The 55263-nt window shown below is 67.5% G+C and carries 58 protein-coding genes and 2 pseudogenes (2 of these 60 running past the window's edge); 44 read left to right on the top strand and 16 right to left on the bottom strand.

From position 1 onward, the window contains the following. Positions 1 to 339, top strand: the end of a protein-coding gene (locus ACJH71_RS07425; RefSeq protein WP_406757382.1) for an HNH endonuclease family protein. Its footprint begins 375 nt before the window's first position; the window shows 339 of its 714 coding nt (coding positions 376-714); its start codon lies beyond the left edge, outside the window; its stop codon occupies positions 337 to 339. 8 nt (positions 340 to 347) lie between these two features. Then, a complete protein-coding gene (locus tag ACJH71_RS07420) occupies positions 348 to 941 on the top strand; it encodes a GNAT family N-acetyltransferase (RefSeq protein ID WP_406757381.1) in 594 nt (197 codons plus the stop codon). 24 nt (positions 942 to 965) lie between these two features. Here the strand turns inward: ACJH71_RS07420 and ACJH71_RS07415 are convergent, their stop codons facing one another. Together ACJH71_RS07415 and ACJH71_RS07410 are read right to left on the bottom strand one after the other, a co-directional pair. Beyond that, positions 966 to 1805 (bottom strand): aldo/keto reductase, encoded by an 840-nt coding sequence (locus ACJH71_RS07415; RefSeq protein WP_406757380.1) that lies wholly within the window; start codon positions 1803 to 1805, stop codon positions 966 to 968. Between the two features lies 1 nt (position 1806). Then, the gene (locus tag ACJH71_RS07410) at positions 1807 to 2652 is read right to left on the bottom strand and encodes an aldo/keto reductase (RefSeq protein ID WP_406757379.1); all 846 of its coding nucleotides are present in this window, start codon (positions 2650 to 2652) and stop codon (positions 1807 to 1809) included. Here ACJH71_RS07410 and ACJH71_RS07405 point away from each other — a divergent pair. The 6 genes from ACJH71_RS07405 to coaD all read left to right on the top strand — a co-directional run bounded on the left by ACJH71_RS07405 (position 2651) and on the right by coaD (position 9635). Then, positions 2651 to 3754 carry an alpha/beta hydrolase gene (locus ACJH71_RS07405; RefSeq protein WP_406757378.1) on the top strand — a complete coding sequence of 368 codons (1104 nt, stop codon included), beginning with the start codon at positions 2651 to 2653 and terminating at the stop codon, positions 3752 to 3754. The genes ACJH71_RS07410 and ACJH71_RS07405 overlap by 2 nt on opposite strands. 65 nt (positions 3755 to 3819) lie before the next feature. Then, positions 3820 to 4575 carry a DsbA family protein gene (locus ACJH71_RS07400; RefSeq protein WP_406757377.1) on the top strand — a complete coding sequence of 252 codons (756 nt, stop codon included), beginning with the start codon at positions 3820 to 3822 and terminating at the stop codon, positions 4573 to 4575. Between the two features lie 2 nt (positions 4576 to 4577). Beyond that, entirely contained in the window at positions 4578 to 5189 is a 612-nt protein-coding gene (locus ACJH71_RS07395) for a vitamin K epoxide reductase family protein (protein ID WP_406757617.1), read from the top strand. Positions 5190 to 5197: 8 nt separating this feature from the next. Then, positions 5198 to 8581, top strand: coding sequence for a pyruvate carboxylase (locus tag ACJH71_RS07390; RefSeq protein WP_406757376.1), 3384 nt, complete (start codon positions 5198 to 5200; stop codon positions 8579 to 8581). After that, positions 8578 to 9144, top strand: coding sequence for a 16S rRNA (guanine(966)-N(2))-methyltransferase RsmD (gene rsmD, locus ACJH71_RS07385; RefSeq protein WP_406757616.1), 567 nt, complete (start codon positions 8578 to 8580; stop codon positions 9142 to 9144). The genes ACJH71_RS07390 and rsmD overlap by 4 nt, the downstream gene beginning before the upstream one ends. 11 nt (positions 9145 to 9155) lie before the next feature. After that, complete coding sequence (coaD, locus tag ACJH71_RS07380; RefSeq protein WP_406757375.1) at positions 9156 to 9635, top strand: pantetheine-phosphate adenylyltransferase; 480 nt, start codon at positions 9156 to 9158, stop codon at positions 9633 to 9635. A 12-nt stretch (positions 9636 to 9647) separates the two neighbouring features. On the opposite strand, the gene ACJH71_RS07375 is transcribed toward coaD, so the two are convergent. Beyond that, entirely contained in the window at positions 9648 to 10274 is a 627-nt protein-coding gene (locus ACJH71_RS07375) for a TetR/AcrR family transcriptional regulator (RefSeq protein WP_406757374.1), read from the bottom strand. A gap of 111 nt (positions 10275 to 10385) precedes the next feature. Here ACJH71_RS07375 and ACJH71_RS07370 point away from each other — a divergent pair, with 111 nt between their 5' ends. Genes ACJH71_RS07370 through ACJH71_RS07360 form a run of 3 tightly spaced genes read left to right on the top strand, consistent with a single transcriptional unit; the run spans position 10386 to position 13749 of the window. Continuing rightward, a complete protein-coding gene (locus tag ACJH71_RS07370; RefSeq protein WP_406757373.1) occupies positions 10386 to 11144 on the top strand; it encodes a DUF1989 domain-containing protein in 759 nt (252 codons plus the stop codon). Then, positions 11141 to 11767 (top strand): urea amidolyase associated protein UAAP2, encoded by a 627-nt coding sequence (locus ACJH71_RS07365; protein WP_406757372.1) that lies wholly within the window; start codon positions 11141 to 11143, stop codon positions 11765 to 11767. Before ACJH71_RS07370 ends, ACJH71_RS07365 begins: the two co-directional genes overlap by 4 nt. Further along, positions 11764 to 13749, top strand: coding sequence for a 5-oxoprolinase/urea amidolyase family protein (locus ACJH71_RS07360; protein ID WP_406757371.1), 1986 nt, complete (start codon positions 11764 to 11766; stop codon positions 13747 to 13749). Before ACJH71_RS07365 ends, ACJH71_RS07360 begins: the two co-directional genes overlap by 4 nt. Here ACJH71_RS07360 and ACJH71_RS07355 read toward each other — a convergent pair. Both ACJH71_RS07355 and purU read right to left on the bottom strand, forming a co-directional pair. Continuing rightward, positions 13746 to 14300 (bottom strand): DUF4334 domain-containing protein, encoded by a 555-nt coding sequence (locus ACJH71_RS07355; RefSeq protein ID WP_406757370.1) that lies wholly within the window; start codon positions 14298 to 14300, stop codon positions 13746 to 13748. The two genes, ACJH71_RS07360 and ACJH71_RS07355, sit on opposite strands and share 4 nt — an antisense overlap. A gap of 40 nt (positions 14301 to 14340) precedes the next feature. Beyond that, positions 14341 to 15282 (bottom strand): formyltetrahydrofolate deformylase, encoded by a 942-nt coding sequence (gene purU / locus ACJH71_RS07350; protein ID WP_406757369.1) that lies wholly within the window; start codon positions 15280 to 15282, stop codon positions 14341 to 14343. A 143-nt stretch (positions 15283 to 15425) separates the two neighbouring features. On the opposite strand from purU, the gene sepIVA reads away from it, so the two are divergent. The 4 genes from sepIVA to mutM are packed head-to-tail and all read left to right on the top strand — an operon-like array spanning position 15426 to position 18366. Next, the gene (gene sepIVA, locus ACJH71_RS07345) at positions 15426 to 16163 is read left to right on the top strand and encodes a cell division protein SepIVA (RefSeq protein ID WP_406757368.1); all 738 of its coding nucleotides are present in this window, start codon (positions 15426 to 15428) and stop codon (positions 16161 to 16163) included. Positions 16164 to 16202: 39 nt separating this feature from the next. After that, positions 16203 to 16811 (top strand): YceD family protein, encoded by a 609-nt coding sequence (locus tag ACJH71_RS07340; RefSeq protein WP_406757367.1) that lies wholly within the window; start codon positions 16203 to 16205, stop codon positions 16809 to 16811. Further along, positions 16808 to 17518 (top strand): ribonuclease III, encoded by a 711-nt coding sequence (gene rnc, locus ACJH71_RS07335; protein ID WP_406757366.1) that lies wholly within the window; start codon positions 16808 to 16810, stop codon positions 17516 to 17518. Before ACJH71_RS07340 ends, rnc begins: the two co-directional genes overlap by 4 nt. A gap of 2 nt (positions 17519 to 17520) precedes the next feature. Beyond that, positions 17521 to 18366, top strand: a complete 846-nt coding sequence (mutM, locus tag ACJH71_RS07330; protein WP_406757365.1) for a DNA-formamidopyrimidine glycosylase — start codon at positions 17521 to 17523, stop codon at positions 18364 to 18366. A 114-nt stretch (positions 18367 to 18480) separates the two neighbouring features. On the opposite strand, the gene ACJH71_RS07325 is transcribed toward mutM, so the two are convergent. From ACJH71_RS07325 to ACJH71_RS07315, 3 genes are all read right to left on the bottom strand, one after another. Further along, positions 18481 to 19254: a PIG-L deacetylase family protein gene (locus ACJH71_RS07325; protein ID WP_406757364.1), complete on the bottom strand. Its 774-nt coding sequence runs from the start codon at positions 19252 to 19254 to the stop codon at positions 18481 to 18483. Positions 19255 to 19287: 33 nt separating this feature from the next. Next, positions 19288 to 19917, bottom strand: a complete 630-nt coding sequence (locus tag ACJH71_RS07320; RefSeq protein ID WP_406757363.1) for a DJ-1/PfpI family protein — start codon at positions 19915 to 19917, stop codon at positions 19288 to 19290. Between the two features lie 82 nt (positions 19918 to 19999). After that, entirely contained in the window at positions 20000 to 21103 is a 1104-nt protein-coding gene (locus ACJH71_RS07315; protein ID WP_406757362.1) for a helix-turn-helix transcriptional regulator, read from the bottom strand. A gap of 271 nt (positions 21104 to 21374) precedes the next feature. On the opposite strand from ACJH71_RS07315, the gene ACJH71_RS07310 reads away from it, so the two are divergent. From ACJH71_RS07310 to ACJH71_RS07285, 6 genes are all read left to right on the top strand, one after another. After that, entirely contained in the window at positions 21375 to 21767 is a 393-nt protein-coding gene (locus ACJH71_RS07310) for a nuclear transport factor 2 family protein (protein WP_406757361.1), read from the top strand. A gap of 128 nt (positions 21768 to 21895) precedes the next feature. Continuing rightward, positions 21896 to 22312 carry an OsmC family protein gene (locus ACJH71_RS07305; RefSeq protein ID WP_406757360.1) on the top strand — a complete coding sequence of 139 codons (417 nt, stop codon included), beginning with the start codon at positions 21896 to 21898 and terminating at the stop codon, positions 22310 to 22312. Further along, positions 22299 to 22580 carry an acylphosphatase gene (locus tag ACJH71_RS07300; RefSeq protein ID WP_406757359.1) on the top strand — a complete coding sequence of 94 codons (282 nt, stop codon included), beginning with the start codon at positions 22299 to 22301 and terminating at the stop codon, positions 22578 to 22580. The genes ACJH71_RS07305 and ACJH71_RS07300 overlap by 14 nt, the downstream gene beginning before the upstream one ends. 19 nt (positions 22581 to 22599) lie before the next feature. Further along, on the top strand, positions 22600 to 26190 hold the full coding sequence (gene smc, locus ACJH71_RS07295) for a chromosome segregation protein SMC (RefSeq protein ID WP_406757358.1): 3591 nt from the start codon (positions 22600 to 22602) through the stop codon (positions 26188 to 26190). Positions 26191 to 26282: 92 nt separating this feature from the next. Next, on the top strand, positions 26283 to 27548 hold the full coding sequence (gene ftsY / locus ACJH71_RS07290) for a signal recognition particle-docking protein FtsY (protein WP_406757357.1): 1266 nt from the start codon (positions 26283 to 26285) through the stop codon (positions 27546 to 27548). A 63-nt stretch (positions 27549 to 27611) separates the two neighbouring features. Further along, complete coding sequence (locus ACJH71_RS07285; RefSeq protein WP_406757356.1) at positions 27612 to 28583, top strand: glycoside hydrolase family 6 protein; 972 nt, start codon at positions 27612 to 27614, stop codon at positions 28581 to 28583. A 10-nt stretch (positions 28584 to 28593) separates the two neighbouring features. Here ACJH71_RS07285 and ACJH71_RS07280 read toward each other — a convergent pair whose 3' ends face one another. Both ACJH71_RS07280 and ACJH71_RS07275 read right to left on the bottom strand, forming a co-directional pair. Further along, entirely contained in the window at positions 28594 to 29577 is a 984-nt protein-coding gene (locus ACJH71_RS07280) for an isopenicillin N synthase family dioxygenase (protein ID WP_406757355.1), read from the bottom strand. Between the two features lie 18 nt (positions 29578 to 29595). Further along, positions 29596 to 30690: a class I SAM-dependent methyltransferase gene (locus ACJH71_RS07275; protein ID WP_406757354.1), complete on the bottom strand. Its 1095-nt coding sequence runs from the start codon at positions 30688 to 30690 to the stop codon at positions 29596 to 29598. Between the two features lie 77 nt (positions 30691 to 30767). Between ACJH71_RS07275 and ACJH71_RS07270 the strand changes: the two genes are divergently transcribed. The 4 genes and pseudogenes from ACJH71_RS07270 to ACJH71_RS07255 all read left to right on the top strand — a co-directional run bounded on the left by ACJH71_RS07270 (position 30768) and on the right by ACJH71_RS07255 (position 33024). Further along, entirely contained in the window at positions 30768 to 31397 is a 630-nt protein-coding gene (locus tag ACJH71_RS07270) for a GntR family transcriptional regulator (RefSeq protein WP_406757353.1), read from the top strand. Between the two features lie 52 nt (positions 31398 to 31449). Then, positions 31450 to 31818 carry an STAS/SEC14 domain-containing protein gene (locus ACJH71_RS07265; RefSeq protein ID WP_406757352.1) on the top strand — a complete coding sequence of 123 codons (369 nt, stop codon included), beginning with the start codon at positions 31450 to 31452 and terminating at the stop codon, positions 31816 to 31818. A 56-nt stretch (positions 31819 to 31874) separates the two neighbouring features. Then, positions 31875 to 32604 (top strand): annotated as a pseudogene (locus tag ACJH71_RS07260) (NUDIX hydrolase). A gap of 36 nt (positions 32605 to 32640) precedes the next feature. Next, the gene (locus ACJH71_RS07255) at positions 32641 to 33024 is read left to right on the top strand and encodes a DUF4267 domain-containing protein (protein ID WP_406757351.1); all 384 of its coding nucleotides are present in this window, start codon (positions 32641 to 32643) and stop codon (positions 33022 to 33024) included. An 86-nt stretch (positions 33025 to 33110) separates the two neighbouring features. Here ACJH71_RS07255 and ACJH71_RS07250 read toward each other — a convergent pair whose 3' ends face one another. After that, on the bottom strand, positions 33111 to 33887 hold the full coding sequence (locus ACJH71_RS07250) for an SDR family NAD(P)-dependent oxidoreductase (RefSeq protein ID WP_406757350.1): 777 nt from the start codon (positions 33885 to 33887) through the stop codon (positions 33111 to 33113). A 203-nt stretch (positions 33888 to 34090) separates the two neighbouring features. Between ACJH71_RS07250 and ACJH71_RS07245 the strand changes: the two genes are divergently transcribed. The 5 genes from ACJH71_RS07245 (at position 34091) to ACJH71_RS07225 (ending at position 39962) form a co-directional block, all read left to right on the top strand. Then, on the top strand, positions 34091 to 35443 hold the full coding sequence (locus ACJH71_RS07245; protein ID WP_406757349.1) for a PE-PPE domain-containing protein: 1353 nt from the start codon (positions 34091 to 34093) through the stop codon (positions 35441 to 35443). Between the two features lie 107 nt (positions 35444 to 35550). After that, positions 35551 to 37029 (top strand): hypothetical protein, encoded by a 1479-nt coding sequence (locus ACJH71_RS07240; protein WP_406757348.1) that lies wholly within the window; start codon positions 35551 to 35553, stop codon positions 37027 to 37029. A gap of 219 nt (positions 37030 to 37248) precedes the next feature. Next, positions 37249 to 38724: an ammonium transporter gene (locus ACJH71_RS07235; protein WP_406757347.1), complete on the top strand. Its 1476-nt coding sequence runs from the start codon at positions 37249 to 37251 to the stop codon at positions 38722 to 38724. Continuing rightward, a complete protein-coding gene (locus ACJH71_RS07230; RefSeq protein WP_406757346.1) occupies positions 38630 to 38968 on the top strand; it encodes a P-II family nitrogen regulator in 339 nt (112 codons plus the stop codon). The genes ACJH71_RS07235 and ACJH71_RS07230 overlap by 95 nt, the downstream gene beginning before the upstream one ends. A 178-nt stretch (positions 38969 to 39146) precedes the next feature. Continuing rightward, on the top strand, positions 39147 to 39962 hold the full coding sequence (locus ACJH71_RS07225) for a nucleotidyltransferase domain-containing protein (protein ID WP_406757345.1): 816 nt from the start codon (positions 39147 to 39149) through the stop codon (positions 39960 to 39962). A gap of 775 nt (positions 39963 to 40737) precedes the next feature. Here the strand turns inward: ACJH71_RS07225 and ACJH71_RS07220 are convergent. Next, positions 40738 to 41919: a PPE family protein gene (locus tag ACJH71_RS07220; protein WP_406757344.1), complete on the bottom strand. Its 1182-nt coding sequence runs from the start codon at positions 41917 to 41919 to the stop codon at positions 40738 to 40740. 35 nt (positions 41920 to 41954) lie between these two features. Further along, the gene (locus ACJH71_RS07215) at positions 41955 to 42782 is read right to left on the bottom strand and encodes a PE family protein (protein WP_406757343.1); all 828 of its coding nucleotides are present in this window, start codon (positions 42780 to 42782) and stop codon (positions 41955 to 41957) included. Between the two features lie 339 nt (positions 42783 to 43121). Here ACJH71_RS07215 and ffh point away from each other — a divergent pair, with 339 nt between their 5' ends. Both ffh and ACJH71_RS07205 read left to right on the top strand, forming a co-directional pair. Then, entirely contained in the window at positions 43122 to 44681 is a 1560-nt protein-coding gene (gene ffh, locus ACJH71_RS07210) for a signal recognition particle protein (RefSeq protein WP_406757342.1), read from the top strand. 1 nt (position 44682) lies between these two features. After that, complete coding sequence (locus ACJH71_RS07205; protein WP_406757341.1) at positions 44683 to 45750, top strand: amidohydrolase family protein; 1068 nt, start codon at positions 44683 to 44685, stop codon at positions 45748 to 45750. A gap of 79 nt (positions 45751 to 45829) precedes the next feature. Here ACJH71_RS07205 and ACJH71_RS07200 read toward each other — a convergent pair whose 3' ends face one another. After that, positions 45830 to 46699 carry a D-alanyl-D-alanine carboxypeptidase family protein gene (locus ACJH71_RS07200; protein ID WP_406757340.1) on the bottom strand — a complete coding sequence of 290 codons (870 nt, stop codon included), beginning with the start codon at positions 46697 to 46699 and terminating at the stop codon, positions 45830 to 45832. Positions 46700 to 46736: 37 nt separating this feature from the next. On the opposite strand from ACJH71_RS07200, the gene ACJH71_RS07195 reads away from it, so the two are divergent. The 5 genes from ACJH71_RS07195 to trmD all read left to right on the top strand — a co-directional run bounded on the left by ACJH71_RS07195 (position 46737) and on the right by trmD (position 49290). After that, a complete protein-coding gene (locus tag ACJH71_RS07195; RefSeq protein ID WP_406757615.1) occupies positions 46737 to 47156 on the top strand; it encodes a nuclear transport factor 2 family protein in 420 nt (139 codons plus the stop codon). A gap of 157 nt (positions 47157 to 47313) precedes the next feature. Further along, complete coding sequence (gene rpsP / locus ACJH71_RS07190) at positions 47314 to 47799, top strand: 30S ribosomal protein S16 (protein WP_406757339.1); 486 nt, start codon at positions 47314 to 47316, stop codon at positions 47797 to 47799. An 8-nt stretch (positions 47800 to 47807) separates the two neighbouring features. Then, positions 47808 to 48050: an RNA-binding protein gene (locus ACJH71_RS07185; RefSeq protein WP_019736217.1), complete on the top strand. Its 243-nt coding sequence runs from the start codon at positions 47808 to 47810 to the stop codon at positions 48048 to 48050. 11 nt (positions 48051 to 48061) lie between these two features. Next, a complete protein-coding gene (gene rimM, locus ACJH71_RS07180) occupies positions 48062 to 48583 on the top strand; it encodes a ribosome maturation factor RimM (protein WP_406757338.1) in 522 nt (173 codons plus the stop codon). 8 nt (positions 48584 to 48591) lie between these two features. After that, a complete protein-coding gene (gene trmD, locus ACJH71_RS07175; RefSeq protein ID WP_406757337.1) occupies positions 48592 to 49290 on the top strand; it encodes a tRNA (guanosine(37)-N1)-methyltransferase TrmD in 699 nt (232 codons plus the stop codon). A gap of 47 nt (positions 49291 to 49337) precedes the next feature. Here the strand turns inward: trmD and ACJH71_RS07170 are convergent, their stop codons facing one another. Then, the gene (locus tag ACJH71_RS07170) at positions 49338 to 50234 is read right to left on the bottom strand and encodes a hypothetical protein (RefSeq protein WP_406757336.1); all 897 of its coding nucleotides are present in this window, start codon (positions 50232 to 50234) and stop codon (positions 49338 to 49340) included. Positions 50235 to 50630: 396 nt separating this feature from the next. On the opposite strand from ACJH71_RS07170, the gene rplS reads away from it, so the two are divergent. The 4 genes from rplS (at position 50631) to ACJH71_RS07150 (ending at position 52883) form a co-directional block, all read left to right on the top strand. Continuing rightward, entirely contained in the window at positions 50631 to 50972 is a 342-nt protein-coding gene (rplS, locus tag ACJH71_RS07165) for a 50S ribosomal protein L19 (RefSeq protein ID WP_024443224.1), read from the top strand. Positions 50973 to 51039: 67 nt separating this feature from the next. Next, on the top strand, positions 51040 to 51855 hold the full coding sequence (gene lepB, locus ACJH71_RS07160) for a signal peptidase I (RefSeq protein ID WP_406757335.1): 816 nt from the start codon (positions 51040 to 51042) through the stop codon (positions 51853 to 51855). Between the two features lie 3 nt (positions 51856 to 51858). After that, positions 51859 to 52581: a ribonuclease HII gene (locus ACJH71_RS07155; protein WP_406757334.1), complete on the top strand. Its 723-nt coding sequence runs from the start codon at positions 51859 to 51861 to the stop codon at positions 52579 to 52581. Further along, positions 52578 to 52883 carry a DUF2469 domain-containing protein gene (locus ACJH71_RS07150; protein ID WP_012393608.1) on the top strand — a complete coding sequence of 102 codons (306 nt, stop codon included), beginning with the start codon at positions 52578 to 52580 and terminating at the stop codon, positions 52881 to 52883. The genes ACJH71_RS07155 and ACJH71_RS07150 overlap by 4 nt, the downstream gene beginning before the upstream one ends. 18 nt (positions 52884 to 52901) lie before the next feature. Here the strand turns inward: ACJH71_RS07150 and ACJH71_RS07145 are convergent, their stop codons facing one another. Then, on the bottom strand, positions 52902 to 53909 hold the full coding sequence (locus ACJH71_RS07145) for an AraC family transcriptional regulator ligand-binding domain-containing protein (RefSeq protein ID WP_406757333.1): 1008 nt from the start codon (positions 53907 to 53909) through the stop codon (positions 52902 to 52904). A gap of 98 nt (positions 53910 to 54007) precedes the next feature. Here ACJH71_RS07145 and ACJH71_RS07140 point away from each other — a divergent pair, with 98 nt between their 5' ends. The 3 genes and pseudogenes from ACJH71_RS07140 to ACJH71_RS07130 all read left to right on the top strand — a co-directional run. Beyond that, positions 54008 to 54952: an SDR family NAD(P)-dependent oxidoreductase gene (locus ACJH71_RS07140; protein ID WP_406757332.1), complete on the top strand. Its 945-nt coding sequence runs from the start codon at positions 54008 to 54010 to the stop codon at positions 54950 to 54952. Further along, positions 54949 to 55068 (top strand): annotated as a pseudogene (locus ACJH71_RS07135) (acyl-CoA dehydrogenase); the annotation flags it as partial. The gene ACJH71_RS07140 and the pseudogene ACJH71_RS07135, both read left to right, overlap by 4 nt. A gap of 11 nt (positions 55069 to 55079) precedes the next feature. Next, positions 55080 to 55263, top strand: the 5' portion of a protein-coding gene (locus ACJH71_RS07130) for a wax ester/triacylglycerol synthase family O-acyltransferase (RefSeq protein WP_406757331.1). The gene runs 1070 nt beyond the window's last position; 184 of the gene's 1254 nt are visible here — the first part of the coding sequence; its start codon is at positions 55080 to 55082; its stop codon lies beyond the right edge, outside the window.

Below are 55263 nucleotides of genomic sequence, written 5' to 3'. Positions count from 1 at the left end.
GCCGTCGTCGCCTTCACCCGCGGCGCGAAGATCGGTGAGGCGGTGCAGATAGACCACATCGTGCCGCTGGCCTACGCCTGGGACATGGGGGCCTCCGCCTGGCCCTATCGCCAGCGGTTGCGCTTCGCCAACGACCCCGCCAACCTGCTGGCGGTCGCCGGGCAGGGCAACCAGGACAAGGGCGACGCGGGGCCCGGGCAGTGGATGCCGCCCAATAAATCGTTCGCGTGCCAGTACGCCGTCGCCTACATTTCGGTCCTGCGGGGCTACGCGTTGCGTCTCGATCAGCCGTCAGCCGACGTGCTGCGTGCGGCAGCGGCCACCTGCCCGACCGGATAGGGGAGCCGATGATGATCGACCACTGGCGAACCACGCCCACGCTGCCCGGCGAGCATGTGCTGCTGCGGCCGACCGTGCTCGCCGATGTCGGCGGCCTGGCCCGCGCGTTCGACACCGAGTGCACCCGGTACTTCCTCTACGGCCAGCACTCCGAGCCGCCCACCGAAGCCTCGGTGTCCGCGGCACTGGCTTCCGACCACCAGGTGCTGACTCAGGTCGAGGCCGGCACCGGCGAGATCATCGGGACGACATCGCTGTACGACATGAGCGAGGTGGACCGCCGGCTGACGGTGGGCAGCACCTGGTTGGCTCAGCGGGTCCGCGGGTCGGCGGTCAACTCCGAATCGAAACTGCTGCTGCTCGACCACTGCTTCGGCGCCCTGGGCGCGGGGCGGGTGCAGTTCAACGTCGACAACCTCAATGAGCGCTCGCAGCGCGCGGTGCAGGCCATCGGCGCCACCCGGGAGGGTGAGCTGCGCAACCACGCCCGGCGCCGCGACGGATCCTGGCGCACCACGATCATCTACTCGGTGATCGGGCAGGAGTGGCCGCAAGCGCGGGCCCGGTTGGTAGAGCGCATCAACCGGGTGTCGGCGCGCTGACCCGCGTGTGCGGATCGGCTCGGATCAGATACCGGTGTAGGTCAGCGGGTCTTCCCGCACCCGGGTGCCGTCATTGAGGCCGCCCAGGCGCTCCATGTGCTGGTCGGCCAGCTCGAAGCCGAACACGTCCAGGTTGGCCGCGATGCGCTCCGGCTGGGCCGACCGGGGGATCACCACGTTGCCCAGTTGCAGGCTCCACCGGATCAGCACCTGGGCCGGGGTCTTGCCGTACTCGCCGGCGATCGCCGTCACGGTCGGGTGCTCGAGCAACCGACCGACCGCCAGCGGGCTGTAGGCCTGCGTGATGATGCCGCGTTCGGCGTTGGCGGCACGCAGCTCGGCCTGGTTGAGCAGCGGGTGCAGCTCGATCTGGTTCACCGACGGCGTCTCGAACGCCAGGTCGATCACATCGTCGAGGTGTTCGGCGGTGAAGTTGCACACCCCGATGGACCGGGCCAGTCCCAGCTCCCTGGCCTGGATGAGTCCGCCGTAGCTGTCGACGTACATGCCCAGCGATGGAGCCGGCCAGTGGACCAGGTACAGGTCCACATAGTCCATCCCGAGCCGCTCCAGGCTGGCCTTGCAGGCTTCGATGGCGGCGGTCAGTCCCTGATCGGCGTTGGCCAGCTTGGTGGTGACGAACACCTCCTCGCGCGGGATCCCCGACGCGGCGATCGCCCGGCCCACCGCGGCCTCGTTGCCGTACACCTTGGCGGTGTCGATCAACCGGCAGCCCAGCTCAAGAGCGGTCGAGACCGCACGCTCGGTTTCGGCCTCGGTCAACTCGGCCACCCCGATGCCCAGAGTCGGCATCGCGCGGTCGTCGTTGAGGGTGACGGAGGGGATCGAAGTGCCCGACGTCATTTCACCTACCTGTGTAATCGAATGTTCGCGGATCGGGTCCCAATCGGGCGCCGTCGTCGAGCGAGGATATCTCGGCCATCTCTGCTGCGCCGAGTTCGAAGTCGAAGACGTCGAAGTTGCCGACGATGCGCTCCGGGTGCACCGATTTCGGAATCACGATATTACCCAGTTGGATATGCCACCGAATCAGCACCTGTGCCGGTGTCTTATCGCAACGCCGCGCCACCCCGGTAACCGTCGGATGGGCCAACAGCGAACCCCGGCCCAGCGGTGCCCAGGCTTCGGTGGCGATCCCGAGGCGGGCGTGCACCTCACGCAGTTCGGGCTGGCTGAAGCGCGGGTGCAGCTCGACCTGGTTGACGACTGGAACGATCCCGGTTCCGTCGATGAGCATCTCGAGGTGCTCGGGTGCGAAATTGCTCACCCCTATCGAGCGGATCCGGCGCTGATCTCGCAGGTGAGCCAACGCCCGGAAGGTCTCGACGAACTTTCCGCGTGCCGGCAGCGGCCAATGGATCAGGTACAGGTCCAGAAATTCGAGGCCGAGGCGGTCCATGCTCGCCTCGAATGCCCTCAGCGTCGAGTCATAGCCCTGGTCGGAGTTCCACACTTTGGTGACCACGTACACCTCGTCGCGCGGCAGCCCGGATGCCGCGACGGCCCGGCCGACCTCACGCTCGTTGTCATACAGGGCCGCGGTGTCGATATGGCGGTATCCGGCAGCCAGTGCGGTGCGCACCGCCTGCTCGGTCTCGGCAGGTGAAATCTTGTAAACCCCGAAACCGACGCTGGGGATGGAATTACCGTCGTTGAGCGTGACCGAACGCAAGCTACCTTCAACAGCCATGACACGAAGTCTGCCAGGCGGCTCCGGTTCCGGCCGGGGAGCGCGATGGACCGACCAGCTGCAGAGCACCGCCATGAGAGTCGGCATGAAGGTGACGCCGCTGCTACCGATCGGGGTCCAGCGGATGCTGACCGGCGGGCGGTCGGTAGCCATCGATGGAAAGACCTTGGACCCCACCTTGCGGTTGACGCTGGCCGCGCAGCGCGCGATGGGCATCAACGGCTTCGTCATCGGCGACGACGCGGTTGCCTCCCGTGCCCAACTGCGCGAGACGACCGCCGGGCTCGGCGGCGGTGATATCCACGTCGATGTTCGCGACATCGTGGTGCCCGGCCCGGCCGGCGACATCGCCGCTCGGCACTACCGGCCGGTCGGCGGTGGCGCCAAGCCGCTGCTGGTCTTCTACCACGGTGGCGGATTCGTGATCGGCAACCTGGACAGCCACGACGCGATCTGCCGGCTGACCTGCCGAGACGGTGACATCGCGGTGCTGTCGGTCGACTACCGGCTGGCGCCCGAGCACCCCGCACCGGCAGCGCTCGACGATGCCTTTGCAGCATTTCGATGGGCCCACGACCACGCCGCTGAGCTGGGCGGGATACCCGGAAGGATCGCGGTCGGTGGGGACAGCGCCGGCGGCAACCTGGCCGCCGCAGTGGCGCTGCTGGCCCGTGACGGCGGGGGACCGGCACCCATCCTGCAGTGGCTGATCTACCCGGTCACCGACTGCACCGCCCAGACCCGCTCGCGCACCCTCTACGGCGACGGATTTCTGCTGACCAAGCACGACATCGCCTGGTTCACCGACCAATACGTGGGCCGCTCACAGCTTGACCCGACCGACCCTCGGGTATCGCCCTTGCTGGCCGGCGACCTGTCGGGGTTGCCGCCCGCACTGGTGGCCGTAGCCGGTTTCGACCCGCTGCACGACGAAGGCGAGGCGTTTGCGAAAGCCCTGCGCGAGGCCGGGGTCGTGGTCGACCTGCGGCAGATGCCGTCCTTGACGCATGCCTTCATCAACCTGTTCGGCCTGGGCGGTGGCAGCGCGACCGCCACCGGTGAGTTGATCTCCGCGCTGCGCGCGCACCTCAGCCGCGGCTGAGGTCCAGGACGCACGCCGGTACGCTGAACCGCAAACCGACCACCGAAGACGAGGACCAACCGACTGTGGCCAGCAAACCCAAACGCCCCGGCGTCTCCGGCTTGAGGGCCGGCGACCAGAAACGCAACCTCGCCATGCAGATCGGGCTTGTCGCGATCGTGGTGGTCTTCGCGGTGGGGCTCATCGGCTACATCGTGGTGTCCAACGGCCACAAGAAGGGCGCTGGCGCCGGTGAGGCGATCCGGGTGACCTCGAGCAAGCTGGTCACCAAGGACGGGACCGATGAGCCTAAGGCCGTGCTGGCGTTCTACGAGGACTTCCTCTGCCCGGCCTGCGGCAACCTCGAGCGGGCATTCGGCCCGACGGTGTCCCGGCTGATCGACAGCGGGGCGATCGCCGCCGACTACCACATGGTCGCGATCCTCGACCGGCCCCAGAACGACGACTACTCCTCGCGCGCCGGTGCCGCCGCCTACTGTGTCGCCGACGAGAACAACGACGCCTTCCGCCGGTTCCACACCGCGCTCTACACCGAGCAGCTGCAGCCGTCGGAGATCGGTACGGAGTTCCCCGACAACAAGCGCCTGATCGAGCTGGCCCGCCAGGCCGGCGCCGCCGGCGGCGTTCCGGCGTGTATCAACAGCGGGAAGTACCTCAAGATGGTCGGCGGTATGGCCGCGGCCGCTGGCATACACGCCACCCCCACCCTGCGTATCAACGGCGAGGACTACCGCCCCTCGACTCCGGAGGCCCTGGTCTCCAAGATCCGCGAGATCGTCGGTGACGTCCCCGGCATGGCCGCACCGGCCCAGGAGTCGTGACCATCGCGGCTTCGGCCGTCGAACCCGAACCGCCCGAGCAGGCGGTACCGGTGGCGACGCCCCGGGCCTGGGCGGTGCTGATCGGCGGAGTCATTGGCCTGGCCGCCTCGATCACGCTGACCGTCGAGAAGATCGAGCTGCTGATCGACTCGGGCTACGTGCCGTCGTGCAACCTCAACCCGGTGCTGTCCTGCGGATCGGTCATGGTCACCCCGCAGGCGTCGGTGCTGGGTTTCCCCAATCCGTTGATGGGGATCGTGGCATTCACTGTGGTGGTGGTGACCGGTGTGCTGGCGGTGGCGAAAGTGCCTCTGCCGCGGTGGTATTGGACCGGGATGACGCTCGGCACGCTGGTCGGTGCGGGGTTCGTGCATTGGCTGATCTTCCAGAGCCTGTACCGCATCGGCGCGCTGTGCCCGTACTGCATGGTGGTCTGGGCGGTCACGCTGTGCCTGCTGGTGATATTCGCAGCCCTAGCATCTGAGCAGGGTGGTATACGCAAAAATTTGCAGCATTTGCACCGATGGCGTTGGACCATCGCTGCGTTATGGTTTATCGCGTTATTTCTGTTGATATTTATTCGGTTTCAGGATTACTGGATAACGCTGCTGTAGGGGTGGAAGTGATCTCCAAAGTGCTGGTTGCGAACCGTGGGGAGATCGCTGTCCGCGCGTTCCGGGCCGCCTGCGAACTGGGGGTCGGCACCGTGGCCGTCTACCCCTACGAGGACCGCAACTCGCTGCACCGGCTCAAGGCCGACGAGTCCTACCAGATCGGCGAAGAGGGCCATCCGGTACGCGCGTACCTGTCAGTCGATGAGATCGTCGGCACCGCGGTGCGGTGCGGGGCCGACGCCGTCTACCCCGGATACGGATTCCTTTCGGAGAATCCGCAACTGGCGCAGGCCTGTGAGGACGCGGGCATCACCTTCGTCGGTCCCAGCGCGGCAGTGCTGGCGCTGGCCGGCAACAAGTCCCGCGCGGTGGCCGCCGCGCGGGAGGCGGGACTGCCTGTGCTGGCGTCGTCGGCGCCGTCGTCCTCGGTCGAGGAACTGCTCGCCGCCGCCCAAGACATGACGTTCCCGTTGTTCGTCAAGGCGGTCGCCGGTGGCGGTGGGCGTGGGATGCGCCGGGTCGCCGACATCGATGCGCTGGCCGACGCGGTGGAAGCGGCCAGTCGGGAAGCGGATTCGGCGTTCGGCGACCCGCACGTCTACCTCGAGCAGGCGGTACTCAACCCGCGCCACATCGAGGTGCAGATCCTGGCCGACAACCACGGCAACGTGATCCACCTCTACGAGCGCGACTGCAGCGTGCAGCGCCGGCATCAGAAGGTCGTCGAATTGGCGCCGGCGCCGAACCTGGATCCGGCCCTGCGGGCGAAGATCTGCGCGGATGCCGTCGCGTTCGCGCGTCATATCGGCTACACCTGCGCGGGCACCGTGGAGTTCTTGGTCGACGAACGCGGCCACCACGTGTTCATCGAGATGAATCCGCGCATCCAGGTGGAGCACACCGTCACCGAGGAGATCACCGACGTCGACCTGGTGTCGTCACAGCTGCGGATCGCGGCCGGTGAATCGCTGGCGGACCTGGGCCTCTCCCAGGATGCGATCACGCTGCACGGTGCGGCGCTGCAATGCCGGATCACCACCGAGGACCCGGCCAACGGATTCCGGCCCGACACCGGCCGGATCAGCGCGTACCGCAGCCCGGGCGGGGCCGGGATCCGGCTGGACGGCGGCACCAACCTGGGTGCGGAGATCAGCGCACACTTCGACTCGATGCTGGTCAAGCTGACCTGTCGCGGTAAGGATTTCCCCACCGCGGTGAAGCGGGCGCGCCGGGCGATCGCGGAATTCCGTATCCGCGGGGTAGCCACCAACATCCCGTTCCTGCAGGCCGTGCTCGATGATCCCGATTTCTCCGCCGGGCGTATCACGACCTCGTTCATCGACGAGCGCCCGCAGCTGCTGACCGCGCGGTCCTCGGCCGACCGCGGCACCAAGATCTTGAACTACCTGGCGGACGTCACCGTCAACAGTCCGCACGGTACCCGGCCGTCGGCGGTGTACCCGCGCGACAAGCTGCCCGAGCTGGATCTGTCGGTGCCGCCGCCGTCGGGCTCCAAGCAGCGGCTGGTCGAGCTGGGCCCGGAGGGTTTCGCCCGCTGGCTGCGGGATTCGCCGGCCTTGGGTGTCACCGACACCACGTTCCGGGACGCCCACCAATCGCTGTTGGCCACGCGGGTGCGCACCAGCGGATTGGTCAAGGTGGCGCCGTATGTGGCCCACACCATGCCGCGACTGCTGTCGGTCGAGTGCTGGGGTGGCGCGACTTACGATGTGGCGCTGCGGTTTTTGAAGGAGGACCCCTGGGAGCGGCTGGCCGCGCTGCGTGAGGCGCTGCCCAACATCTGCCTGCAGATGCTGCTGCGCGGGCGCAACACCGTCGGCTACACCCCCTATCCGGAGCTGGTGACCTCGGCGTTCGTCCAGGAGGCGACGGAGACCGGTATTGACATCTTCCGGATCTTCGATGCGCTCAACAACGTCGACTCGATGATTCCGGCCATCGATGCGGTGCGCGAAACCGGCAGTGCGGTAGCCGAAGTCGCCATGTGTTACACCGGGGATCTGAGCAGCCCGGGCGAGACCCTCTACACGCTGGACTACTACCTGCGGCTCGCCGAGCAGATCGTGAACGCCGGCGCCCATGTGCTGGCCATCAAGGACATGGCGGGGCTCCTGCGCCCCGCTGCGGCAACCACATTGGTGAGCGCGCTGCGCAGTCGCTTCGACCTGCCGATCCACGTACACACCCACGACACCGCGGGTGGTCAGCTGGCCAGCTACGTCGCGGCCTGGCAGGCCGGGGCGGACGCCGTCGATGGCGCGGCCGCCCCGCTGGCGGGCACCACCAGCCAGCCGGCGTTGAGTTCGATCATCGCAGCGGCGGCGCACACCGACTACGACACCGGGATCTCGCTGGATGCGGTGGGCGACTTGGAGCCGTACTGGGAAGCGCTGCGAAAGGTGTACGCGCCGTTCGAGTCCGGACTGCCGGCGCCGACCGGGCGCGTGTACCACCATGAGATTCCCGGTGGCCAGCTGTCCAACCTGCATCAGCAGGCCAAGGCGCTGGGGTTGGCGGACCGGTTCGAAGACGTCGAGACCAACTATGCCGCCGCGGACGCCGTACTCGGCCGGTTGATCAAGGTGACCCCGAGCTCGAAGGTGGTCGGCGATCTGGCACTGGCCCTGGTCGGAGCGGGCGTGAGTGCCGACGAGTTCGCCGCCGACCCGTCCCGAGTCGACATCCCGGACTCGGTGATCGGGTTCCTGCGCGGCGAGCTGGGCGACCCGGCCGGTGGCTGGCCGGAGCCGTTGCGGACCAAGGCGCTGGAGGGTCGCGGCCCGGCACGGGAGATGCAGCAGCTCTCGGCCGACGACGAGGCGGTGCTGGCCCGCTCCGGACCGGAACGCCAGGCCCGGCTGAATCGCCTGCTGTTCCCCGGCCCCACAAAGGAATTCGAGTCGCATCGGGAGCTCTACGGCGACATCTCGCGTTTGTCGGCCAACCAGTTTTTCTACGGCCTGCGTCAAGGCGAGGAACACCGGGTCAAGCTGGAGCGCGGGGTGGAGCTGCTGATCGGGCTCGAGGCCATCTCCGAGCCGGATGAGCGCGGCATGCGGACCGTGATGTGCATCATCAACGGTCAACTGCGGCCGGTCGAGGTGCGTGACCGCGGTATCGCCAGCGAAGTGCCGGTTGCCGAAAAGGCCGACCGCAGCAAGCCGGGCCATGTCGCGGCACCGTTTGCCGGTGTGGTCACCATCGGGGTTGCCGAGGGGGAGAAGGTCACCGCCGGACAGACCGTGGCCACCATCGAGGCGATGAAGATGGAGGCGGCCATCACCGCGCCGGCCGACGGCACCGTCACGCGGGTGGCCGTTGCCGAGACCGCGCAGGTCGAGGGCGGTGACCTGCTGGTGGTGCTGAGCTGACCCGCATCGTCGGCGGTGCAGCCGGTGGACGACGCCTCGCCGTGCCACCGCGTGGCACCCGGCCAACTACCGATCGGGTGCGCGAGGCGCTGTTCAATGTGCTCGATTCCCGGATGGATCTGACCGGGATGACGGTGTTGGACCTGTACGCGGGTTCGGGGGCGCTCGGCTTGGAGGCGTTGTCTCGCGGCGCTGCATCGGCGCTGTTCGTCGAATCGGTCCGCCGCGCTGCCGATGTGCTGGCCGCCAATATTGCCGCACTGGGGCTGGCCGGCGCCGTGCTGCGCCGCGGCACGGTGGCCGCGGTGCTGGCCGGGGGCACCGAGACGCCGGTGGATCTGGTGCTGGCCGATCCGCCCTACGACGTCGATGCCGCCACGATCGACGCGCTGCCGGGATTGCTGACCGCCGGGGGCTGGGCGGGACCGGGCACCGTCGTGATGATCGAACGGGCCGCCTCCAGCCCGGCGGTGGCCTGGCCGCAGGGCTGGGAAGCCTGGCCCTCGCGCCGTTACGGCGACACCCGGCTGGAGCTGGCCGAGCTGACCGCACCTGACGTGTAGCGTCAGCGCACATGAGTGGCGCGGTATGCCCCGGTTCCTTTGACCCGGTGACGTTGGGACACGTCGACATCCTGGAGCGCGCGGCCGCCCAGTTCGACGAGGTGGTGGCCGCCGTGCTGGTCAATCCCGCCAAGAAGGGCATGTTCACCCTGGACGAGCGTCTCGAGATGATCGCCGAAGCCACCGCGCACCTTCCCAACGTGCGTGCGGAGTCGGGCCAGGGCTTGGTGGTCGACTTCGTCCGCGAGCGTGAGCTGACCGCGATCGTCAAGGGCCTGCGCACCGGTACCGACTTCGAGTACGAGCTGCAGATGGCCCAGATGAACAAGCACATCGCCGGCGTCGACACGTTTTTCGTGGCGACCACGCCGCGGTATTCGTTTGTGTCGTCCTCGTTGGCAAAGGAAGTGGCGTCGATGGGCGGCGATGTCTCAGACCTGTTGCCCGAGCCGGTGAACCGCAGACTGGCTGCCAAGCTGGCCGGCCGCTGAGCAGGCTGCTGCCTACTGCGGCTGCCACCCCAACCGGTGCTCGGTCGAGGTGCGCATCGCAGGGAAACCACCGGTGCATCCCAATACCCGCAGCGCCGCTTCGGCAATCGTCCACGGATGATCCGGCGGGCAGGAGCCGTCGTCGGAACGGCGGTTGATCACCGCCTCCACCAACCGGAACGGCAGGTCGTCGGCAGCGGCGGGACCGGCATGGTCGGCGATCACCGCACGCGATAACTCGTGATAGTGGTCGCGGAGCTCTCCCCGGCGTGCGCGGAAGGCGGCGAAGCGCTCGAGGCGAAGCTCCGGGAGCAGATACAGGGTGCCCAGATTCCAGGCACCGCCGCACAATTGCGCGGTATCGGCGACCACAAGCGTGTGCAGCCGGGGCGCGCTCGGTCCGCCCTCGGCCAGCAGATCGGCGGCCAGCTGCACGGAGTTCTCGACGGTGTCGGCCAGCAGCGCGTCGAGGATGTCGTCTTTGGCGGCGAAGTGGTGATACAGCGAGGCCTGCCGCATCCCGACGCTGTCGGCGATGCGCCGGGTCGAGGTCGCGGCGTAGCCGACGGTGGTGAACAACTCCGCCGCGGCATCGAGGATCTCGTCGCGGGCGCTGCGGCCCGGCCTGCTGGAAGCCACCAGCCGGGGACGTCCTCGTCGATCGCTCTGCACGCCTTACTGCCTATCACGCGCCGAGGCCTGGCGCGCTAAAAACTATCAGTTGATAGAAAATGTGCTAGCTTCCTGGTCATGGACAATCCACGCACCGATTCCACCGACGGGGCGCGTTCCCATGCCCGCGCGCAGGCGCAGCACGCGTCGATGCGCATCCCGGCGGCTCCGGACGACGTCGACCCGTCGACACTGACCTGGGCCGAGTCGATTCCGCCGAACGGCTACGCCACCAAAGTGCTCTCCCGCGGCAGCCGGATCCGGCTGATCGACGTCGACGGCGGGGCGTGCGCGCACCTGCTGCTGTACCGGGCCGAGGCGCCCTGGGAACGGCTCAATGTCGCCGACACCATGAAGGTGCCGTGGCAGGCCTACCTCGGTGTCGGTCACCCGCTGTTGTCCGATCAGGGTCGGGTACTGGCCACCGTCGTCGCCGACTCCTCGGGGCAGCACGACCTGCTCTGCGGCCCGGACGCCACCGGCCGTCAACTGCTCCTGCTGGGCGCGATCAAGCAGGGCATGGACATTCGGGACGTGGCGCCGTCGGTGTCGCTGTTCCGCGGAGTGCGTGTCGATCCCGTCAGCGGCGCACTGGAATTCACCGGGTCGGTGGGCGCGGGTGCGGCTGTTGACCTGCTGGTCCACCTGCCGGTGGTAATGGTGCTGGCCAACGCCGCGCACCCGCTGGATCCCAAGCCTCCCGCCACCGCACTGGACGTGCTCGGTTGGCAGGCCGGCGAGCAGTTGGCAAACCTGACCAACCAGGACCCGGAATACCTACGTGCGGTGCAGAACACGGAGGCGGCTTGGGTCGCCGGATCGGGGAAGCGCTCATGACCAACCCCTCGCACCCATCGCAGATCATCTCCGACGAACTGGTGGCGGCCCGGGCGCCCTGGTCGGCAGTGGTGCGCGCCGGCGACCTGCTGCAGATCATCGATCTGCACGGGAACCAGGCGGTGGACTGCCTGCTCTACGACGCCGCCGACCACACCCGCCGGTACAGCGCCCAGGCCACCGTCGCCGCCGCGCGCAACATCTTCTTGAGCACCGGATCGGTGCTGCGCACCGCCGACGGCGCCGCCCTGATGACCGTGGTTGCCGACGACGTCGGCAACCACGACACCATCGCCGGAGCCTGCTCGCAGGAATCCAACACCCTGCGCTACGGGCACCACACCGCCCACCAGCACGCCTGCGTGGAGAACTTCCTCGCCGAGGGGGCCCGGTGGGGCCTGGGTAAACGCGACATCGTCTCCAACATCAACTGGTTCATGAACGTCCCCGTCGAAGCGGACGGCACGCTGGGCATCGTCGACGGCCTCTCGGCACCGGGTAAGAGCCTGACCCTGCGCGCCGAGATCGACACCCTGGTCCTGGTGTCGAACTGCCCGCAGATCAACAACCCGTGCAACGGCTTCGACCCGACACCGGTGCGGATGGTGATCACCCGAACATGATCGGCATCGAGGTGGTCTCGCCGGGCATGTTCACCACGGTCCAGGACTGGCCCGGGCGCGTCGGCTACTGGCATGTCGGGGTGCCGCCGTCCGGGCCGATGGACGACCTGTCGTTTCGGATCGGCAACCAGGTACTGGGCAATCCCGAAGGTGCGGCCGGTTTGGAATGCACCAAAGCCGGACCGGCCCTGCGCTTTTCAGATCCCGCTTGGGTCTGCGTCACCGGTGCCGCGGTGCCGGTCAGCCTGGATGGTGTCCCGGTTGGGCAATGGCAGTCGGTCCGGGTACCCGCCGGTGGCCTCCTGGAGGTCGGCATCATCCCCGGGCCGGGGATGCGCTGCTACCTCCTGGTCGAGGGTGGCGTATCCACGCCGGAATTCCTGGGCAGCGCGGCTACTTTCACCCAAGGGGTGTTCGGCGGACACCATGGCAGGGCATTGCGGGAATCGGATCGACTCAGCGCCGTCGGCCTGGGCGGCGCACCGCCGAGGCTCACCCGTGCGCCCAGCCAGAGTCAGCCCAGCATCGGCCGGCGCTGGGAGCTGGCGGTGACCGAAGGTCCGCACGCGGCACCGGAATTCATGACCCGCGCCGACATGATCACCCTGACGACCACCGACTACACCGTGCACTTCAATTCCGATCGCACCGGCGTGCGGCTGGTGGGGCCGAAACCACGATGGGCCAGACCTGACGGTGGGGACGCCGGCCTGCACCCGTCCAACATTCACGACACGGCGTACAGCATCGGGGCGCTGGACTTCACCGGTGACACCCCGATCCTGCTCGGCCCGGACGGGCCCAGTCTGGGCGGCTTCGTCTGCCCGGTGACGGTGGTGCGCGGCGACCGATGGAAACTCGGCCAGCTCTCGCCCGGCGACACGGTGCGCCTGGTGCCGATCCGTGCCGACCACGCTCCACCGACGGCAGCACTGGGTGTGCAGCGGCGCGCGGCATTGCCCGTCGTGGTCTCCCGCTCCGGCGACGGCGACGACGGAGTGCTGCAGCGTTACACCGGCCGCGACGGGACGGCCGTCACATTGCGGCGCGCCGGAGACAACGGCGTGCTGCTCGAATACGGACCGATGACCCTGGATTTGGCGCTACGGGCGCGGGTGCAGGTGCTCTATGACCAACTCCGTCAGCGGGGATTGCCCGGGCTGGCCGAACTGACCCCGGGTGTGCGGTCACTGCAGATCCAATTCGACACCGAGCAGTCTTCCTGCGCCGAGGTGATCGAGGAGGTGGCCGCCATCGACGACGCGCTGCCGCCCTGCGATGAACTCGTGGTGCCGAGCCGCGCGGTGCGCCTCCCGCTGAGCTGGGACGACCCCGGCACCCATGAGGCCATTCGCCGCTACATGTACGGCGTGCGCCCCGACGCTCCGTGGTGCCCGTCGAACATCGAGTTCATCAGGCGCATCAACGGCCTCGACGACATCGCGCAGGTGTACGACATCGTGTTCGACGCGCAGTACCTGGTGCTGGGGCTGGGCGACATCTACCTCGGCGCGCCGGTGGCCACCCCGCTGGATCCCCGGCATCGGCTGGTGACCACCAAATACAACCCCGCCCGCACCTGGACCCCGGAGAACGCCGTGGGGATCGGCGGCGCCTACCTGTGTATCTACGGCATCGAGGGGCCCGGCGGCTACCAGTTCGTCGGGCGCACCACCCAGGTGTGGAACCACCGGCATGCCACCGCCGGGCTGTTCGATGCCGAAACCCCTTGGCTGCTGCGCTACTTCGACCGCATCAGCTTCTATCCGGTTGGGGCCGAGGAGCTCCTGGAGTTGCGTGCCGACATGGCGGCCGGGCGTGGTCGGGTGGAGATCGCCGACGGCGAGTTCTCACTGCCGGCCTACCGCCGATTCCTGGCCGACAACACCGAGAGCATTGCTGGATTCCGCCACCAACAGGTCGCCGCGTTCACCGCGGAGCGCAATGCGTGGCACGACGCCGGCGAAATCGCCAGCGGTTAGGCCAATTTCAGCGAATCGTCGCGGCGCAGCACGAAGAAGTATGGTCGCGACGAGCCCCGCAGGTCCATCGCGCCGATCACCGCGTCATCGGAGAGCCGGCGGAAGACGTCGTTGACCGGTGCCTGGTCGTAGACCATCGTGGCGCTGTCGACTCCGCGGAACCGGGTGGTGCGCAGCCGAGCCCGGGGCGACCGGGTCCGCACCAGTGGCGCCACCGCGTTGATCTGCCCGAGGAACGAGCGTTTCTTCAGCGCCGGCAACTTCGCGGCGAGTCCGAGGACACTGAACGCCAGCACCGGGTTGAACGCCCACAGCGCAGATCCGTCGCGGGTGGGGAACAGCAGCGGATGGACGGTTTCGGCATCCACGAACTGCTTGCCCCACCAGCCGGTGGCGGCCAACAGCCCGTCCAGGGGGTGGCCGGTCGGCAGCTCGGAGCCATGCCAGGTGCCGACCATGAAATCGGGGTCGACGGCCTCGGCGGCATCGAAGATCTCACAGGCCTCGGCAGTGGTCGTCGGCACGCTGGAGAACAAGTCCTGGACAGCCATGCGCAACACCGTACTTGACAGATGTCAACTCCGGAGCGACTTAGAGCACCACCGTCTCGTTGCCCACCCGGATCACCCGGTCCTGGCAGTGCCACTGCACTGCCCGCGACAACACCGCTCGCTCCACGTCGGCGCCCAGTCGCACCAGATCGGTGACGCTGTGGGTGTGGTCCACCCGCACCACGTCCTGTTCGATGATCGGACCCTCGTCGAGCACCTCGGTGACGTAGTGCGCGGTGGCGCCGATCAGTTTCACGCCGCGTTCCCGTGCTCGCTGATAGGGCGCCGCACCGATGAACGCCGGCAAGAAGGAGTGATGGATGTTGATCAGCGGACAGCCCACCGCCTCGATGAAGTCACCGGTGATGATCTGCATGTAGCGGGCCAGCACGACCAGATCCACGTTGCCGCAGAGCAACTGCAGCTGCCGCTGTTCGGCATCGGCGCGGATGTCGCGGGTTGCGGGGATGTGGAAGAACGGCACCCCGAACGGGCGTACCTGCTCGGCGAGTTCCGGGTGATTGGAGATCACCATCGCCACGTTCATCTCCAACTCGCCGCGGCGGTTGCGCCACAACAGGTCCAGCAGGCAATGGTCGGTCTTGGACGCCATGATCGCCACCCGCTTGGGCTTGGCGGCCTCGGTGAACCGGTAATCCATGGCGAACCGCCGGGCCACGGTGGCGCCGAAGCGCTCCTGGAGTCCGTCGAGGGCTGCCGGCAGGCCGGGCAGGTGAAAGATCGCCCGCTGCACGAAGGTCCCGTCTTCGGGTGCGGTCGAGTGCTGATCCAGCGAGATGATGTTGGCGCCGGCCTCGGCCAGAAAGGCGCTGACCGCGGCGATGATGCCGTGGCTGTCCCGACAGCTCAGCAGCAGTCGGCCGATATCGGTGGTGGCCTGGGCGCCGGACTGTTGCGGATAGCCCTGTGGGGCCTGCCCTGGTGTCGCGGTGCCCCCGTGGCCCCCGGAACCGTTCGTCATGGCCGCCCTTCGCTCATCGCCGACTTCAACGGGTCAGGCTACCGGTGAAGTGCACGAGAATCCGACACACCGGGCGGCTAACACTGTCACACGCGTAACACAGGGCACACTAGTAACAACAACTATGCCTGGAGGGTGCTGCCGTGTACCGAGTGTTCGAAGCCCTTGACGAACTGGGCTCCATTGTCGAAGAGGCCCGTGGCGTGCCCATGACGGCCGGTTGTGTGGTACCTCGCGGTGACGTCCTGGAGTTGATCGACGACATCCGCGACGCCATCCCCGGAGAGTTGGACGACGCCCAAGACGTTCTTGACGCCCGCGACTCGGTCCTCAATGAGGCCAAGGAGCACGCGGAGTCGATGGTCGGCGCGGCTACCACCGAAGCCGACTCGCTGGTCAGCCATGCTCGCGCGGAGGCCGACCGGTTGCTGGCTGATGCCAAGGGGCAGGCTGACCGGATGGTGGCCGAGGCCCGCGGACACAGCGAGCGGATGGTCGGCGAGGCCCGTGAAGAGGCGGCCCGGCTGAGCGCCACCGCCAAGCGTGAGTTCGAGACCGCCACCAGCCGCGCTCAGGCGGAATGCGACCGACTGGTCGAGAACGGCAACGCCGCTTACGAGAAGGCCGTACAGGAGGGCATCAAGGAACAGCAGCGGCTGGTGTCGCAGAACGAGGTGGTGACCTCGGCACGCGCCGAATCCACCCGGCTGATCGATTCGGCACACGCCGAGGCCGACCGGATGCGCGGCGAATGCGACATCTACGTCGACGCCAAGCTGGCCGAATTCGAGGACTTCCTCAACGGCACGCTGCGTTCGATCAACCGTGGTCGTCACCAACTGCGTACCGCTGCGGGCACTCACGACTACGCGACTCGCTGACCCGAGAACGTCGAGGAACGCGCTGCGTAGAATCGCGGCATGGCGAGGCACCCCGGCGCAGGTATGAAGGCAGCACACCGACGGCTGCCTGCGCCGTTCGTGGTCAATGTCTCCCGGTTGGGACGACGCCCCGGTGCGCTGCTGCCGCTGCACGAGCAGCGGATCAGCCCCAACCGCATCGGGCTGGACTTGGTGGCGATTCCTGCGGACGCCGCAGTCGATCTGGATCTGCGGGTGGAGTCGGTATCTGAGGGCGTTCTGGTCAGCGGCGTGGTGTCGGCGCGCACCGCGGGCGAATGCGCGCGTTGCCTGCAACCACTGACCGGCGAGGTCGAAGTCGAGCTGACGGAACTGTTCGCCTACCCCGACAGCACCACCGACGCCACCACCGACGACGACGAGATGGGCCGTGTCGTCGACGACGCGGTGGACCTCGAACAGGCCATCGTCGACGCGGTCGGTCTGGCATTGCCACTGTCCCCGCTGTGCGACCCCGACTGTCCCGGACTGTGCCCGGACTGCGGGGCGGTACTGGCCACCGCGGAGCCCGGGCATCGCCACGACAAGATCGATCCGCGCTGGGCGAAATTGGCGGGAATGCTTGAACCGCAGGACGATGGCCGGCCGAGCGACGACGGTGAGCGGTGAGCCGTCCCCGGCAAGCTGTGCTGGATGCACTCGGCGTGGATCTCGCCGACGACTTGCTCACGCTGGCCGTCACGCATCGCAGTTACGCCTATGAGCACGGCGGTCTGCCCACCAACGAGCGCCTGGAGTTCCTGGGCGATGCCGTGCTCGGACTGACCATTACCGACGAGCTGTTCCATCGCCACCCGGACAGGCCCGAGGGTGACCTCGCCAAACTGCGCTCCAGCGTGGTCAACACCACCGCCTTGGCCGATGTGGCGCGAGGACTGACCGAGGACGGCCTGGGAGCCCACCTGCTGCTCGGTCGGGGCGAGGAAAACACCGGCGGCGCCGACAAATCCAGCATCCTGGCCGACGGAATGGAGTCCCTGCTGGGAGCGGTGTACCTCCAGCACGGAATCGACACCGCCCGCGAGGTGATCCTGCGCTTGTTCGGTCCGCTGCTCGACATCGCGGCCACGCTGGGTGCCGGCCTGGACTGGAAGACCAGCCTGCAGGAGCTGACGGCCGCGCGCGGTCTCGGCGTGCCGTCCTACCAGGTCAGCTCCACCGGACCCGACCATGACCGTGAGTTCACCGCGACTGCCGTCGTATCGGAGACCGCATACGGAACCGGAGTCGGCCGGACCAAGAAGGAAGCCGAACAGAAGGCCGCGGCGGCGGCCTGGCAGGCGCTGGACGCGCTGGACAACACGCCGCAGGCCTGAGCATGCCCGAACTCCCCGAGGTCGAGGTGGTTCGGCGCGGCCTGAACGAGCACCTGGTCGGGCGCACGATCACCGGGGTGCGGGTGCACCATCCGCGGGCGGTGCGCCGGCACGACGCCGGCCCCGCCGATCTGACCGGTCGCTTGCTGGGCGCGAAGATCACCGGCACCGACCGGCGGGGCAAGTACCTGTGGCTGCTGCTGAGCGGGGCAGCGGCCGACGAGGCGCTGGTGGTGCACCTGGGGATGAGCGGTCAGATGTTGCTGGGGGAGCTTCCCGACGCCAGGCACCTGCGGATCGCCGCCGTGCTCGACGACGGTACGAAGGTCAGCTTCGTCGACCAGCGCACGTTCGGCGGGTGGCAGCTCACCGACCTGGTCGCCGTGGACGGCAGCGTGCTGCCGGTCCCGGTCGCCCACATCGCCCGCGACCCGCTGGACCCGCGCTTCGACGCCGAGTCGGTGGTGGAGGTGCTGCGGCGCAAACACTCCGAGATCAAACGCCAACTACTCGACCAGACGGTGGTGGCCGGAATCGGCAACATCTACGCCGACGAAGCGCTGTGGCGGGCGGGGATTCGCGGCACCCGAATGGCCGACCGACTGTCCCGGCCGCGGCTGCGGGCACTGCTGGGTGCGGCAGCAGCGGTGATGAACGACGCACTGGCCGCCGGGGGCACCTCGTTCGATTCGCTGTACGTCAACGTCAACGGTGAATCCGGTTACTTCAGCAGGTCACTGGACGCCTATGGCCGTGAAGACGAGCCGTGCCGCCGCTGCGGGACGCCGATCCGCCGGGAAAAGTTCATGAACCGCTCGTCGTATTTTTGCCCGAAATGCCAACGCTGACTGCCGTTCCCTTTCGGCGAGCGTGCGTGTTTGCACGCCAACACGCCGAGAATCGTGGCATTCTGCGCACGCTCGCGCCGTAGCGGCCCCCGCGCCGCGGCGACCAGCCTTCGATCACTCGAAGATGTTGCGGTGCACCCTGCCCGGCGGCAGATTCGGATCGATGAACCACTCCCGGCCGAAAATCAGGCCGGCCGCCTGTGGGGGAAGCCGCATCAGCACCGCGAACAGCCGCGCGGCGGCGGCGCTGGCGCCGATCTGGGAGCGGTGCGCGGCGAAGGCATCGCGCTTCTGCCGGGCAAACCGAAACACGTTGATCCGGTGCGTGATGCTTGATGCCGGTGCGTATGCCGTGCGTACCACCTCGCGCCCGTAAGGCGCCGGCAGGTGCAGTAAACGTGCGCCGTCGGCGACCCGGGTCAGCATCTCCCGGGGCATCGTCGCCTCGAGCACGCGCGGCGTCGCCGCGATCTGCGCGGCCCGCTTGCCGACATGATGAACCCGCACGTGATCGCGGTGGCCATAGCCGCCGTTGGACTGGTAGCTCAGGAGCAGATCGGCGTCTTCGTCACGCAGGATGGCTGCCAGTCGCTGTGCTGCCTCTTCGAGGTCGGCGCGGGCGAACCTGATCCGCCCCGGCGGGTCAGGATAGAACTCCGCCCCGAAGCCGCTGTCGGCGTAGCCCAGGCATTCGACCCGGTGGGCCCCGAGGGCCGTTGCGCTCGCGTGCAATTCGACGAGCCGATCGCCATCGTCGTCATTGACGCGTCCATCGGTCGCCACCACCACGACTACGCGATGTCCCTCGGCGGCCGCCCGCGCCAGAGTTCCCCCGGTCAGAATCGCTTCGTCGTCGGGATGGGCGTGGAACGCGACCACCGTCGCCATAAAAGCCCAGTATGCCCGCGGCGGTCGGCTGTGTCAGCGCCTCAGCTGCGCGACGCGCCGTCGAACGTCCTCGCCGGCCTTGGCCAGCGATCCGCAGTCAAACGGCGGTTGCGGGTCGTATTCGATCAGTAGCTGGACAGCGCGGGCCGCCTCGGCGTCGGCTAACAGTTCGACGAGCCGCAGCGCCATGTCGATGCCGCTGGAGACCCCCGCGGAGGTCACTATCCGCTCCGGCAGATGCTCGACCACACGTTGCTCCACGTAGCTGGCGCCCAGGTGTTCCAGCAATCCGACGGCGCTCCAATGAGTGGTCGCGGTCAACCCATCCAAGAGCCCCGCGGCGGCCAGCAGCAGTGAGCCGGTACATACCGAGGTGGTGAACCTGGTGTGGGTGTGGGCGCTGCGTATCCAGTCGAGCAATTCCGCGTCGTCGAGTAGTGTTCGCGTCCCGACACCGCCGGGGACGACCAAGACCTCCGGCGCAGTCAGTTCGTCGAATCGGGCGTCACAGAGGACTCCGAGCATCCCGTTGTCGCTGCGGACCTCGCCTCGGCGGTGCCCGACGAAAACCACCTCGGCATCTGGGATCCGTTGCAGCACCTCGTACGGCCCGATCGCGTCCAGCGCGGTGAATCGTGGGAAGAGCGGGATCGCTACCTGCACGGATGGCCTCCCGGCCCTTCGGCGAATGGTGTTGCGGGACAACTCTGACGATAGTCCTGCGGCGCCGGATCCGCAGATCTCGCTATCCGCGCATGGGGCCGAGCAGGATCAGCAGCCGAACGAGTTCGGCCTGGCGATGAATGCCGGTCTTGTCGAAGATGTGCCTCAGGTGGGTCTTCACGGTGGTCAGCGACACCGACAGCTCTTCGGCGATCGGGGTCAGCCCCTCGCCTCGCATCACCAAGAGGGCCACCTCTGCTTCGGCTTTCGTCAGTCCGTACAGGCGTCGCAGCAGTATCGCGGGTGGTTCCGGCTGTCGTTCGGGGTCGACGATGATCACCATGGCCCGTCCGGAGCGCAGTGTCGCAAAGGAATTCGCTTCGACCGGTAGGACATGAACGATGTACGGGCGTCGCCCGGAGGGGCGTGCGCACAGGAATGAACCGCCCCAGATCTCCTGGCTTTCGGCCTTGGACAGTCGGGCGATGCCGTGCTCCAACTCCGCGTCGGCGTGCGAGGACTCGGCTGTGATGCAGCCTCGTTCGATCCGCAAGCCGTCGTCGGAACCCAGAATGCGCTCCGCGGCACCATTGGCGTACACGCATCGCCGTCCTTCGACGATGACGACCCCGTGACGGACGGCCTCACTGGCCTCCGTGAGATCAGCATTGCGGCGATCCAGATCTTCAAGACGGTCCTGCAATCGGAGCGCTTGTTGCAGATGCGGAATCAGACGGTTCATCAACGCAAGATTCTCGGGATTGTCGAACCGCTCCGATTGCTTTGTGTTGGCGATGGCCAGACTGGTCATCGTCGTTCCGGAAGTGAGCCGAACGAATAGTCCGTCGTGTAGTCCATTCGGGCGAGCCCAGTCGATCTGAAACTCGCAATTTTGGTAGGGCCACATGAGTTCAGCGCCGGTCCGTACCACGCCCACCGGCCCGGTCTCCACCGCATAAAGGACGTGATCCAGCCGTTCGTAGTGCGCCGCGTAGGCCGCAGCCGCTGACGGCGGCATCTGCGCGTGCTTCAGCGTGCGCGAGACGTTGTCGGAGAGCACCAGCGACGCCGTATGCGCCGTGAAGGCGCCGGCGATGGCGGCCATGGCGAGATCCCATTCGTCGGGAGCCAGTACCGCGGAGTAAATACGAGAGATCAGTTGTGAGAATTCATCGATCGCGCTCATCGCGGGCCCTGAATCCATTGATAGGCCTGGACATTCCGCATGCTCCCGGTTGTGAAGGGATCGGAAGACGCTTGTCTTCTCGTCGCAAAAGTTTACGCGGATCTCGTCCATTGGGATGAGGCAATTTTGCGGCGATGGTGCTTGCCTTATGGATGCCGCCAATCAGCAAGCGTCGGCCGTGCAAGCCGCGCACTTGGCGCGTGAGATGTTCCGGCTCTTATGCGTGAAAGTGGGCCGGGCGCAAGAGAATACCTAAGAAAGGACCCGACAGATGTCCGAGCAGAACATCACGCTGGTGCGCAATGGCTACCAGGCGTTCGCCTCCGGCGACACCGAATCCCTGATGGCGCTCTTCGATGACGACATCGAATGGGTGCAGCCCGGCGAGAGTGCGATCAGCGGAACCTACCGCGGCAAAGGGGAACTCATGGAGTTCCTGATGCAGTTGGGGCAGAAGTCACCGACGATCACCCCCCAGCGCTTCCTGGCCGACGGGGAGACCGTCGTCGTCCTGAGCGAGGCGGCGATCGGCGGCGAACGGGGCCACAGTGCCGAGGTCTACACCCTGCGTAACGGCAAGACCGTGCGGGTGCAGGTGTACGGCGACACGGCCATGATGGAGCGCCAGTACGGCAGAAAGCCTGCTGCGGCGGTGGCCGACTGACCTAGCGGGGATCGCCAGCGCGGCGGAGCCGGGCGCAGCGGGTCGCCGCCATTGGCCCAGCGGCATCCGCGTGCGCACTCCGAGCGCACGTTCGGCGCGGTCACGTCCGGGGCTGCCAAGATGTCCGCATGACCGAATTATGGGTGGAACGAACCGGAACCCGCCGCTACACCGGACACAGTTCCAGGGGCGCGCAGGTGCTGGTCGGCAGTGAAGACGTCGCCGGCGTCTTCACCCCCGGAGAACTGCTGAAGATCGCGCTGGCCGCGTGCAGCGGAATGTCCAGTGACGCCCCACTGGCGCGCCGGCTCGGCGACGATTACCGGGCCACCATCGAGGTCTCCGGCCCGGCCGATCGGGAGCAGGAGCGCTATCCGCTGCTGGAAGAAGTCCTGAAGCTGGACCTGTCGGCTCTGGATGAAGTGGACAAACAGCGGCTGCTGACCGTCGTGTACCGCGCCGTCGACCAGGTCTGCACCGTGGGGCGCACCCTGAAATCCGGCACCGAGGTGCGCTTCGAGATCGACTCCGGTGACCGGTCCTGACGTCCGCCTGTCCGCCTGGGTGCACGGCCACGTCCAGGGCGTCGGCTTTCGGTGGTGGACACGGTCGCGGGCACTCGAGCTGGGCCTGACGGGCTACGCCGCCAATCGGCCCGGCGGCCGTGTTCATGTGGTAGCTCAGGGGCCCCGCGCGAACTGCCAGCGCCTGTTGGAGCTGCTGCAGGGTGGCACCACACCGGGGCGGGTGGACACCGTCGTCGCCGACTGGACGGACGCCAGGGACCCGATCGACGGATTCGCCGAACGCTAGCCCGGTAGTCTCACGTCCCGTGCATCTCAAGAGTTTGACGCTGAAGGGCTTCAAGTCCTTCGCCGCGCCGACGACTCTGCGCTTCGAACCGGGCATCACCGCGGTGGTCGGACCCAATGGTTCGGGCAAATCCAATGTGGTCGACGCGCTGGCCTGGGTGATGGGGGAGCACAGCGCCAAGACCCTGCGTGGCGGGAAGATGGAAGACGTCATCTTCGCCGGCACTTCCTCGCGCGCCCCGCTGGGTCGCGCCGAGGTCACCGTCACCATCGACAACTCCGACAACGCGCTGCCGATCGAGTACGCCGAGGTCTCGATCACCCGGCGGATGTTCCGTGACGGAGCCAGCGAGTACGAGATCAATGGTGCGAGCTGCCGGTTGATGGACGTCCAGGAGCTGCTCAGCGACTCCGGCATCGGCCGAGAGATGCACGTCATCGTCGGCCAGGGCCGGCTGGCGCAGATCCTGGAATCGCGGCCCGAAGATCGCCGGGCGTTCATCGAAGAGGCCGCCGGGGTGCTCAAGCACCGCAAGCGTAAAGAGAAGGCGGTCCGCAAGCTGGATGCGATGGCGGCCAACCTGGCCCGCCTGACCGACTTGACCACCGAGTTGCGCCGCCAGCTCAAACCGCTGGGCCGCCAGGCCGAAGTCGCACGGCGAGCGGCCACCATCCAGGCCGACCTGCGTGACGCCAAGCTGCGGCTGACCGCCGACGACCTGGTGTCGCGGCAAGCAGAGTTCGCCGGAACCACCGACGCCGAGGCGACGCTGCGCCGCGAACACGACCAGATCACCGAGCGTTTGGCGGTGGCCGCCGACGAACTGACCGCCCACGAGTCCGCGGTCGCCAGCTTGACCCAGCGCGCCGAGAGCGCCCAGCAGACCTGGTTCTCGCTCTCCGCGCTGGCCGAGCGGGTCAGCGCGACGGTGCGCATTGCCAGCGAACGCGCGCACCATCTCGACGAGGAGCCGATCACCACCGCCGGCGTCGACCCGGACGCACTGGAAGCCGAGGCCGAGCAGGTGGCCGCGGCCGAGCAGCAACTGCTGGCCGAGCTGGCCGAGGCCGGTATCCGGCTGGAGGCGGCACGCGCCGAGCTGGCCGAACGGGAGCGCCGCAGCACCGAGGCGGAGAAGGCGCATCTGGCCGCGGTCCGTGCCGAAGCCGACCGGCGGGAGGGCCTGGCCCGGCTGACCGGCCAGGTGGAGACGATCCGGGCGCGGGTCGAATCGATCGACACGCACGTCGGGCAGCTTTCGACGCGCATCGAGGAAGCCGCCGGGCGGGCCCAGGCCGCGCAGGCGGAGTTCGAAACGATTCAGGGTCGGGTCTCCGAGCTGGATCAGGGCGAGGTCGGTCTGGACGACCACCACGAGCGGACCGTGGCCACCCTGCAGCTGGCAGATGAGCGCGTCGCCGAACTTCAGGCGGCCGAGCGCGCCGCCGAGCGGCAGGTGGCTTCGCTGCACGCTCGCATCGAGGCCTTGTCGATGGGGCTGGAACGCCGGGACGGCGCCGCCTGGCTCGCGGCGAACCACAGCGGTCCCGGACTGTTCGGGTCGATCGCGAAGCTGGTCAAGGTGCGCTCGGGGTACGAGGCGGCGCTGGCCGCGGTGCTCGGGTCCGCGGCCGACGCGCTGGCCGCGGAGAATGCCGGCGCGGCCCGCTCGGCGCTACACGCGCTGAAGACCGCCGACGGCGGCCGGACCGCCATCGTGCTGGGGGACTGGCCGCTGCCAGCCACCGAACAGCGTGCGGTGCTGCCCGACGGAGCGCTCTGGGCAGTGGAGCTCATCGAGACCCCCGAGAAGTTGCGCGGCGCGATGACGGCCATGCTGTCGGCGGTGGCGGTGGTCGACGACCTGCCCAAGGCGCTGGACCTGGTGGCCGCGCGCCCCGGGGTGCGCGCGGTGACGCTAGACGGTGATCTGGTCGGTGCGGGCTGGGTCAGCGGCGGATCGGATCGCAAGCCGTCCACCCTGGAGATCAACAGCGAGATCGACAAGGCCCGTGCCGAACTGGCCGCCGCGGAGACACAGGCCGGCGAACTCGGTGCGGCTCTTTCCGGAGCGCTGGCCGAGCAGTCCGCGCGCCGAGACGCCACCGAGCAGGCACTGGCCGCGCTCAACGAGTCCGATGCCGCCATCGCCGCGACCCACGAGCAACTGGGCCGACTGGGGCAAGAAGCCCGCGCCGCCGAGGCCGAATGGCACCGCCGGCTGCGTGAGCGCGACGAGCTGGAGACCGGCCGAGCGCAGACCGTCACGGAGCTGGGCGAACTGGAGGCCCGGCTGCGCAACGCCGAAGAGGACCAGCCGACCGCGGCCGCCGAACCGGTGGATCGCCAGCAGATCGCGGCGGCAGCCGAGGCGGCGCGCAGCGTCGAGGTGGAGGCCAGGCTGGCGGTACGTACCGCCGAGGAACGCGCCAACGCGGTACGCGGTAAGGCGGACTCGCTGCGCCGGGCGGCAGCGGCCGAGCGCGAGGCGCGGGTGCGCGCCGAGCAGGCCCGCGCCGCACGCGCACGCGCGGCGACGACAGCGGCGGCGGTGGCCGACGCTGGCAGCTCGCTGGCCCGCCGTCTGCAACATGTGGTGACCGCGGCGGCGCGGATCCGCGATGGGCTGGCCAGTGAACGCCAGCAGCGAGCCGCCGCGATGGTCGCCGTCCGCGACGAGGTGAACGCCCAGAGCACCCGGCTCACCGCGCTCACCGAGTCACTGCACCGCGACGAAGTCGCCAAGGCGCAGGCCGCCTTGCGCATCGAACAACTCGAGCAGACCGTGCTCGAACAGTTCGGTATGAGCTCGGCAGACCTGATCGCCGAATACGGCCCGGACGTCGCGCTGCCACCGACCGAACTGGAGATGGCCGAGTACGAGCAGGCCCGGGACCGCGGTGAACTGGTGATGGCCCCCGCCCCGATGCCCTTCGACCGCGCCACCCAGGAGCGCCGGGCCAAACGCGCCGAACGCGAGCTGGCCGAACTGGGCCGGGTCAACCCGCTGGCGCTCGAGGAGTTCGCGGCGCTCGAGGAGCGCTACAACTTCCTGTCGACTCAGCTCGAGGACGTCAAGGCGGCCCGCAAAGACCTCCTCGATGTGGTCTCGGAGGTCGACGCGCGCATCCTGCAGGTCTTCACCGACGCCTACGCCGACGTGGAGCGCGAGTTCACCGAGGTGTTCGCGGCGCTTTTCCCCGGCGGCGAAGGCCGGCTGCTGCTGACCGATCCCGGCGACATGCTGACCACCGGCGTCGACGTCGAGGCTCGGCCGCCCGGCAAGAAGGTCAAGCGGCTCTCGCTGCTGTCCGGCGGGGAGAAGTCGCTGACCGCCATCGCCATGCTGGTGGCGATCTTCCGGGCCCGCCCGTCGCCGTTCTACATCATGGACGAGGTCGAGGCCGCGCTGGATGACACCAACCTGCGCCGGCTGCTGGCGCTGTTCGAGATGCTGCGGGCCCGCTCGCAGCTCATCGTCATCACCCACCAGAAGCCGACCATGGAAGTGGCCGACGCGCTCTACGGCGTGACCATGCAGGGCGACGGGATCACCGCAGTGATCTCCCAACGCATCCGGGGCGAAGAGCTCGTTTCCAGCCAGGCGTGAACCCGGCGGTTCAGCGAGGCTCGACGGAGGAGAGCCGAAGCTGGGACCGCCGCGTCAACCCCGCCTAAGTCCCTGCTGCCACAATGACGGTCGTGTCGTCTCAAACTCTCCTGATCGCCGCGGCGGTCGTTGTCGCGCTAATCCTGGTCGGTGCCTTGGTCTGGGGCCTGGTGCGGTATCGGCGAGGCCGGATCAACCTGTCCGCGCCGCAACGCGAGAGCCTGGACCGCTCCGGTGGCTACACCGCCTCCTCAGGCATCACCTTCAGCCGGACCGAGACGTCAGAGCCGCCCGCGCCTGTCATCGGCGACGACGCGACCGTTCCGCGTGACGCGCCCCGGCGCACCATCACCGACGTCGATCTGCCCGAAGCGCCGGCCGAAGTCCTTCCCGAAACCCAGGCAGCACCGGCGCCCGAGGCCGTCGAGCCGGACATCGAGCCGGTCGAAGGCCGGATGGAGCGGCTGCGCGGTCGGTTGGCCAAGTCGCAGAACGCATTGGGCCGCAGCATGCTCGGGCTGCTGGGCGGTGGAGACCTCGACGACGACTCCTGGCAGGACGTCGAGGACACCCTGCTGGTGGCCGACCTGGGTCCCGTCGTCACCGAATCGGTGGTGACGCAGCTGCGCGGCCGACTGGCCGGCGGCCAGGCGCGCACCGAAGCCGAGGCTCGTGCCGTGCTGCGCGACGTGCTCATCGGCGAACTGCAGCCCGGTCTGGAGCGCTCCATCCGGGCGTTGCCGCACGACGAGCACCCGTCGGTGCTGCTGGTGGTCGGGGTCAACGGCACCGGCAAGACCACCACCGTCGGCAAACTGGCCCGGGTGCTGGTGGCCGACGGCCGTCGCGTGGTGCTGGGGGCGGCCGACACGTTCCGGGCCGCCGCGGCCGACCAGCTGCAGACCTGGGCTGCGCGGGTGGGCGCGGAAGTGGTGCGGGGCGCCGAGGGCGCCGATCCGGCCTCGGTCGCGTTCGACGCGGTCGACAAGGGCGTGTCCGACGGTGTCGACGTGGTGGTCATCGACACCGCGGGACGGCTGCACACCAAGACCGGTCTGATGGACGAGCTCGGCAAGGTCAAGCGGGTGGTCGAGCGCCGGGCGGCCGTCGACGAGGTGCTGCTGGTCCTCGACGCCACTATCGGGCAGAACGGCCTGGCCCAAGCCCGGGTATTCGCCGACGTCGTCGACATCACCGGAGTGGTGCTGACCAAGCTGGATGGAACCGCCAAAGGCGGGATCGTCTTCCGGGTGCAGCAGGAGCTGGGTGTGCCGGTCAAGCTGGTGGGGCTCGGGGAGGGGCCCGATGACCTGGCGCCTTTCGAGCCGGGCGCCTTCGTCGACGCGCTGCTCGGCTGAGCGATCCGCTCTCCACCGTGACCGTCTTGTGACCTCGGGTCGGCCATAAGGTAATTTTTGCCTGTGATCCCCTCAGCGTTTGGCGCGGTCGCGCGCTGCTTCACCCCCCTCCTTGCCGTTGCGGCCCTGGCCGGCGCGGCCCCCGCCCAGGCCGACGGGGACAACCCACTGGGCGGCATGCCCTTCTATGTCGATCCCATCTCGAAGGCGATGCATGCCTCCAACGCGCAGCCGGACAGCGCCGAGCTGGCCCGCGTAGCCAACACCCCGCAGGCGTACTGGCTGGACCAGGCGTTCGGTGTGGGTTCTGTCGGCTCGACGGTGGCCCGGCACACCGGCGCGGCCGCGGCGGCCGGCGCCATGCCCGTGCTGGTGCTCTACGCCATCCCGCACCGTGACTGTGGCAGCTACGCCGCGGGCGGATTCTCCTCCGGTGCGTCCTACCGGGCCTGGATCGACAGCGTCGCCGACGGGATCGGCGGCAACCCGGCCGCGATCATCCTCGAGCCCGACGCGCTAGCGATGGCCGACTGCCTCTCCGGTGATGCGCGTCAGGAGCGCTTCGACCTGATCAGCTACGCCGTCGACACGCTGGGCCGCAACCCGGGCACGGCGGTCTATGTCGACGCCGGGCACTCGCGCTGGGTCAGCGCCGGAGAGATGGCCAACCGCCTCAACCAGGCCGGTGTGGGGCGCGCGCGGGGCTTTGCCCTGAACAGCACGAACTACTTCACCACCGAAGAGGAAACCGGTTACGGCGAAGAGATCTCGGGGATGACGGGCGGCGCGCACTACGTGATCGACACGTCGCGCAACGGCGCCGGCCCCGCGGAAGGCGACCCCTACGGCTGGTGCAACCCCAGCGGGCGAGCCCTGGGCACGCCGCCGACCGCCAACACCGCCGGGCAGCACGCCGACGCCTACCTGTGGGTCAAGCGGGTCGGGGAGTCCGACGGCAGCTGTGGTTCCGGCGAACCCGCGGCGGGGCACTTCGTCAGCGACTACGCCATCAACCTGGCGCGCAACGCGGGCTGACCGGGCCGGCCTAGCTGGCCTCCGGGGCAGCGTCGTGCCACCGCGCGAACACGTCGGGGTGGGCGCGTCTCTTGGCCTTCCACATGTTTTCGCCGTAGGTGCTGTGCAGCCGATTGTCGGCGTCGTGGCTGATCGGTCGGGTCTTGGCGGCAAGATCCGGGGGTAGTGCAAGGGTGGGAACGACGCCGTCCAGCGCCGGGCCGAAGAAGTAGGGGATCGAGATGCGTGCCGGGGCACCCGCCGGTGTCAGCACCCGATGCGGTGTGGCGCGAAGGTAGCCCTGGCTCGAGACTTCGAGCAGCTCGCCGATATTCACGATGAAGGCGCCGTCCAGCGGCGGGGCATCCAGCCATTCGCCGTCGAGCGATTGCACCTGCAATCCCGTCGAGTCGTTCGGCAGGTGCAGCAGCGTCATGACGCCCGGATCCTTATGCGCGCCAACTCCCTGGTCACCGCTGGAGTTGGCCGCCCGCCTCGGGTAGTGGATCAGCTTCATCAACGACGCGGGTTCGGTTCCGAAGGCGGAATCGAATATCTCTGCCGGCGAGCCCAGAGATTGTGCCCAGCGCCGCAACAACTCCCGTGCGACCCTGTTCATCTCCTGTTGGTAGCGCCCCACCAGGTCCGGCATCGCGGGGATCGCCGGCGGCCACTGATTGGGCCCGCGCAGCCACTGCGGACCGGCAGCGCCGTCGGTGACGTCGGCCTCGGGACCGAAGTCGATCTGCTCACGCCAGTCCACCGCACCATTGGTCAGCTCACCGCCGACTCTCGAGTAACCGCGAAAGTGGGGGCTGCGTGCGAGCTCGATCGCCAGCTTGTCCTGGTCGGGCAGGGCGAAGAATTCGCGTGCCGTCGTGTGCAGTTCAGCGACGAGCTCGGCCGAAACACCGTGGCCGACGAGGTAGAAGAATCCGGTGGTGTGGGTGACTTCCCGCAGCCGGATGCGTTCGCCGGAACTGCCGAGCAGCGCGAAGTTCACAACCGGCAGCATGACTGGATCTCCTTCACTTCAGCGTTTGGTCGCGATGAAGTAGTAATTCGACGGATCCTCGTCGATCTCGGCGCACTCGACGTCGGTGAAGCCGGCGTCGGCCAGCATCGACATAGCGAGTTGGCGGCCCCACATGGTGCCCAGGCCGGCACCGTTCAAGGCCAATGACACAGGCATGCAGTGCATCAGTGAGACCGTGTAGCGGTAGGTGTTCATGGGGGTGCCGATGTTGTCTTCCAGGCGGCTTGACGCCTTCGAATCGGCCATCAAGAAGACGCCACCCGGTCGCAAGGATCGATAGATGTTCTCCAACACCCGCGCGGGCTGCGCCTGATCGTGAATGGCGTCGAATGCGGTGACGAGGTCGTACGCCGATGCACGGTCGAACGTGGTCAGGTCGTGGCTCTCGAAGGTGGTATTGGCCAATCCCCGCTGAGTCGCTTCGCGCGTCGCGCGCGCGATGCCCTCGGTCGAGAAGTCAATGCCGGTGAACCGGCTGGTGCGAAACGCCTCGGCCATGACATTGACGGCGTGTCCGCTGCCGCAGCCGAAATCGGCCACGTCCGCGCCGTCGCGGAGCCGTTGCGGCAAGCCCTCGACGAGGGGCAGGACGACGTCGACCAGTGCCGTGTCGAAGACCTCGCCGCTGCGCTCTGCCATCACGGCATGGAAGCGGGGATAGTCGCTGTAGGGCAACCCACCGCCGTGCTGGAAGCAGCCCAACACCTTCTGCTCGACCTCGCCCATCAGCGCGATGTACTGCGCGACGCGCGCCAGGTTGGCGGCCCCGGCAGCACGGGTCAGCACTGCGGCATGGTGCTGCGGCAATCGATACGACTGGTTGACGGAGTCGTAGTCCAGCACGCCGGCCACCGTCGTGCCTCCCAACCACTCGCGAACGTAGCGTTCGTTGAGCCCGGCGCGGGTGGCGATCTCGGCGCTGGTCGCCGGTGCTGACAGGGTGGCCAGCGCGTCGAACAGTCCGCTTTGATGACCCAGGCTCAGGAGCAGCGCGAGGCTGGCGGCGTCCAGCGCCTCGGTCACGCGGTCAGCGAATGCCAGTTCCTGCGCGGTGGTTTCCGTTGGCTGATGCCCGCTCGCTGGTGTTGTCACACACTCCTCCAGATTCTCTGCGCCCAACTAGGATACTAGAAGTATCCTAGAGAGTCTTAGCCGATCGGGAGGTCCGCATGAGCGACGTGACGGTCAATTCCGCCCAACGTGCTCACGACCTGATCCGCGCGGGCATCCTCAGCGGTGAGTTCCCAGCCGGGGCCATGCTGAGCGAGTCGGCCCTGGCGGCGTCGATGTCGATGAGCCGTACGCCGGTGCGCGCGGCGCTGACGCGTCTACAGGACGAAGGACTGGTGCGGATCTATCCCAAGCGCGGTGCGCTGGTACGTGAATTGACCGTCGATGAGATCCGCGAGTCAGACCAGGTGCGGCACGCCTTTGAATGTGCCGGTGTGCAACTGGGCAATCCTGAAGCGCGGCGGCAACTGAGTGCGCGGCTGCAGGAAAACCTTGATGGACAAGACCAGGCGCTACGCCGGCGCGACTATCCCGGCTTTGCGGCCCTGGCGATGCAGTTTCATCGCGCTTTCGTGGAGCTCGCGAACAACTCCACGATGCTGGCGTTCTACGACCGGCTCCAAGATCGACAGCACCTCTCGATCGTGCGCAACTCGACAGTCCGCGGGCAACCCGATCTCGTGCTGGCCGAACATCGGAGCCTGCTCAGCGATGTCGAGGCCGGCGATTGGATGACCTTCTCCGGCCGGCTCCGCGAACACCAGTCGCACGGCAACGAATTCGGATAGTCGACGGATCCGCGGACTACAGTGACTGCATCGGCTGGAAGGGAGCATTCCCATGATCGAGCTACTGGCGGACATGCCCGAGGGAGTGACTGGAATTCGGGTGTCGGGGCGGCTTCGCGGCGACGAACTGCGTGAGATCAAGCCCTCGCTGCACGAGCTTCTGCAGGGCGGCGATGTTCGGATCGTCGAGGTCATCGACTCCGACTACGAGGGTTTCGGGCCCGGCGGGCTGGCCGAGGACATCAAGCTCGGACTGGGGGCCGTGCTGCCGCATCACGCCGCGTTCAAACGGATCGCGGTGGTGTCCGACAAGGAGTGGGTCGCCCACGTTCTGCATGCGCTCGAGTGGATGATCCCCGGCGAACTGGCAGTGTTCGGCCTCGACGACGTCGACCGTGCCAAGGAATGGGCCGCCGGCTGACCGACGGGTGGGCTCGGTATCGAGATCGTTCCTGCCGCGCCGCCTATGGTCAAGCGGTGACGATCAGCTATGACGAGGCGCTGCGGGAGCGGATCCGGGCACATCTGGACGGGCACGACCGCCGCGTCGTGACCGACCCGTCGAAGCGGCACGCGGCCGTCGCGGTGGTGATCGTGGACTCCGAAGTCGCCGAAGACCGGGTTGACCCCGCGCCTGTGGACGACTGGATCGCCGGTCGGCCAATGCCGGAGGCTGGTCTAGACGGCCGCATGGTCGATGTATCCGGGGGTGCTGCCTTCCTCTTGTGCCGCAGAGCCTCTCGTCTCACCTCGCATGCCGCTCAGTGGGCGCTGCCCGGTGGCCGCCTGGATCCCGGCGAAACCGCGGTCGACGCGGCCCTGCGCGAGTTGGACGAGGAGGTCGGCATCAGTTTGTCTGGCTCGGCTGTGCTCGGCTGTGCTCGGCGTGCTCGACGACTATCCGACTCGGTCCGGATACGTCATCACGCCGGTGGTGATCTGGGGCGGGGGACGGCTCGATCTCCGTCCCGAACCGGCCGAGGTGGTGGCGGTCTACCGCGTGGGGCTACATCAGCTGCAACGCGATGATTCGCCGCGTTTCGTCAGTATCCCGGAGAGCCCGCGTCCGGTCGTGCAGATCCCGTTGGGCAATGACCTCATCCACGCGCCGACCGGGGCGGTGCTGTTGCAAGTGCGATGGCTGTGCCTGGAGGGTCGAGGGGACCGGGTCGACGAGCTGGAACAACCGGTATTCGCCTGGAAATAGGTTCGGGCCCAGGCGTCGGGCCCTAGGCTGCGGTTCATGATCAAAGACCGTGCGGCCCTGGTCGCGGGCAGTATCCGGCTGGCGTCGGGTATCTCGTTTCTCGTCGATCCGCTTCGGGCGAATCGGTTGTGGGGAGAACCGGAAGATCCCGGGCCTTCCGCGCGCCTGCTGCTTCGTTCGATGGGATACCGGGACGCCCTGATCGGCGGGCTACTCCTGAACGGGGCGTTGCGCGGTCGCGACACGCGCGGCTGGTTCCTCGCATCCGGTGGTGCCGATGCGGCCGACCTGCTGGGCGGGATGAGCGTGCACGCCGATCTCAAGCGTGGGCAGCAGATCATTGGTCTCGGTGGAGCGGTGGTCGGCATCGGCGTCGGGCTCTGGGGTGCCACGCGCCGGCGCGCTACGGAACGCCCCTAGACCGTCGCCCGCTGAGATTGCGCCCAGGGCTGTACATTTCGCGGTATCCGCGACCCTGGACGCAATCTCAACCTCGGGTACGAAAACTACTTCGGGGGCATCCGGATGCCACCGTCCACGCGGACGACCTCGGCGTTCATGTAGGAGTTGGTGAGCAGCTCCACCACCATCGACGCCAGTTCTTCGGGCTTGCCGAGCCGGTGCGGGAACAACACGGACTCGCCGAGCTTGGCCTTGAAGGCCTCCGAGGCCTCGCCCTCGCCGTAGATCGGGGTGTCGATGAGGCCCGGGGCCACGGTGTTGACGCGGATGCCTGCCGCCGAGAGGTCACGGGCCACCGGCAGGGTCAGGCCCACGACGCCGCCCTTAGACGACGAGTAGGCGGCCTGGCCGATCTGGCCGTCGAAGGCCGCAACGCTGGTCATGTTGACGATCGCGCCACGCTCGCCGGTGTCGGTCAGTTCGTTGCGGCTCATCGCGGTGGCCGCGATCCGGATGCAGTCGAAGGTGCCGACCAGGTTGATGGCGAGCACCTTCTTGTACAGGTCCAGGTTGTGCGCCGACTCGAACTCGCCGTCCTTGCCGATGGTGCGCTGCGCCCAGCCGATACCAGCCGAGTTCACCAGCGCCCGCAGCGGGCCGAGGTCCGTCGCGGTGTTGACCGCGTCGATGATCTGTTCGGTGCTGGTCACGTCGACGGACACGAACACGCCGCCGATCTCGTGGGCCAGGGCCTCGCCCTTGTCCGCCTGCAGATCCGCGACGACGACCCGTGCGCCCCTGTCGGCCAACTGGCGGGCAGTGGCCGCGCCGATTCCTGATGCGCCACCGGTGACGATCGCGCTTGCTCCATTAATATCCACGAATGACACCTTACTTGGACGGTGTTCCGCGCTACGATTCGGGGAAGCCGAAAGGCCGATTTTTTATCATGCCCCAATAAGCGCAGTTATGTCAATCTGGCTGGCTTTCCACCGAACTACTGACTAAAACTGTTGCGGGTGATCTAATTTCGGGTGGGGTTCCGCGTTCCGCGGTGCGTTGAAGGGCATTTCAAGGGGTTTCCATGGCTGGTGTCGTCGCGATGACCGGTCCGCAGGGGGGGCGTTCGCTCCGCCGTGGTCGCGTAGTTCTCGCTGTCGTAAGCGTTCTCGTCGTCTTCGCCGGCATGGCGGGGCTTGCGACGGCATCGCCGTTGTCCGCCCGGTCGTCGGCCGCTGAGTCACAGGACGTAGCGCTGACCGCGGGCGACATCGCGTTCGTCATGGGCGGCAGCGGTATTCCGTTGCCGTCGCAGGGTTACGTCAATGCTGCCAACCTGCTGTATCTACAGCCGCATGGCTTCACTGGAACGGCGGACTCGCTGTTCACGCCCCAGCTGTACTTCCCGGGCAACATCTCGATGGTCCAGGGCGCCCAGATCCTCGCTGAGGCAATCAACAAGGAGATCGCCGCCGGCGGAGTGAACGCCGACAACCCGGTGTATGTGTTCGGCTACTCACAGAGTTCGGCAATGTCGTCGATGACGATGGAGCAACTCGAGCACGAGGGTGTCGCGCCCGAGGACGTTCATTTCGTGCTCGTGGGGAATTCCGCGAACCCGAACGGCGGGCTGCTCCAGTTGTTGAACTTCTGGGGCGGGAACCTTACTTTCTGGAACGGAATGACCCTCGGTCATCCGACGCCGGACTACTTCACCACCGATGTCTACACGATGGAATATGACGGGTACGCCGACTTTCCCCGTTATCCGCTGAACCTGATATCGTCGCTTAATGCCGTCATGGGCATGTTCTCTACCCATATCGGCTATTTCGGTGTCACCGCCGATGACATCGCCAACGCAATTCAGTTGGAAACCACCGGCGACGGTCTCACCAATTACTATGTGATCCCCGCGGATTCGCTGCCGCTGCTGGATCTGCTGCGGGTAAATCCCGTCTGGGGCAACCCCTTGGCCGACCTCTTGGAACCGAGCATGCGCATCCTGGTCAATCTGGGCTACGGCAGCTTGACGGAAGGCTGGAACCAGGGACCTGCCAACGAGCTCACGAACTTCAGCTTCGACCTGCTGCCGAGCAACATCAGCTGGGCCGAGGTCAACACCGCTTTGAGTGCCGCCTGGTCGGAAGGTGTTCAGGCGGCGTTTCGCGACTTGCAGGACCCGGCGAACTACGTTTGGGGCTCGTTTATGGAGCAGGAACCGTTCTCGACGCTGTGGAACGCAGCCCAACGCGTCTTTTTCGATATCCAGGACCCCACCCCGCTGTTCGGTGGCCTGTTCGGTGGTTCGGCGATGGCGACCGATCCAGGGGAGTCGCCGGATTTCCTGAACTCACTCGGGTCACTTGTTGACGGGAATCCCGATCTGTCGTGGATCGGCGAATTCCTCGGCCTGGACACGGTTACCGCCGCCTAAGTCAGCTTCGCGCCCGTCAACACGGGTTAGTCGTAGAAAGGTCAATCGCAATGAATCGTCGTCTTCGCCGTAGTGCCGGGCACCGGGGTCGTAGCGCAACTGCTCGGATGAGTCGTGCGATAGGCGGTGCTGCGGCGGCATTGACGCTCGCCCTGGCGCCCATGGCGATTGCGCCATCTGCCCAGGCGGATTTCGACTTCTTCGACCCGGGTACCTGGTTCGACACGGCCGACATCAACCCGGCCGGCGCTGATCTCGCAGACATCGGCATCGCCAGCTTCGACCCGGGCGAGCTGGGCGGCGCCGACTTCAATCTGTTCGTACCGGCTGACTGGGCTCAGCTCTATCAGGACAGCTTCTATCTCCCGATCCACGACGCACTGGAAAGCTTCCTGCACAACGCCGGAAACCAGCTGCTGATCGACCTGATCAACACTCCCGTTGTGTTGATGTTCGGCCGGGACCTGATCGGCGACGGGATCGACGGCTTCAACGGCGTCAACAATTCGCTGTTCGGCTGGCTCGGTCTGGGAAACCTCGGCGACGGCGGGTTCCTGTTCGGTGACGGCGGCGACGGTGCGGCCGGCGTCGCCGGAGTCAACGGTGGCATGGGCGGTGATGGCGGCGACGCCGGATTGTTCGGCAACGGTGGTGCGGGCGGTCAGGGCGCCGCCGCCTACGTCGGTGTGGGTGGTGTGGTGATCGAGGCCGGCGCGGGTGGCCAGGGCGGTACCGGCGGAATGTGGTTCGGCGACGGTGGTGTCGGCGGCCAGGGTGGCACCGGCTTCCACGACACCTTCGACGGCACGTCGTTGGTGACGCACGCCGGGGGTGCCGGCGGCGGCGGTGGTGACTCCCTGGCCGGGTGGGGATTCGGCGGAACCGGTGGGCGCGGCGGCTCCGGCTGGGCCGGTGTCAACGGTCCCGATGTGACCGCGTTGAACGGCGGCGTCGGCGGCAACGGCGGCGTCGGCGGCAATGCCGGGTGGCTCTTGGGCTTCAGCGGCAATGGCGGCGCCGGTGGCGTCGGCGGGCTGGGTGCGGCCGGCGGCATCGGCACCGCCAGCCAGCCCAACGGAGGTAACGGTGGCGACGGCGGGGACGGCGGCCGAGGCGGTGCTGCCGGCACGGGCGTCGGGTGGATCGGCGCGGTCGGGCAGGCCGGCGACGACGGAGACGGCGGCGCCGGGGGCGCGGGCGGCGCAGGTCTGACCAACCCGTTCGGCACCGGAGGTCATGGTGGCAACGGTGGCGCGGGCGGGGCCGGCGGCGTCGGAACGACCGGTGGGAACGGCGGTGCCGGGGGAGTCGGCGGTGCCGGCGGCGGCGGCCGGGTCGGCGCTAATGGTGGCGACGGTGGCGACGGCGGGGCAGCGGCCGATCAGACCGGCAGCTCTGGTGGCCGCGGCGGCAACGGTGGTGCGGGCGGCAATGGTTCGGTGGGCGCCGGCGGGGACGGTGGCGACGGCGGCCACGGTGGGTCCACCGGAGGAACCGCCGGCGGCGCGGGCACACCCGGCGATGCCAACGTCGACGGCACCGGTGGTGCCGGAGGCGCCGGGGGTGCACCCGGCGCGCCCGCCTAACGCCGCCGCCTAGCCTGGCCGCGACTGGTTCGACCGCGCGCGGCAGGCGGTTTGTGGGACATTCTTTTGCACTCTTCTGGGCTCTTCCGGGTTCGTCCGGTGTGAGCAGGTGGTCACACATCTGCAACGGAGCGGCGCTAGCGCCGAAACAACTGTTGCGCATGGTTATGACCAGCCGGGTTCATCTGGCAACCGGCCGCGGCGGAGGAGGTTTGGTGCATGGATCAATTCCCGACGATGGGCGTGCCCGACACCGGAGACACTGCCTGGATGCTGATCAGCGCCGCCCTGGTGCTGTTGATGACGCCAGGTCTGGCGTTCTTCTACGGCGGCATGGTCCGGGTCAAGAGTGTCTTGAACATGATCATGATGAGCATCAGCGCCATGGGTGTGGTGACCGTGCTCTGGGTGCTCTACGGATTCTCGATCGCGTTCGGCGATGATGTCGGCAACGTCGCGGGAAACCCAACTGATTACTGGGGATTGAAGGGCCTGATCGGGGTCAACGCGGTCGCCGCCGATCCGGCCAGTGGTACGCCTGCGGTAGAAATTCCGCTGGTCGGCACGGTGCCGGCGACCGTATTCGTGGGATTCCAGATGATGTTCGCGATCATCACGGTCGCGTTGATCTCTGGGGCAGTGGCCGACCGGATGAAGTTCGGCAGCTGGTTGTTGTTTTCCGCTCTGTGGGTAAGCGTCGTGTATTTCCCGGTTGCCCACTGGGTTTTCGCGTTCGACGACAGCACCGCCCCGCACGGCGGCTGGATCGCCAACAAGCTTCATGCGATCGACTTCGCCGGCGGCACCGCGGTCCATATCAACGCGGGCATGGCTGCCTTGGTGCTGGCGCTCATCCTCGGCAAGCGCCAAGGATGGCCTGCCCTTCCGATGCGGCCGCACAATCTGCCGTTGGTGATGCTGGGGGCCGGCCTGTTGTGGTTCGGGTGGTACGGATTCAACGCCGGATCGGCGGTCAGCGCCAACGGTGTTGCCGGATCGACCTTCATCACCACGACGGTCGCCACGGCAGCCGCGATGCTGGGCTGGCTGCTGGCCGAGCGGATGCGTGACGGCCACGCCACTTCGCTGGGTGCAGCGTCGGGAATCGTGGCCGGACTGGTGGCGATCACCCCGGCGTGCGCGTCAGTCGATGTTGTCGGCGCGCTGGTTGTCGGCGCCGTTGCCGGCGTCGCCTGCGCACTCGCAGTGGGCCTGAAATACCGTTTTGGCTTTGATGATTCGCTGGATGTCGTCGGGGTGCACCTGGTCGGCGGTCTTGTCGGAACCCTGTTGGTGGGTCTGGTCGCGGCGCCGACCACCGCGGCGATCGACGGTGCGTCCGACGTGTCGCCAGGCCTGTTCTACGGCGGCGGCTTCGATCAGCTGTGGCGCCAACTCATCGGCGCGTCCAGTGTTGCGCTGTACTCGGCGGTGGGAACCGCGATCTTGGCCTTGATCCTCAAATACACCATCGGGCTGCGACTGGACGCCGAGGATGAAGCGTCGGGAATCGATGAAGCCGAGCACCTCCAAAGCGGTTACGACCTCGTGAGTACCGGCAGTGCTGTTCTTGCTTACTCGGCTGAAGACAGGAGAGAAGATGAAGTTGATCACCGCGATCGTGAAGCCGTTTACGTTGGAGGACATCAAGACTGGCTTGGAAGAGGCCGGAGTCCTGGGGATGACGGTCAGTGATGTCCAGGGATACGGACGGCAGAAGGGCCACACCGAGGTCTACCGCGGCGCTGAATACTCGATCGACTTCGTTCCCAAGGTACGGATCGAGGTGCTGGTCGACGACTTCGCGGTGGACAAGATCGTCGACGTCATCGTGCGGGCGGCACATACCGGCAAGATCGGCGACGGCAAGGTGTGGGTCAGCGCGGTGGAATCCGTGGTCCGGGTGCGCACGGGCGAACGCGGCTCCGACGCGGTATGAGTCTGTAGCGCGATCCGAGCCGATGTAGACAGCCATGAACCGCGGGGGTCCAACCTTGAGCCCTGAGCAGCGTCGACCTGGCTGCTCCGCAACCGACCTGGCCGCTGTCCGGGCGGCACTGCGGTGCACCACGTCAGCGCAATGGGATTCGGTCGCACTGCGGCAGATATGGCGCCAGGTGCACGAGTCGTGGTTGGCCGCCAAGGCGAGCGAGATCGGGGTCGTGGCCGGAAGTGGTTTCGCGGTTGTTGCCACCGGTTCGCTGGGCCGCGGCGAGTTGCTTCCGCACTCGGACTTGGACCTGCTGCTGGTGCACGACGGCATGCCTGCCGATTCGGTGCGGCGGACGGCGGAGCTGCTCTGGTATCCCTTGTGGGACGCCAATGTTCGTCTCGACCACAGTGTGCGCACAGTTCCGCAGGCGCTGCGGGTCGCAGACTCCGATATCCTCGCCGCTCTGGCCATGCTGGACGCACGCCATATCGCCGGCGATGAGCTGCTGTCGACACGGCTGATCGCCGGCGTCCGACAGCAATGGCGCCACAGGATCGGCACCCGTTACGCCGAACTCGTCGATGTGACACACGCCCGGTGGCAGCGCAGCGGGGAGATAGCGGGTAGCGCCGAACCCGATCTGAAATGTGGCCGAGGGGGCCTGCGTGACGTTCAACTGCTCGATGCGCTGACGGTGGCCCATGTCTCCGGCGGTTGGACCAGGCGTCGGCCGGATGGCATCGGGAGTTCGTTGCGCGGTGCCTATCGCACGGTGCTGGACGTCCGTACCGAACTGCACCGGGCGGGCGGGCGCGCCCACGATCTGCTGTCGCCCCAGTACACCGACGAGGTCAGTGCCGCGTTGGAGCTCGGCGACAGGTACGAGCTGGCGGCCAGGCTCTTCGATGCGGCGCGCACGATCAGCCGGCGTGTCGACGCCGTGCTGAGTGCCGTTGCCAACACATCGCCGCGTCGCGGGAGGCCAGCTCTGCGGGTGTGATCTCCGCGGTGTTGGCAATTTGCTGGAGGTACCCGCTGGGGCCGGAATCGGCGTTGTCAGCGCTTTATTACGGCCCTGCGTTGGGAAAATGGTCCCGGAAATGATCAGCCGGCACATCGGCACAGATGCAAGCGGGGTCGGTCCGGTTCCCGGGCAGCTGAAACCCCGCATTTCTGCCATTTGATCGGAATTATTTTTGGCGCGTTGAAAGCACGGCGAGGTATTTGGGGTGCCCGGAAAATCCCGCCGCGATTATCAATACCGACGTCCTAAATCTGGGGCCGCCGCCTTCCCGCGAAATCGCCCGTGTGAGCGGGGCGCATTTTCGCGCGACGCCCGCGCTGGCAGTGACCGCCACCGGCAGAGACCTGCGAAGACTCAGATAGATGCCAGGCAGATTCAGATGGATGCCAGAAACACGAAGTACGTTGCGTGAAGGGGGTGAAACACGGACGAAACATAGGGATAGCGATGAGACACTTCGGCAAGATGACGGCCGTGTTGTTGGGCACCACCGGCGTAGCCTTGACCGTCGGGTTCACCGGAACCGGAGTGGCCGGCATCGCGCAGGCGGCACCCATCCCTGTGCGCGGTGTGGCTCCCTTGCCGGGCGTAACCTCCGCCAGCCCCCAGACCTGCATCATCGGCCTCAACTGCGGCTGCATTCGGGGCCGCACCTGCCCCGGTGACCGGCGTAAGCACGCGGTGCGCCCTCCCGAGGCGCGGCTCGACGGGGCTCCCGCCATCGCCGGCGACCAAGAGGGCGGACCCGGCTTCATACCAGCACCTGTTTTGGCATCACCGTAGGTCTGAAGCCGTAACGCGGGCCTCCCGAACCCAGACCGCCGCGCCCACCTGCGCCCATCGGTCCCATTCCGGCCGGGACGGCGTGCATCTGCGCGGTCTCCTCTGCGGCAACCGTCCAGCCCGAACCCGTCGACGCCGCGACCTGAGTGCCCGCCGCGGCCGACCAGCCGGCCGGTACCGACATCCCACCCATGGTGGATGCCTGACCCAGTCCCGCCAGCACCGGCGTTCCGGCGGCAGCCACCGCCCCTACCGGTTGGGTCATGCCCGCCAGGACTCCAGAGCCCAGTCCCGCCGCAAGCCCATCTACGCCGACGACATCGGATGCCAGGCTGGCCGGGCCGGCCAAGGCCAGGGTGTGGCCCAGCGATACCGCCGTCGGGATGGCGGTGCACACGAACCAGGCCGCCGTGTTCACCCCGCCGTTGATGGCATTGCCGAACAGTGGGGTCCCGAGAAACAGGTCAAATGCAGTCCCCAGATCCGGCATCGACGCCGTGGCTGACAGGGGCGATGCAGCTGCCTGCAGCGCGCCCTGCAACGAAGCCAGTGATTGAGACAACTCCTGTTGGAGCCCGCCGGTGGCGCTGCCGGCAGTGGCGACTGCCGCGCCTACGGGGTTGGTGGTCTGAGGTGCCGGAGTCATCGGGGTGAGCGCGGCAGCGCTGGACGAGGAGGTGGTGTAGCCGAACATGGCCAAGGTGTCCTGAGCCCACATCTCCAGGTAGTGGGCTTCGGTGGCCAGGATCGCCGGCGTGTTCACCCCCAGGAAGTTCGACGCAACCAGGGCCGCCAGCTGGGCCCGGTTGGCGGCGATGATCGCTGGAGACACCACTGCCGCGCGGGCAGCCTCGAACGCTCCTGCCGAGGCCATCGCCTGCGAGCTGGCCTGGTGGGCGGCCGCTGAGGTGGTGTGCAGCCACGAGAGATATGGCGACACGGCGCTGGTCATAGCCGCTGAGGCCGGCCCCGTCCAGTCTTCGCCGACCAGTTCAGAAAGCACCAACTGAGCTGACATGGCCGAAGACTCCAGCTCGGCGGCCAGGCTGCCCCACGCCGAGGCGGCCGACATCAGGGGGCCGGAACCGGCTCCGCTGTACATCCACGCGGAAACGATCTCCGGCGGTAGCGCTCCGAAATCGAAAGACATATCTGTATTCCCCTTCTCGTTGGTGGGGCAGGTTGCTAAACGGCGGTCGGCTTGGGCATGACGGTGTGCTTGACCCCGTAGCGCGGGGCGCCGAACTTCCCGACGCCGCGGTCGCCGGCGCCGGCTGCGGCCATGGCGGCCGGCACGGCGGCCATCGTGGGTACGGAGTGCGGGGTGGCCATGCTGCTCGCAGCCGCCAAACGGGCTGGGGCAGCGGACGCGGCCGCCACGGGCTCGGCTGCCCAGGTGGGCGGCGCGGACAACGCCCCGACCGTGGTGGCCTGGGCCATGCCGGCTGCCACGGGCATCGCGCCCATCCCGGCCATCGGCGCGCCCAGCATGGGCGCCTCGTACCCCATGAGGCCGGCGGCTCCCTCGGCTGCGATCTCTTCGGGGAAGTCCAGGAGACCACCACCGGCCAGACCAAGCAGGGCAGAGGTGGCCGAGGCCCAGTTGCCCATCCCGATGTTCTCGATGTTGGCCAGGTTGCCCGAGAGCAGCGAGCCACTGCCGCTGGTCGGCACACCGAGGATGTTGGTCAGGAACCACTGGAGTCCTGAGTCCATCGACGACGTCGCCTGGTTGGTCGCCTCGGCGGTGGAATAGGCCCCGGCGTTCTGCCCGAGGACCTGCACCAGCTGCTGGTGAACGGCCGTCGCCTGCTCGCTGATCGACTGGTAGAGGCTCCCGTAGGTCGCGAACACCGCGGCCTGCAGCGCAGAGACCGGGTCGGTGCCGGCCGGCGCGATCACCGTGGTCGGGATCGCCACCGCGCCGCTCTCGGCGGACAGCGCCTCGCCGATACCTGCGAGCTGACCCGCGGCGTGCGTCATTGACTCGGGGAGTGTTTTCACAAAGGACATGCATCCTCCTCGCAGGAAGCCGGACCAGAATGTGATGGTCCGACGGGCCGGTCATCGATGTTGTGAAGCGTTGCAGAGATCGGCAAGCGTGAGGAGATCGTTAACATTTTCTTTGCGGTGGAGCGTAGATCCTTAACAAAAATAGATTCGCTGTGAAAGGTCTGAAACGGTTCTTTAATTGGCGTGAATTGCCGCATTAACTGTGCAATTTATCTAACGTCGCGGTTACAATTAGTGAGCCGCGGAAATATTTTGCCGTGGCGGTCAGGTGTCGTCCCGCTCCACCGGCCGTCACCTTCGCCTGCCCGCCCGCGATGTAAGCGGATATAGGCTGGCGGCGTGTTTGAATCCCTCTCCGACCGGTTGACCGGGGCCCTACAGGGGCTGCGCAGCAAGGGCCGTCTCACCGACGCCGATATCGACGCCACCGCCCGGGAGATCCGCCTGGCACTGCTGGAAGCCGACGTGTCGCTGCCGGTGGTGCGCGCGTTCATCGGCCGGATCAAGGACCGCGCCAAGGGCGCCGAGGTCTCCGGTGCGCTCAACCCGGCTCAGCAGGTCGTCAAGATCGTCAACGAGGAGCTCGTCGGCATCCTCGGCGGGCAGACCCGGCAGTTGTCGTTCGCCAAGACCCCGCCGACGGTCATCATGCTGGCCGGCCTGCAGGGTGCGGGTAAGACCACGCTGGCCGGCAAGCTGGCCACCTGGCTGCGCGGCCAGGGCCACACCCCGCTGTTGGTGGCCTGCGACCTGCAACGTCCGGGCGCGGTCAACCAGCTGCAGGTCGTCGGGGAGCGCGCCGGGGTCTCGGTGTTCGCTCCGCACCCGGGCACCTCGGTCGCCGGTGACGCCGGCGCGCCGGGTGACCCGGTCGCCGTGGCCGCTGCCGGCCTGGCTGAAGCCAAGGCCAAACATTTCGACGTCGTCGTCGTCGACACCGCCGGGCGCCTGGGCATCGATGAGGAGATGATGGCCCAGGCCGCCGCCATCCGCGACGCGGTGCAGCCCGACGAGGTGTTGTTCGTCCTGGATGCCATGATCGGCCAGGACGCGGTGACCACCGCCGATGCGTTCCGCGAGGGCGTGGGCTTCACCGGGGTGGTGCTCACCAAGCTCGACGGCGACGCCCGCGGTGGTGCCGCGCTGTCGGTGCGGGAAGTCACCGGTGCGCCGATCCTGTTCGCGTCGACCGGTGAGAAGTTGGAGGACTTCGACGTCTTCCATCCCGACCGGATGGCCAGCCGCATCCTGGGCATGGGCGACGTGCTCAGCCTGATCGAGCAGGCCGAGCAGGTCTTCGACGCCCGCAAGGCCGAAGAGGCAGCGGCCAAGATCGGCTCCGGTGAGCTCACCTTGGAGGACTTCCTCGAGCAGATGCTGGCGATCCGCAAGATGGGTCCGATCGGCAACCTGCTGGGCATGCTGCCCGGAGCCGGCCAGATGAAGGACGCGCTGGCCGCCGTCGACGACAGCCAGCTGGACCGTCTGCAGGCGATCATCCGCGGCATGACGCCGGCTGAACGGGCTGATCCGAAGATCATCAACGCTTCCCGGCGCCTGCGCATCGCCAACGGCTCGGGTGTCAGCGTCTCGGACGTCAACCAGCTCGTCGACCGGTTCTTCGAGGCCCGCAAGATGATGTCGTCGATGATGGGCGGCCTGGGCCTGCCCGGGATGGGCCGCAAGAGCTCCAACCGCAAGGCAAAGGGCAAGGCGGGAAAGAAGGGCAAGAATCGCGGCCCGACCCCGCCGAAGGTGCGGGGTCTGTTCGGTCCCGGTGGCCCGGGGATGCCCGCCGGTTTCCCCGACCTGTCCCAGATGCCCGAAGGCCTCAATGAGCTGCCCCCCGGGCTGGCCGACTTCGACCTGTCCAAGCTGAACTTCCCGGGCCAGAAGTAATTTGGCGCTCCACGTCTCCGGCCGCGGGCTGCCCGACGAACAGCCCGTCGAGTATTGGATCGTCGACGGCACGATCAGTCTCGAACCGGTCGCCGGCGCCGAAACCGTCTTCTCCGGCGGCTGGGTCATCCCGGGTCTGGTCGATGCGCACTGCCATGTCGGGATCGGGCCCGGCGGTCCGGTCGACGTCGACGAGGCGGTGCGCCAGGCCGAGACCGAACGCCGCGCCGGGGTGCTGCTGATCCGGGACGCGGGCTCACCGGTCGACACCCGCGGGTTCGACGACCGTGCCGACCTGCCGCGCATCATCCGTGCCGGGCAGCACCTGGCCCGGACCAAGCGCTACATCCCCGGGCTGCCGGTCAACGTCGATGACGAGTCTGACCTACCGGAAGCCGTTGCGGCCCAAGCCCGTCGCGGCGACGGCTGGGTGAAGTTGGTAGGGGACTGGATCGATCGGGGTGTCGGTGACCTGGCGCCGCTGTGGTCCGACGACGTGCTGAAGTCTGCTATCGACGCCGCGCACGCCCATGGCGCCCGGGTCACCGCACACGTCTTCGGCGAAGAGGCACTGCCCGGGCTGATCAACGCCGGCATCGACTGCATCGAGCACGGCACCGGTATCACCGACGACATCATCGCGCTGATGTTGGACCAGGGCACCGCACTGGTGCCGACGCTGATCAACATCGACAATTTCCCCGGTATCGCCGATTCAGCGGCCAAGTACCCGACCTACGCCGCGCACATGCGCGCGTTGCACGCCTCCTGTCGATCACGGATCGGTGCGGCTAGGGAAGCCGGCGTACCGATCTACGCCGGCACCGACGCCGGTGGCATGGTGGCCCACGGCCGGATCGCCGACGAGGTCGGCGCCCTGTCCGGGGTGGGCCTGAGCCGGACCGAGGCACTGGGCGCGGCCTGCTGGGATGCCCGCCGCTGGTTGGGGGCACCCGGGCTGGAGCATGGATCCCCGGCCGACCTGGTGTGTTTCGCCGACGACCCGCGCAACGGCCCCGAGGTGCTCGGGCGTCCCGATCTGGTGATGCTGCTGGGCCGGGTGTACTAGCGACCCGGCGCCGAGCGTGCACCCAGCGCGATACTTCCGGCGATTTTTCGTGCTGATTACACGTTCGGTGATGCGCTGCCTACAGGCTGCCGACGCCCGACATCGGGCCCTGCGCGAAACCCCAGTCCAAGAGGGCGGCTGCCTGGTCCCAGTAGGTCGGCCCGCCCTCATGGATGAGCCCGTACATCATCGCGACCACCAGCCGCCGGCCGTCGCGGGCGGCCCCGCCGACATAGGTCTTGCGGGCAGCGTCGGTGAAGCCGGTCTTGCCGCCGAAAGCCCCGGGGTAGCGGGCCAGCAACTCGTTCATGTTCACGATCGGACGGTCCCCGGAATCGGTGGGGAACGTCGCCGCCGGCTGCGCGGTGATCTCGGCGAAGACCGGGTTGGCCATCGCCGCCCGGAAGATGGCCGCCAGGTCGTGCGGGGTGCTCGCGCCCGGGCCGCCGGGGCCGTCGAGACCGGACGGGGTGCTGGCGTGGGTGTCGGTCGCGCCGACCGCGCCGGCCTTGGCGTTCATCTTCGCCACCGTCGCCTCGGGCCCGCCGAGCATGTCCGCCAGCGCGTTGGCAGCATCGTTGCCCGACACCAGCAGTAGACCTTCGAGCAGCTGACGCGCGGTGTAGCTGTGATCGGCCTTGACCCCGACACAGTTGCACTCCACATGGGTGTCGGCCGGTGTGGCGACCATGGTGTCATCGAGATTCAGTTCGTCGAGCACCACCAAAGCCAGCAGAACCTTGATGGTGCTGGCCGGCGGAGTCACGGCGTAGCCGTTCTGCTCGGCGAGCACCTGACCGGAATCCAGGTCGGCGATCAGCCAGTTCGGAGCCGGGCCGATCGGCACCGGCGCCGAGCCGATGGGCTGGGCGGCATCTGCGTTGGCAGTGACGGCGGGCGAGGCGAACACGGTCGCAAGAGCCGCGATTGCGGCCAAGATTTTCCGCATGGCGGCCTACCTTACCGCCGTGGTGTTGAATCGGGGAATGCTGAGCCAACAAGAAATTTCGGACCGTTGGGAGATCCAGCAGCTGCTGGTCGACTACTCGACTGCGATCGACACTCGCAACTTCGACGGTCTGGACGCGGTGTTCACCCCCGACGCCTACATCGACTACCGCGCGATGGGCGGTATCGACGGGCGCTTCCCGGAGGTGAAGGCTTGGCTGGCCGAGGTACTGCCCAATTTCGCGGGCTACGCCCACATGCTGGGACTGCCGGCGATCCGGGTGGATGGCGACAGCGCCACGGCGCGCACCTTCTGCTTCAACCCGATGGTGTTCGGCGGGGAAAAGCCCGCCACCATGTTGTTGGGCCTGTGGTACGACGACGAGTTCATCCGCACCGCGCAGGGCTGGCGGATGAGCCGGCGCAGCGAGATCAAGTGCTTCGAGAAGCTGCCCTGAGGCGATTTCAGCTGACCGGCTCGGTTCTGGCACAATAGGCGGCTGTCCGCCGCGCGACTACGGCTGCGCGGCCGTGGCGCAACACGCGAGGCAAAACCGGATGGGAGCAAACCCGCCCCCGTCGCTGAATTGCAGCGTGCTACCTCAGGAGTAATTCATGGCTGTCAAGATCAAGCTCACCCGTCTCGGCAAGATCCGCAATCCGCAGTACCGCATCGCGGTCGCCGACGCCCGTTCCCGCCGGGACGGTCGCGCCATCGAGGTCATCGGTCGCTACCACCCGAAGGAAGAGCCGAGCCTGATCGAGATCGACTCGGAGCGCGCCCAGTACTGGCTGTCGGTCGGTGCTCAGCCCACCGAGCCGGTGCTCAAGCTGCTGAAGATCACCGGTGACTGGCAGAAGTTCAAGGGCCTGCCCGGTGCCGAGGGCCGCCTGAAGGTCAAGCCGGCCAAGCCGAGCAAGCTGGAGCTGTTCAACGCCGCGCTGGCCGAGGCCGAGGGCGGGCCGACCACCGAGGCCACCACCGCCAAGAAGAAGAAGGCACCGGCCAAGAAGGCCGACGAGAAGGCCGAGGCTTCCGCCGGGGACGCCGCTGCCGAGGCACCCGCTGCTGAGGCCGCCGAGTCGGCCAGCGAGAGCTGACCGCGGCCATGAGTGCCGTCGTGGCAGATGCTGTCGAGCACTTGGTGCGCGGCATCGTCGACAACCCCGATGACGTACGAGTCGACATGGTGACCAACCGCCGTGGCCGCACCGTCGAGGTGCACGTGCACCCCGACGACCTGGGCAAGGTAATCGGTCGCGGCGGTCGCACCGCCACTGCGTTGCGCACCCTCGTCGCCGGTATCGGTGGACGCGGCATCCGCGTGGACGTGGTGGACACCGACCGGTAGCCGGCTGGCTCATGGAGCTGACGGTCGGGCGTGTGGTCAAAGCGCACGGCATCCGCGGCGAACTCGTCGTCGATGTCCGTACCGACGATCCCGAACTCCGGTTCGCGCCGGGTGCCACACTGCACGCCCGTAAATCCGGTGCGCCGCAACGCGACTACGTCGTCGAGGCGGCGCGCCCGCATGGTGCGCGCCTGTTGGTGCGGTTGGCCGGGGTCGGCGACCGCGATGGTGCTGACGCGTTGCGCGGCAGCCTTTTCGTCGTCGACTCCGCCGACCTTCCGCCGATCACCGAACCGGACACCTACTACGACCATCAACTCGAGGGTCTGCAGGTGCGCACGGTGGCGGGGGAGGAGATCGGCACCGTGACCGAGGTGCTGCACACCGCCGCCGGGGAGCTGCTCGCGATCAAGCGGACCGATGGCCGGGAACTGTTGGTGCCGTTCATCGCCGCCTTCGTGCCGTCGGTGTCGCTGGCCGACAACGCCGTGGTGATCGAACCGCCCGACGGGCTGCTGGAGCTGGACGGGTAAAGCGCGGCATGAGAATCGATGTCGTCACGATCTTCCCCGACTATCTGGCCCCGATCCGTCAATCACTGCCCGGCAAGGCGATCGAATCCGGGATGGTCGAGTTGCAGGTCCACGACCTACGGCGCTGGACTCACGATGTGCACCGCTCGGTGGACGACTCGCCTTACGGTGGCGGCCCCGGAATGGTGATGAAGGCGCCGGTCTGGGGTGAAGCGCTGGACGAAATCTGTTCGGAGCAGACTGTTCTCGTCGTCCCCACTCCGGCGGGCACACTGTTCGACCAGGCCACCGCGCAGCGCTGGAGCGTAGAAGAGCACCTGGTGTTCGCCTGCGGCCGCTATGAGGGCATCGATCAGCGGGTCGCCGACGACGCCGCTCGGCGGATGCGGGTCGAAGAGGTGTCGATCGGTGACTATGTGCTGGCCGGCGGCGAGCCCGCCGTGTTGGTGATGCTGGAGGCGGTGCTGCGGCTCATGCCCGGCGTGCTCGGAAATCCGGCGTCGCAACGTGACGATTCGCATTCCCCGGACCGTGACGGGCTGCTGGAGGGGCCGAGCTACACCCGCCCGCCGAGCTGGCGCGGCCTGGACGTGCCTGATGTGCTGCTCTCCGGTGACCACGCCCGGATCAACGCCTGGCGCCACGAGGCGGCCCTGGAGCGGACCCGCGCACGCCGCCCGGACCTGCTGGACGACCTGGGCGACTAAGCCGACCGGTGACCCGCTTCGCCCGGCGACGCCGTGCGGGCGATCACCTAGATCCGACCGCCCGGGAAGATGGTCTTGACGGCCTCGGTGATGGTGGTGCGCGCGGTGGCGTCGTCGCTGGGCTGCAGCGACTCGATCACCACGATGTAGCGACGATCCGCCCCGACCACACCGGTAGACAGGTGCATCCAGTTGTTGCCGATGCAGCACATCCAGCCCTGCTTCACCGCCACGGGCTCGTCGTACAAGCCCTCCGGGATCCCGAATCGCTGCGGGTAGCCGTCGAGGCCGCTCGGGGTGGACTGCGCGAGGTTGTTCATGATGATGCTGGCCTGGGCCGGCGGCAGACCGCCGGAGCCGTTGAGCAGCATGTCGTAGTAACGCGCCAGGTCCGGTGCGGTACTGATGGTGTTCCACCAGGCACCGTTCGACGGCGGCGAGGTGCCGGCCAGGCCATAGCGGCCGGCCACCCGGGTGATGATCGCGTTGCCGCCGTTCTGGTTCCAGAACGTCTCGGCTGCCCCGTCGTCGGACGCACGCAGCATGGAGTCGAGAGCAGCCCGGTCGTCGGCCGACAGGCCACCTTCGGGTTTGCGGAGCAGCAGGTCGTCGGCGATGAACAGCTTGACGACCGACGCGGTGGCGATCGGTCGGGTGTTGCCGTTGGTGATCAATTGGTGCGAGATCCGGTCCAGCACCGCCACCGAGATGTTGGCCCCGACTTTGGCGGCGTCGTCGGTGGCTTCCTGCATGCGCGCCGAGAGGCCGTCGACCACCGCGGCCGGCTGGATGGCAGGCGCCCGGGGAGCCTCGATCGCCGTGGCCACCGGCGCCACCTCGGGGGCGCGGTACGGCGTCGGCCGTACGGCGTCGGCGCCGTAGACCTTCTCGTCGCAGCCGAACACCACCGTGGAAATCACCATGACGATGGTCAGCAGAAGCATCGATGGCCGCACGGTGGGTGGCCTCCTCAACAGGTGTCAGTCGCGTAATCGCACCGAACTATGGGTTACGGGCTCGCCACACTGCTGCCATCGGCCCGCCGGATAGGTTACCGCGTGGGCATGAGGATCGCGCAGTTCGGTCGCTTCCAGAGTTATCACGGCGGCGGGGTTCGGTGTGGAACGACCAGCGGCGATTTGCGCGATTTCGCTGGCTGCGCTGCGTCTGGCACAATTGAGCAGTTGTCGCCTGCGGTTGATGCTGCAGCGGAGTCCTGGCGTCCCGGTCACCGCACAGCGCGACAACATGCCCGAACCCATCGGCTCGGTAACCGTCTGCATGCTCACAACGCGTGTCGGCCGGTCCGCAGCCGCGACCCGCGAGGAAGTGTTTCCGCAATGAACACGCTGGACATCGTCGACAAGGCGTCGCTGCGCGACGACATCCCGGCCTTCGCCCCCGGCGACACGGTCAACGTGCACGTGAAGGTGATCGAGGGCTCCAAGGAGCGCATCCAGGTGTTCAAGGGTGTGGTCATCCGTCGGCAGGGTGGCGGCGTTCGCGAGACGTTCACCGTCCGCAAGGAGAGCTACGGCGTCGGCGTGGAGCGGACCTTCCCGGTGCACTCGCCCAACGTCGACCACATCGACGTCGTGGTCCGCGGTGACGTTCGGCGCGCCAAGCTGTACTACCTGCGTGAGCTGCGCGGCAAGAAGGCCAAGATCAAGGAAAAGCGCTGATCTTGCCCGCGCTGGGCTTTCTTCGGTCGGTCCCCGACACCGCTGACGCGGTCATTACCCTGATCTCGTGACCGAAACCACGGGCTCATCACCCGAAAGTTCCCCCGAGGCGGCTGAGCCTGCCGAGGCGCCCGAGGACGGCAAGCACAACACCCTGCGTGAGTCGGTCGTGCTGATCGCGATCGCTCTGGTGTTGTACTACCTGGTGCTGACGTTCGTGGCACGGCCGTACCTCATTCCCTCGGAGTCGATGGAGCCGACGCTGCACGGCTGCCACGGCTGCGTCGGCGACCGGATCATGGTGGACAAGGTCACCTACCGGTTCGGCGCACCGCAGCCCGGTGACGTCGTCGTCTTCCGCGGACCCCCCTCGTGGAACGTGGGCTACAAGTCGATCCGGTCGACCAACACGCCGTTGCGCTGGGTGCAGAACGCCCTGTCGTTCATCGGCTTCGTCCCGCCCGACGAGAACGACCTGGTCAAGCGGGTGATCGCGGTTGGCGGTCAGACGGTTCAGTGCCGAAATGACACCGGCCTGACCGTCGACGGCAAGGCGCTCCACGAGCCCTACCTCAACCCGGCCACCCTCATGGTCGACCCGATGGTCTACCCCTGCCTCGGTAACGAATTCGGTCCGGTGACCGTGCCCGACGGGCGACTGTGGGTGATGGGCGACAACCGCACCCATTCGTCGGACTCGCGGGCACACTGCGACTCGGTCCAGGTCCAGCCCGACATGCAGCGCCGGATCCTGTGCACCGGAGAAGATCTGGACGCCGGCACCGTGCCGGTGGCCAACGTGATCGGCAAGACCAGGTTCATCGCCTGGCCGCCGTCACGCTGGGGACCGGTGAAAGCGACAAACCCGCAGCAGGGGCCTTAGGCGATGGCCCCGGGCTGGCCGCCGCGCACGGTGATCCGTCGCTCACCGGGGTTGCGCACCTTGGAGTCGGCGCTGTACCGCGGTGGGCTTGGTCCGGTCGCCGGCGTGGATGAGGTCGGTCGAGGCGCCTGTGCTGGGCCATTGGTGGTGGCTGCCTGTGTGCTCGGGCCGGGCAAGCCGGCTGCACTGGCCGCGCTCGACGATTCCAAGAAGCTCACCGAGAAGACCCGCGAGCAGCTGTTCCCACTGATCCGACGGCATGCGCTGGCCTACCACGTGGTGTTCATCGAGCCGGCCGAGGTTGACGCGCGCGGCGTGCACGTAGCCAATATCGAGGGCATGCGGCGGGCGGTGGCGGGTCTGGCGCTGCGCCCGGGCTACGTGCTGTCCGACGGGTTCCGGGTGCCCGGGCTGCCGATGCCCTCGCTTCCGGTGATCGGCGGCGACGGGGCGGCGGCATGTATCGCCGCGGCGAGCGTGCTGGCCAAGGTCAGCCGGGACCGCTACATGGCGACCCTGGACGACGACCACCCCGGCTACGGCTTCGCGGTGCACAAGGGTTATTCCACCGCGGCGCACACTGCGGCACTGACCGCGTTGGGACCGTGCAGCCAGCATCGCTTCTCGTTCATCAACGTGCGCAACGTGGCTATGGCTGCCGCGGCCGCCCCGGTTGCGGGGACAATGGGGTCGACGAACCGAGCAGAAGGACGGCTGAGCAGATGAGTGCCGAAGATCTCGAGAAGTATGAAACCGAGATGGAACTCTCGCTGTACCGCGAATACAAGGACATCGTGGGGCAGTTCAGTTACGTCGTGGAGACCGAACGGCGCTTCTACCTGGCCAACAGCGTGGAGATGGTGCCGCGCAACGCCGACGGCGAGGTCTATTTCGAGCTCCGGTTGGCCGACGCCTGGGTGTGGGACATGTACCGCCCGGCCAGGTTCGTCAAGCAGGTGCGGGTGGTCACCTTCAAAGACGTCAACATCGAAGAGGTCGAGAAGCCCGAGCTGCGGCTTCCGGAGTAAGGCCAGCGTGCGCGGCGCCTAAGTGCACCCACTGTCCTGACACTGGCGCGGCGTCTTCGAAAACCACCGTCGACAGGATCGGTTCAGCGCACTTTGCTCGGTGTAGCCGAGCAGGACGACGATCTGCCGCACCGGTAACCCGGGCTCGGCGAAGTACCGCATCGCCTGGGAGCGGCGCTGCTCGTCGATGATGTCCCGGCCGCTGGCACCTTCGATCGCCAATCGTCTTTGCAGCGTCCGCGGATGGAGGGCCAATTCGGCGGCGATCACGTCCATGCTGCATTGCCCGGTGGGCAACAGTCGGCGCGCCAACTCTGCCACCCGTGCCGCCAGTGGCGACGTCTTCGGCAGGTAGGTCGACTCCAGGTACTGGGTGGCAATGCGGCTGGTGTGGGGATCGGCGTTCTCGATCCGCCGTTCGGCCAGATGCGTGGGCAGCTCGAACCCGCACCAGCTCTGCTCGAAACGCACCGGGCAACCCAGCCCCTCGCGGTAGGCGCTGTCGGAGGCCTGTTGTCGGTGGGAGAACGAGACGGAGTCGGGCCGCGCACCTGGGCCGCCGAGCAGCTGCAGGATGCGCACGGCGATGCCCATGCTGAGCTCGTAGGACTGCAGGGGATAGGGGATTCCGCGCTCGGTCACCTCGTAGCTGAACGCGATGCCCCGCTGCGTTCGCCTATCGGTCAGTTCCAAAGCGGGGGAGTGGATGTACAGAAACCGCGAGATCGCGCCCAGACCACTGAGCACGGTCTGTGCGTTGCGCGCGATCACCGCGATCGGCCCGAGGATATGCAGCCCTTGCAGGTGGGCAAGGCGAAGCCCGAACTCCGGACACCGAAGTTCATCGGCGGTGGTCTCCAGCAGCCGCGCGAACGCGTCGACCGGAACGAACGCGTCCTCTAGCTGTTCCACCTCTACCGGGATATGAAAGCGCGCCAGGAACGCCGCCGGGTCACCGCCGAGCTCGCGGACCAGCTCGGCGTAACCCGACGCGGCCGGCGCGCGGATGAAACTGCCCGATGACACCTCGCTAACCACCTCCGCGAACCCAGTTGTCGGAAAATGATAAAAAAACGTCGGAAAATGTCAAGACCAAGGACCCCGGAGATGGACAAGATCGGGGCATGATTTCGCAACGCTTACCCCGTTGGGCCCTAGGACTGGGCTCGTCCGGGATCGTCATCGCCCTGGGCGCACTACGCGGACGCCGGCCGGTTGATCCCACGACCCGATTCGACGGCAAGGTCGTCGTCATCACCGGCGCCGGATCGGGGATAGGTAAAGCGTTGGCGCTCAACCTCGCCGCCCAGGGCGCGAAGCTCGCGCTGTCCGACATCGACACCGGCGGGCTGGCCGACACCGTGCGCGAGGTGCAGGCGCTGGGAGCGCAGGTGAAGGCCGACCAGCTCAATGTGGCCGAACGCGCAAAGGTATTGGCCTACGCCGACGACGTAGCCGGTCACTTCGGCCAGGTGCACCAGGTCTACAACAACGCCGGAATCGCCTACAACGGTGACGTCGAGAAGGCGTCGTTCAAGGACATCGAGCGAGTCATCGATGTCGACTTCTGGGGTGTCGTCAACGGCACCAAAGCCTTTCTGCCGTACCTCATCGCGTCCGGCGACGGGCACATCATCAACGTCTCCAGCCTGTTCGGGCTGATTGCCGTGCCGGGCCAAAGTGCCTACAACGCAGCGAAGTTCGCTGTGCGCGGCTTCACCGAGGCGCTGCGCCAAGAAATGTTGATCAGCGGTCATCCGGTCAAGGTGACGTGCGTGCACCCGGGCGGCATCAAGACCGGAGTAGCCCGCAACGCGACCGTCTGCGACGGCGAAGACGCCCGGACGCTTGCCGAGTTCTACGACCGATACCTGCTGCTGCATTCCCCGGAGATGGCCGCGCAGACCATCCTCGACGGCGTCCGCGCGGGCCGCGCCCGGGTGTTGATCGGGTGGGAGGCGCACGCCCTCGACGTGCTCGTGCGGGTCATCGGACCGGGGTATCAGCGGCTCACCGCCGCCGCGGCGGGGCGATTCTTCCCGTGGACGAAGCCGGGGAGCGCCCGATGAACCCGTCGTTTGATCTGTTCAAGTTGCCCGAGGAGCATGATGAGTTGCGGGCGGCGATTCGGGCGTTGGCGGAGAAGGAGATCGCTCCGTACGCCAAGGATGTTGATGAGGGCGCCGGCTGCACCTGATGCCGGTCTTGCGGTGGAAGTATCTCGACTCGCCGCTCGGCCTCAATCATCCGTACTGGGTTGAGGATCCGGACTTCCAACTCGACTACCACATTCGCCGGGTGGCCTGCCCGCCGCCGGCCGACCACAAGAGCCTGTGCGAGTTCATGGCCGACATCTACGCCTACCAACTCGACCGCAGCA

It is taken from the genome of Mycobacterium sp. SMC-15 (assembly GCF_045310925.1).
In the GTDB taxonomy this organism is placed as follows: domain Bacteria; phylum Actinomycetota; class Actinomycetes; order Mycobacteriales; family Mycobacteriaceae; genus Mycobacterium.
The sequence above is the reverse complement of the archived record's forward strand: the minus strand, read 5'-3'. Positions and strand labels throughout refer to the sequence as shown.

What these genes read in the sequence shown, in the direction of transcription:
- ACJH71_RS07420 (WP_406757381.1), top strand. Translation starts at nt 348, where the DNA reads ATGATGATCGACCACTGGCGAACCACGCCCACGCTGCCCGGCGAGCAT.
- ACJH71_RS07415 (WP_406757380.1), bottom strand. Translation starts at nt 1,805, where the DNA reads ATGACGTCGGGCACTTCGATCCCCTCCGTCACCCTCAACGACGACCGC.
- ACJH71_RS07405 (WP_406757378.1), top strand. Translation starts at nt 2,651, where the DNA reads ATGACACGAAGTCTGCCAGGCGGCTCCGGTTCCGGCCGGGGAGCGCGA.
- ACJH71_RS07410 (WP_406757379.1), bottom strand. Translation starts at nt 2,652, where the DNA reads ATGGCTGTTGAAGGTAGCTTGCGTTCGGTCACGCTCAACGACGGTAAT.
- coaD (WP_406757375.1), top strand. Translation starts at nt 9,156, where the DNA reads ATGAGTGGCGCGGTATGCCCCGGTTCCTTTGACCCGGTGACGTTGGGA.
- ACJH71_RS07370 (WP_406757373.1), top strand. Translation starts at nt 10,386, where the DNA reads ATGGACAATCCACGCACCGATTCCACCGACGGGGCGCGTTCCCATGCC.
- ACJH71_RS07365 (WP_406757372.1), top strand. Translation starts at nt 11,141, where the DNA reads ATGACCAACCCCTCGCACCCATCGCAGATCATCTCCGACGAACTGGTG.
- ACJH71_RS07360 (WP_406757371.1), top strand. Translation starts at nt 11,764, where the DNA reads ATGATCGGCATCGAGGTGGTCTCGCCGGGCATGTTCACCACGGTCCAG.
- ACJH71_RS07355 (WP_406757370.1), bottom strand. Translation starts at nt 14,300, where the DNA reads ATGGCTGTCCAGGACTTGTTCTCCAGCGTGCCGACGACCACTGCCGAG.
- purU (WP_406757369.1), bottom strand. Translation starts at nt 15,282, where the DNA reads ATGACGAACGGTTCCGGGGGCCACGGGGGCACCGCGACACCAGGGCAG.
- ACJH71_RS07340 (WP_406757367.1), top strand. Translation starts at nt 16,203, where the DNA reads ATGGCGAGGCACCCCGGCGCAGGTATGAAGGCAGCACACCGACGGCTG.
- mutM (WP_406757365.1), top strand. Translation starts at nt 17,521, where the DNA reads ATGCCCGAACTCCCCGAGGTCGAGGTGGTTCGGCGCGGCCTGAACGAG.
- ACJH71_RS07325 (WP_406757364.1), bottom strand. Translation starts at nt 19,254, where the DNA reads ATGGCGACGGTGGTCGCGTTCCACGCCCATCCCGACGACGAAGCGATT.
- ACJH71_RS07315 (WP_406757362.1), bottom strand. Translation starts at nt 21,103, where the DNA reads ATGAGCGCGATCGATGAATTCTCACAACTGATCTCTCGTATTTACTCC.
- ACJH71_RS07310 (WP_406757361.1), top strand. Translation starts at nt 21,375, where the DNA reads ATGTCCGAGCAGAACATCACGCTGGTGCGCAATGGCTACCAGGCGTTC.
- ACJH71_RS07305 (WP_406757360.1), top strand. Translation starts at nt 21,896, where the DNA reads ATGACCGAATTATGGGTGGAACGAACCGGAACCCGCCGCTACACCGGA.
- ACJH71_RS07280 (WP_406757355.1), bottom strand. Translation starts at nt 29,577, where the DNA reads ATGCTGCCGGTTGTGAACTTCGCGCTGCTCGGCAGTTCCGGCGAACGC.
- ACJH71_RS07270 (WP_406757353.1), top strand. Translation starts at nt 30,768, where the DNA reads ATGAGCGACGTGACGGTCAATTCCGCCCAACGTGCTCACGACCTGATC.
- ACJH71_RS07265 (WP_406757352.1), top strand. Translation starts at nt 31,450, where the DNA reads ATGATCGAGCTACTGGCGGACATGCCCGAGGGAGTGACTGGAATTCGG.
- ACJH71_RS07255 (WP_406757351.1), top strand. Translation starts at nt 32,641, where the DNA reads ATGATCAAAGACCGTGCGGCCCTGGTCGCGGGCAGTATCCGGCTGGCG.
- ACJH71_RS07245 (WP_406757349.1), top strand. Translation starts at nt 34,091, where the DNA reads ATGGCTGGTGTCGTCGCGATGACCGGTCCGCAGGGGGGGCGTTCGCTC.
- ACJH71_RS07240 (WP_406757348.1), top strand. Translation starts at nt 35,551, where the DNA reads ATGAGTCGTGCGATAGGCGGTGCTGCGGCGGCATTGACGCTCGCCCTG.
- ACJH71_RS07235 (WP_406757347.1), top strand. Translation starts at nt 37,249, where the DNA reads ATGGATCAATTCCCGACGATGGGCGTGCCCGACACCGGAGACACTGCC.
- ACJH71_RS07230 (WP_406757346.1), top strand. Translation starts at nt 38,630, where the DNA reads ATGAAGTTGATCACCGCGATCGTGAAGCCGTTTACGTTGGAGGACATC.
- ACJH71_RS07220 (WP_406757344.1), bottom strand. Translation starts at nt 41,919, where the DNA reads ATGTCTTTCGATTTCGGAGCGCTACCGCCGGAGATCGTTTCCGCGTGG.
- ACJH71_RS07215 (WP_406757343.1), bottom strand. Translation starts at nt 42,782, where the DNA reads ATGTCCTTTGTGAAAACACTCCCCGAGTCAATGACGCACGCCGCGGGT.
- ACJH71_RS07200 (WP_406757340.1), bottom strand. Translation starts at nt 46,699, where the DNA reads ATGCGGAAAATCTTGGCCGCAATCGCGGCTCTTGCGACCGTGTTCGCC.
- ACJH71_RS07195 (WP_406757615.1), top strand. Translation starts at nt 46,737, where the DNA reads ATGCTGAGCCAACAAGAAATTTCGGACCGTTGGGAGATCCAGCAGCTG.
- rpsP (WP_406757339.1), top strand. Translation starts at nt 47,314, where the DNA reads ATGGCTGTCAAGATCAAGCTCACCCGTCTCGGCAAGATCCGCAATCCG.
- ACJH71_RS07185 (WP_019736217.1), top strand. Translation starts at nt 47,808, where the DNA reads ATGAGTGCCGTCGTGGCAGATGCTGTCGAGCACTTGGTGCGCGGCATC.
- rimM (WP_406757338.1), top strand. Translation starts at nt 48,062, where the DNA reads ATGGAGCTGACGGTCGGGCGTGTGGTCAAAGCGCACGGCATCCGCGGC.
- trmD (WP_406757337.1), top strand. Translation starts at nt 48,592, where the DNA reads ATGAGAATCGATGTCGTCACGATCTTCCCCGACTATCTGGCCCCGATC.
- ACJH71_RS07170 (WP_406757336.1), bottom strand. Translation starts at nt 50,234, where the DNA reads ATGCTTCTGCTGACCATCGTCATGGTGATTTCCACGGTGGTGTTCGGC.
- rplS (WP_024443224.1), top strand. Translation starts at nt 50,631, where the DNA reads ATGAACACGCTGGACATCGTCGACAAGGCGTCGCTGCGCGACGACATC.
- ACJH71_RS07155 (WP_406757334.1), top strand. Translation starts at nt 51,859, where the DNA reads ATGGCCCCGGGCTGGCCGCCGCGCACGGTGATCCGTCGCTCACCGGGG.
- ACJH71_RS07150 (WP_012393608.1), top strand. Translation starts at nt 52,578, where the DNA reads ATGAGTGCCGAAGATCTCGAGAAGTATGAAACCGAGATGGAACTCTCG.
- ACJH71_RS07140 (WP_406757332.1), top strand. Translation starts at nt 54,008, where the DNA reads ATGATTTCGCAACGCTTACCCCGTTGGGCCCTAGGACTGGGCTCGTCC.